The sequence below is a fragment of the Leifsonia sp. P73 genome (assembly GCF_051059105.1).
In the GTDB taxonomy this organism is placed as follows: Bacteria; Actinomycetota; Actinomycetes; order Actinomycetales; family Microbacteriaceae; genus Leifsonia.
Genome location: NZ_CP194931.1, coordinates 2,566,947 through 2,619,166 on the forward strand (window position 1 = coordinate 2,566,947; position 52,220 = coordinate 2,619,166).

Here is a 52,220-nt window from a genome sequence, read left to right on the forward strand (position 1 = left end):
CCGACTGCTCGGGCGGCTGGCGGAGGACTCTTCCGCGCTCTCCTTCGCCTTCCGAGACGGTGATCGACGGTTCATGGGCGCCAGTCCCGAGGTCCTGGTGTCCAAGAGGGGCTCGGTCGTGGAATCCGGCCCCCTTGCGGGTTCCGCCGCCAGAAGGGGCGATGTCCGCGACGACATCAACGCCGTACAGGCGCTCCTCAACTCGCCCAAAGACCTCGCTGAGCATGCTTTCGTGGCCGAAGGCATCTCCGATCGGTTACGGCAGGCCGGGAAGGTTGCGATCGATGGCCCCCATCTCCTCGAGACGGCGTTCATCTGGCATCTCAAGAGCACTGTTCGGGCCGATCTCGATCCGAGCGAGAGTCGGGATTCGCTCGCCTTCGCCGAGCTTCTGCACCCCACTGCGGCTGTCTGCGGGTTGCCCGGCGAAACTGCCCGACAGTTCATTCGAGAGGTCGAAGCGCGTGACCGGGGCTTCTACACCGGCTACGTGGGGTGGCAGAACAAGCGAGGGGACGGCGACTGGCGGATAATCCTCCGAGCCGCTAACGTCTATGCTAGGTCTGCAATTTTAGATGTTGGAGCGGGAGTCGTTCGCGGCTCCGAGCCGGCTTCTGAATATGCCGAGACTGCACTGAAGTTGCGTCCGATGCTGCAGGCTCTGGGAGCCAGCGCCGACATCTGATGAGTTTTGGCCGAGGGAACTATCTCGTCGGCCCGGGGGAGAACAATGAGCGATGCCACCGTTCCGCTGGCTCGGTATCTATTCGAGCGGTTGGTGCAACTAGGCGTCGACAGTGTGTTCGGATTGCCCGGAGACTTCTCCCTGGCGCTCCTCGATGAGCTCGAGACTTTCGACGAGCTGGCCTGGGTGGGTGCCGCCTCTGAACTCGGAGCTGCGTACGCCGCAGACGGCTACGCGCGTGCTCGCGGACTGGGGGTCCTGGCCACGACCTTCGGGGTCGGCGAGTTGGGAGCATCCGGCGCAGTCGCGGGGTCCATGGCTGAAGACGTGGGCGTGCTTCACATCGTCTCCTCACCGACGACCGCAGCCATGTCGGCGGGCGCTCTCGTGCACCACACGCTTGCGGATGGAGACCACTCGCGGTTCCTTCGCGTCGCCGCAGAGATCACACATAGTCAGCACGTCGTAGGGCCACGATCCGCTGCCCTGGACATCGATCGTGCGCTCAGCCAATGGACCGCCTCTCGCCTGCCGACTTACCTGCTCGTTCCCCAAGACCTCTCGCTCGCTCCTGTTTCGCGGGCTTCGCTCGAACGCCCGATCGCCGTGATCGGTCAGAAGAGCGACAAGCGTGAGTCAGCGCGTGCGCTGATTGCGGACTACTTCGATCGGTTCCCGTCTGCTATTGCGGTGATGGGGCACCTGATCGCGCGATGGGCGCGCACCGATCTGGCCGCCATCCTCATCGAACGCGGCACACGCATGGCGACATTGCCCAATTCGAAAGGCGTCGTGGATGAGTCTGTGAACGGCTACCTCGGTGTCTACAACGGCAAGCTGTCGAACTCGGCCATCCGTGACGCGGTCGAGGGCCAGGACGGTCGTGTCCTGATCGGCTGCACGCTCGCGGACACCACGACGGGCGGCCTGAGCCACGCGTTCGCACCAGGCTCCACGCTTGTGGTCTCCCGCGACGGGCTGCGCTGGGGTGGACAAACTCTTGAGGGCGTTCGCTTCGTCGAACTACTCGACCTTCTATCCGACCAGTGGCCCAAGCGGCAAGAGTGCCTCATCACGATCCCGGCTACGCCCCCGCTTGCGTCGATCCGGCCGCATGTTCGAGACGCGGCGCTGACACAAGACCAGTTGTGGGCGTCGATAGCCAGTTCGCTGCCCCGGCACACCCGGCTCTTCGCCGACACCGGCACGTCCCACTATGGCGCCTTGGACATCGCCTTTCCCGACGACACCGCCTTCGAACCCGCTCCGATTTGGAGCGCAATCGGCTATTCGCTTCCCGCTGCTCTGGGCGCGGCGATCGGCGATCGTTCACGACGGGTGGTTGCCGTAATAGGAGACGGAGCCACTCAATTAGTGGCTCAGGAGTTCGGCCTCATCCATCGCGAACGGCTCAACCCTGTCGTCATTCTCGTTAACAATGACGGCTACACCGTGGAGCGCGTCATTCGAGGTCCCCGGGCCGGCTACAACAGCATTGCAACCTGGGATTGGCCTCGTGTGCCCCGCGCATTGGGAGTTCCGGAGTCGTCACTGACGATCGACACCGTCCGCGATTCGAGGTCCCTCGCTGAAGTGCTCACGAAAGCGTTCGACGATCCGACCCGCGCTTATTTCATCGAGGTCATGACCGATGCCCTCGACGCCCCTCCGACGTTGGCGAGGATGGCTGAGATGCTGCGAGCAAAAGCGATGAAGGCCGAGGTGAAGGCGTGACATCGGTGACGATCCGGAAAAGCCGGTCCAGGTCAGCGATCCGCTCGATTGCCTGATCGCGCTGAGGGAGGCCGTGGGGCAGAGCTCGGCTTTCCTGTTCGAATCCCTCGCGGGGCCCTCGATCGATACGCGGAACTCCCTGATCGGCATCACCGGATTGCTCGAAATCTCGGTGCACCGCGGGCGAGTCACGCTGAAGGGCCTTCCGAGAGTACGACAGTCGACTCAAGCTGCTCTGCTCGACGCCGGGGTGGTTCGTGTCGTCGAAGAAGAACTCGTGCTGTGCGACGACGACGCCCTCTGGCGGCTTCCGCGGGCGGTCGAAGCGACCTTCGACTTCGAGGGCGATCCAGATGAGTTCGGATTCGGACTGCTGGTCTATTACGGCTACGACGCTGTGCGTTACATCGAGCAGTTGCCGCGCACGATTCCCGATGGGGATGACCCTGTGCCGGACGCGGTCTTCAGTCTCGTTCATGGTCTGGTCAACGTGGACCTGGAGACCAACACGGCCGTCATCACGATCGCCGAATCGCCGATCTGGCCAGGGTTGGACATCGAGCAACTCGTCGAGCAGATCGAGGCAACTGGTAGCCGACACGACGATGATGGCGCCCCGGTTCCGGTGCCGCCGCCCATCGGGATCACAGACGACGTGGACGAAGCGGAATTCGTTCGCCGAGCGAATATGTGTCTCGAGCACATTCGCCTCGGGGATATCTATCAGGTGCAGCTCGGCCACGAGATCACGGTGAAGACCGACGCTGATCACATGGACGTGTACCGCCGGCTTCGCTGGCGCAATCCGTCTCCGTACATGTGTCTCCTCCCGATAGCCGACAGGGTCGTTGTCGGCGCGAGCCCGGAGCTCTTCGTCCGCGCCGGTGGAGGCACCGTGACGATGCGGCCGATCGCAGGCACGACGCGTCGACACGAGAGTGAAGACGAGAATGTGCGGGCCGTCAGAGGTCTCCTCGCTGATCCGAAGGAGCGCGCGGAGCACATCATGCTCGTGGATCTCTGCCGCAACGATCTCGGTCGCATCGCCGAACCGATGAGTGTCGATGTTCCCGATCTCATGGTCGTCGAGACGTATTCGCACATGTTCCACCTCGTTTCGAATGTTTCAGCGCGCGTCCAGGATCACTTCGACGTCTACGACGTCATTCGAGCAAGCTTTCCGGCAGGGACGATGACGGGTGCCCCGAAGGTTCGAGCGATGGAGATTATCGAGGGCCTCGAAACGAGTCGACGTGGTCTCTACGCGGGATCGTTCGGCATCATCGGGTTCGGAGGGTGGAGCATCCTGGGGCTCGCCATCCGCATGGCTGCGCACTCCGCAGGGAGCTACAGCCTCCGCGCGTCGGCGGGTGTGGTGTCGGATTCCGTGCCGTCGAACGAGTGGCGAGAAACCCTGACCAAGCTCGGAGCCACGTACTGGGCAGTGACGGGGGAGGAACTGGTTTGAGAACTCTGCTCATCGACGCCTTCGACAGTTTCGTCTTCATCATCGATCAGTATTTGATGGGCCTGGACGCTGGTCCGACAGTGGTCCGTTCCCGAGCAGGGATGGTCGATCACGTTCAGGAAGTCCAGCCTGACCTGCTTGTCCTCGGCCCCGGACCGGGGCATCCGCTCGACTCCGGGCATGTCCAACTCGTCCACGCGTTCGCGGGCCGCATTCCGATCCTTGGAGTATGCCTCGGGCATCAGGCGATAGCTGCGGCGTTCGGGGCGGCAGTCGTGCCGGCAGCGCATTTGATGCATGGCAAGACGAGCAGCATCGACCACGACGGACGGGGAATGTTCTCGCTCTCGTCCCCGGGCCAGCGCGTCACGAGGTACCACTCGCTCATCGTGGAAGAGAGCACCGTGCCGCCCGAATTCGAGATCACTGCGCGTGCGCGCGACGACGGATACATCATGGGGCTCCGTCATCGCACCTTGCCGATCGAATCCGTGCAGTTTCATCCGGAGAGCATCACGACAACCCACGGGACCGACCTCTTGCGATCGTTCCTCCGAACGCACGTGTCGGTGTGGGACGAGCGACAAGGTCTGTGATGGCCTCGCTCGAGGGCAGCCCGGTCGTCGTCGCAGTAATCGGCTCGGAGCGGACTGACGGAGATACCGCTGCCGTCGTTCGCTCCTGCCGTGGGCATCTGGAGGAGCGCGGGATCCGGTTCGAAACGGTCGTGCTCGCAGAGCAGTCGATGATTCCGTGCGGACCGTGCGGCGGCTGCAATTTCCGGGATTCGCACTGCGAGATAGACGATGACGTTCCGGCGATCGTTGATCGCCTGATCTCGGCCGATGGCATCATCTACGCCGTCCCTGTGCATGGTTTCGGGACCGCGTCACTCCTTCAGACGTTCATCGAACGCGCCGGCGTCGGCTATCTGCGCTTCGAGCGTCCGTTGGCTAACAAAGTCGGAGGAGTCATCGTCGTGGGCCGGAGATACTCCCACCTGGACGTCGTTTCGCAGCTTTATCACAACATGATGCTCAATCGCATGCTGCTGGTCGGAAGCGGATTTCCCGCCATCTTCTCGACAGAGACCGGCAGGCCACCGCTCGACGACGCCGAGGGTGTGGTCGCGCTCGAGGCGATGCTCGACCGTATGGCCGAAGCGATCTGGCTGCTCAGAGAACACGAACAGGCGTTCGGGCGCACGATGAGGGTTCCGGGCTCAAAGGAGAGGGCGTCATGACGATGACGGGGGTAATCGTTGTGACCGGAGCGACGGGCGACATCGGACGGACGACACGAGCTCAGCTCGAGGCTGACGGCTACCGTACTGTCGGGATCGATCTCGCAGGCGACGAGTCCGAGGGCCTCTTCCGCGCGGATCTTGCCGAGCCTCGGGCGGTTTCGGAGGTCTTTGCGACAATCGCTGCCGAAAACGGCCGGCTTTTCGGGTTGGTCAATTGCGCAGGGGTATATGAAGCCCTCGATGCGGCGACAACCACTCTCCCTGACTTCGAACGCATCTGGAGAGGGAACGTCGTGACGGCCTGGTTGGCGTCCCAGTCGTTTGCCGAGTATGCGCAGGATGGTGCGCGCATCGTGAATCTCGCCTCGATCAGCGGCCAACATGGGAGCCTCGATGTGGCGTACGGAGCAGCCAAGGGCGGCGTTCTCGCGCTGACGAAGAGCCTCGCGCTTCATCTGGCTCCGCGCATTCGCGTCAACGCCGTGGCGCCGGGCGTCGTGGATGGCTCGATGGCGTCGCGCATCCCGGGCGATCGTCTCGAGAGCTATCGCTCCTCCAACCTGCTGAAGCGTCTGGGACGCCCCGAGGAGATTGCGCACATGATCTCACCGCTTTTTGGACTTGCAGGCGCCTGGACAACGGGGGCTGTCATCGAAATCAACGGAGGAATCGCATGAAAACAGAAGGCGCGACTGAGGTGACCGCTCTCCGAGATGGTAGTGCGTGGCTACCGGGACCTCGCGACGACGACGATTTCGTGGGACGCTTCACCGAGATCGCCGAGCGTCACTATGCGCGTGCGCTTTCCGCAGGGGCGCTGAACGAGTGGCGTTCGCAGCAGCTCGGTCGCGTCCTCGCAAAAGTGACGGAGCGTTCGCCGTTCTACAAGCGACACCTTGCGGGTATCGACGTCGCTTCGATCAGTCTCGACACTCTCTCAACCCTTCCTTTCACGACGAAGCAGGATCTGCGTCGTGAGATGTTCGATGTCCTGTCGGGGGATGTCTCGGAGGCGACGTTCTTCTATGAAACGACCGGAACGACGGGCAGGGCGACCCCGTGCCCGAGAGACGACAAGGAGGTCATCTCCAGCAATACCCACATCACGGAGTCGTGGCGCGCGATCTTCACCAAGCATTTCGGGCATCGCCGTCCCTCCGTGGGACTCATGGGACCGACCGAGGTTCATTCGTTCGGTGACACGCTCGGCGATGTCGCGAGAAACGTCGGTTCATGCAATGCGAAGATCTGGCCGTACTCGCCGGTGGTGGGGTTCAAGAAAGCTCTCGAACTCATGCGAGACCTGCGTCTCGAGGTGATCGTGGCAACTCCAGGCGTGTGCTTGAATCTCGCTCGAGCTGCGCGGCACTACGGGTTCGACATTGAGCGCGACTTCTCAGTCAAGCTCTTCTTCTTGACGGGGGAGATGTGCACTCCCGCCCTGGCTGCCAACGTCGATGCCATCTGGGGCGTCACGGCGTACAACATCCTGTACGGGTCGCAGGAGGCTTTCGTGATGGGCGTCGCCTGCCCCTCCCGGAACATGCGGCTCGCTGAGACCAACTACATCGTCGAAGTCATCGATCCGGAGACGTCGGAGAGCCTCGGTGAACGCGGGACAGGCGAACTCTGCGTGACGATGGTCGCCGATGGCATCAAGCCGCTCGTGCGCTACAGAACCGGTGACCTCGTGCGCATCACGGATGACGCTGCGCACGAGGGTGACCTCCCTGGGGCGCAGATCGAGGTCATCGGCCGGGTGCTCGACCAGCTCGTCGTCGGAGGAAATCAGGTCGCTGCCGCGACGATCGAAACGGCCGTTCTCGATGGCGTCACCGACTGCTACGGATATCAAGTCGTCATCGACCGCGATCCCGCGACCGGCTCCGATGTCGTCACGGTGCGAGTGGAGCTGACAGATCCGACGGCGGACCACGTCGCAGCGCAATCCCGAGCGATCGTCGATCGGTTCCGAACGGACCTGGGCGTCCGTTGCGAAGTTGAGGTGCTCGAGGAGCTCGATGCTGTTGTGAGCACTGGTGCCTTCGTCAGCTGGAAGGCGGCGCGCATTCTCGACCGGAGGTGCGAGCCCGGCCATGAGGAGCGTGTCGCCAGTCAACTCGCGAAGGGGAGGGGGATCAACTCATGAGCAACCCGCATGCCCCGATCCGCACGGTCCCTCGATCGATTCCCGGAACCGGGGTCGCTGCAGAGTGGCTGCACGGTATTTCGCGTGCGCGGGGACGGATTCGGATCGCATCGATCGGCCCCACGGGTACGAGCGCCCACGACGTGCTCGCTGAGTTGACGCGGCGCCTTCCTCCCGAGGGTGCCTCCCTCCTAGAGATCGAACTCTGTTCTTCATTCGAAGTCGCCTTGGAGCAGGTACTGGATGGCGCAGCCGATTATGCGCTCGTCCCCAGTGCGTACCGAGACGCGACCGCATTCCATTGGAATCCGCTCCTGGAACTGGCATGCGTCCTCGTGCACCGAACTCCTGATTACGGCCTGGCCGTCAAGCCGAACAGGCAGCTCCCGGAGCCCGGTGGGCTGGTTGTCGCCGCGATGCCCGAAGTGCAGGAAATCTATGCCCAGCTCGCTCCCGACGACGTCGCGGGGCGTCCTCACGAGTTCAGAAGCGCGTCATCGACCAGCGACGCAGCCGCCATCGTCGGTGATGGTGCAGCGGATATTGCTGTATGCAACGAGCTTGGCAGGCAAGAGCACGAGCTGGCGTGGCTCAGCAAACGACCAGGGGCGGAGATCGTCTGGATGCTCTTCGGACTTCGTACGGAATAAGCGCGCCTCACCCCGCGTGCGCGACCGAGAACAGCACCAGCCCCACCAGCGGCGGCGCCCCCTGCAGCAGTGCCGCGCCCCAGAACCGCCGCCCCGTCGTGAGCAGCACGATCGCGGCCAGGACCATGCACGCCCCGGTGAAGAACATCAGCCCGAAGCCGACGTGCCGCAGGGTCGTCCAGTAGAGCACGAGCCCGACTGCGGCGCCGCCCGCCAGGAACAGGTTGTAGAACCCCTGGTTGTAGGCCATCGGCCGCACCACGTCCGCGTCCCGCTGCGTCGTGAGCCCGAACCGGCGCCAGACGTTCGGCGACGACCACAGCATGCTCTCCATCGCGAAGAACACGAGGTGCACGACCGCCGCGAGCGCGATGAGGACGGAGGCGAGGATCGTCATGGGGGGAGACTACGCTGCGTGGTGATGGAATCGCTGCAGGCATCCTGCGCCATCTCCGGGGGTGGACCCGCCGGGATGATGCTCGGGCTGATCCTCGCCCGCGCCGGGCTCGACGTGGTCGTGCTGGAGAAGCACGCCGACTTCTTCCGCGACTTCCGCGGCGACACCATCCACCCGTCGACCGTCGGGGTGCTCGGCGAGCTCGGACTGCGGGACGCGTTCCTCGGCCTCCCGCACACCAGCATCCGCACGCTCGACGCCGTCGTCGACGGCACCCGGCTGCATCCGATCGACTTCGGGAGGCTGCCGCCGCCGGACGACTTCCTCGTCCTCGCGCCGCAGTGGGACTTTCTGACCTTCCTGGCGGAGCAGGCCGGGCGCCATCCGAATTTCCGGCTGCTCCTGCGGACCGGGGCGACCGGGCTGATCCGCGACGGCGACGCGGTGCGGGGCCTGACAGCCGAGGGGCCGGACGGCCCCGTGCGGGTGGAGGCCGACCTCACCGTCGCGGCGGACGGCCGCGACTCCGCCCTCCGCGCCGCCGCGGGGCTGCGCCCCCGGCGGTTCGGCGTGCCCATCGACGTCATCTGGTTCCGCCTCCCGAAACCCGCGCAGACCCAGCCCTCGACGCTCGCCTACCTCGGCGACGGCGCGATGGTGATCACGATCGACCGCGGCGACTACTTCCAGACCGGCCTCGTGATCGCAAAGGGCGGCATCGACGCGCTGCGCTCCGCCGGTCTCCCGGCGTTCCGCTCGGCCGTGGCGGGCGCCGCCCCGTTCCTGCGCGAGCCGCTGGAGACGATCACCGACTGGGAGCCGCTCAAGCTGCTGAGCGTCCAGATCGACCGGCTGCCGCGCTGGTACCGGCACGGCTTCCTCGCCATCGGGGACGCCGCGCACGCGATGTCCCCGGCGTTCGGCGTCGGGGTCAACTACGCCATGCAGGACGCCGTCGCCACCGCGAACGCGCTCGCCGCACCGCTGCGCGACGGCCCCGTCGACCTCCGCCTCCTCGACGCCGTGCAGCGCCGCCGCCTCCCGCCGGTCGAGTGGATGCAGCGCATCCAGCTCGCCGCCCATCGCGGCATCTCCCGCCCCGGCGCCGGCCCGCTGCTCCCGCGCTCGCCGTCGCCCGCGCTGCGGCTGGCCATCGGCGCGGCCACCCCCGTCGCGCAGCGGCTCACCGCGCGCCTGATCGGCCGCGGCCTCCGGCCCGAGTCGGTCGCGCCCTCCCTGCGCTGAGCGCGGCTACGAGAACAGCATGAGCACGATGCCGATCAGCGGCAGGATGCCCTGGATGAGGGCCGGCCGCAGATACCCGCGCCCGGTGGTCACGAGCACGACGGACGCCGCGAGCATGCTGCCCATCGTGAAGTAGATGAGCGCCAGCCCTGCCGCGTGCGCCCCCACGCCGAACAGGATGAGCCCGATGATCGCGCCGATCGCGAGGAACAGGTTGTAGAACCCCTGGTTGTAGGCCATCGGCCGCGTGGTGTTCGCCGCCGCCTGATCGGCGACCCCGAACCGCTTCCACACGGCGGGCCGCACCCACCCGACGCTCTCCATGAAGAAGATCCCGACGTGGAGCGCAGCAGCCAGCGTGACGACGACGGTTGCGAGGACGATCATGCGGTCAGCCTAACGGCAGCGACGCGGATCACGCCCGAACGTCGACCACCGTCCGCCCGCGCAGCCGCCCGGCCAGGATGTCCTCCGCCGCCGGGATGGCCTCCGCGAGCGGGACGAACCGCGTCATCGCGGCGAGCGCCTCCTCGTCCAGGTCGGTCGCCAGCCGTTGCCAGGCCGTCTCGCGGAGCGCGGCAGGGGCCTCAACGGAGTTGATCCCGACCAGCGTCACCGCACGTAGGATGAACGGCATCACGGTCGCCGGGAGGTCCGGCCCCTGCGCGAGCCCGCACGCCGCGACCGTCCCGCCGTACCGGGTCTGCGCGAGCACGTTCGCGAGAGTGTGGCTGCCGACCGAGTCCACGGCCCCCGCCCACTTCTGGCTCTGCAGCGGCCGCCCCTCCAGGGACAGCTCCGCCCGGTCGACGATCGCCGTCGCCCCGAGGCCGGTGAGGTAGCCCCCCAGCTCGTCCGGCCGTCCCGTGGAGGCCGTGACCGGATAACCGAGTTTCGCCAGCAGGGCGATCGCGACCGACCCGACCCCGCCGGCGGCTCCCGTGACCAGCACACTCGATCCCGCGGCGTGCACCGCCTCGGGCTCGATCCCGTTGCGCTCCAGAGCGAGCACGGCCAGCATCGCCGTGAACCCCGCGGTCCCGATCGCCGCGGCCTGCTCGGAGCTCAGGCCGTCCGGCACCCGGACCAGCGCATCCCCGCGCACCCGCGCCCGCTCGGCCAGCCCGCCGTGATGACTCTCCCCGATCCCGTCGCCGTTGAGCACGACCCGGTCGCCCGGCCGCCAGCGCGGATCGTCGGAGGCCTCCACGACGCCCACCAGGTCGATGCCCGGGATGAGCGGAGACACCCGCGCGACGCCCGGCTTCCCGGCGATGGCGAGCCCGTCCTTGAAGTTGAGGTCGGAGAACTCGACCGCGATCGTCACGTCGCCCGGCATGAGGAAGGCGTCGGTCAGTCGCCGCACCTCGGCGGTGTGCGCGAGGATGCGGGACCCCTCCTTCTCCTGTTCGATGACAATGGCGCGGAAGTCGGTCATTCTTGTCCTTCTGTCGTGGGGGATGGGGGTGGCGGTCGCGCCCGGCTCAGTTCAGCACGGGGACGTCCACCGGAAGCTCCCCACCCGCGTACAGTTCCGCCGCCGTCCGCTGCACCGCGGCGAGCGCCACGCGCTGCGGCCACGGCCCGTACGAGACGCGCGCGACCCCGAGCTCGTGCAGCCGCGCCGGCGGCAGCGAGCCGGGCACCGCGATCACGCTCAGCTTCCGCGCGCCGAGCCCGGCGACGAGCTGCGTCACCGTCTCCTCGTCGAGGCGCCCGGGAACGAACACGCAGGTCGCACCTTCGTCCAGGAACGCCCGGCCGCGCCGGATCGCCTCCTCGGTCTTCTCCGCCGCTATCGGGTAGGCGTTCCTGATCCACACGTCCGTGCGCGCGTTGAGCGCGAACGGCACGCCCTCGGCGTCGGCCGCCGCGACGGCCGCCCGCACCTGCGCGACGGCCTGCTCGAACGGACGCACCTGGTCCTCCAGGTTCGCCCCGACCGCGCCCACGCCGATCGCCCGGCGGATCGTCTCGCCCGGGTCGCCGTACCCGCCTTCGAGGTCGGCGCTCACCGGGAGGTCGGTGGTCGCGACGATGCGCCCGACCATGTCGAGCATCAGGTCGAGCGGGATGTTCTCGCCGTCCTCGTACCCGAGCGTCGCCGCGATCGAGTGGCTGGCCGTCGCGAGCGCGCGGGTCTCCGGGAGGGCGGCGACGGCTTTGGCGCTGATCGCGTCCCAGACGTTGACGACCTGCAGCAGTTCAGGGGCGTCGTGAAGACGGCGCAGCTCAGCGCCGCGTTCGGTGATGGAGGTCATGACGCCACCCTACGACCCGCGCCCGGCGCGCTCTAGGATGAGCGCATGGCGGGTGCCGCTGAGCCGGAGGGGCCGCCGCGAGCGGAGCCCGCGGCGGGCGGGGCAGGGCCGCGCGAGGTGCCGGCCGCCCTTCCGGCGACTGGCGTGCCGGGTCCGGCCACCGTCTCGCCCAGCCCCACCAAGACCCTCTCGGCCACCGGCCGGCGCGTCTCTGTCAACGCCGTCGTCGACAACGTCTTCTTCGTGTTCGGCGGCGTCGCGGCCGTCTGGCTGGCGTGGCTCATCTTCACCGAGAGCTTCGCGTGGGGCTGGTTCCTGCTCCTCTTCTTCGTCGTCTTCTGGATCGTCCTCGCCTACCTGGTGCTTCCGCGCCTGCACCGCATCCTCACCCAGATCTACGTGCCGGACTACTTCATCGGCCGCGCCCGCACCAGCGACGGCCTCCTCGGCGACCCGATCAACCTGGCGCTGCTGGGGTCGGAGGCGCAGCTCGACGAGGCGATGACCGAAGCCGGGTGGACGCGAGCCGACGACGTGACCGCCGCCTCCAGCCGCCGCATCATCACCTCCACGCTGCTCCGCCGCAGCTACGACGAGGCGCCGGTGAGCCCGCTCTTCCTGTTCGGGCACCAGCAGGACGTCGCGTACCAGCAGGAGGTCAAAGGCAATCCGGCCAAGCGCCATCACGTCCGGTTCTGGCGCTGCCCGGAGGGCTGGCTGCTGCCGGGAGGCCACCGCGTCGACTGGCTGGCGGCCGGGACCTTCGACCGCTCGGTGGGCTTCTCGTTGTTCACGTTGCAGATCACACACAAGATCGACGCGAACACGGACATCGAACGCGACCACATCGTCTCCACGCTGACGAGCGCGGACATCGGGGCGGAGGTCGCTGTGATCCGCGACTTCTCGTCCGGATATCACGCACGCAACGGCGGCGGCGACGCCATCGAGACCGACGGCGACCTCCCTGTCGTCGACCTGACGGAAGTGCTGGTGGAGCCCCGCGCCGTCGCGGTCGCCGCCGGCGCGGACCAACGGAGGATCGACCGCGCCGAGCGCCGCCCGGTGCCGACGACGCTGGGCTTCCTGCTCATGCTGCTCCGCGTGCTGGCGGGCGTGCTGACCGTGGTGCTCACCGTGCTGGCGTGGCCGCTGTTCATCCGGTCGGAGCTCGTGTCCACGACCGGCAAAGCCCTCACCTCCGCGGAACAGCAGAGCGCCGACCTGGTCTTCGGGATCGCGATGGGCCTGTTCGCGGCGGGCCTCGTGTTCTATTTCGCGATCGCCCTGCTCGTCTTCACGGGGAGCAACTGGGCCCGCATCGTCGCAATGTCGTACAGCGCCCTGCTGATCGTCCTCGCCGCGATCGACTTCTTCAACGGCGGCGAGCAGGTCACCCTCCGCACCAACATCCTCGGCCTCCCGCTCGACATCCTGGTGGTGCTCGCCCTGTCCTCCCAGCGCGCGCGGCTCTGGGCCCGACGCCCGCGGGTGCGCCAGCGACGCGGAGGGCCCTCCGCCGCGATCGCTGCGGAATCGGCCACGGCCGCCCAGCAGCCCGCCACCCAGTAGCCGTCACCCCACTTTCACATCAACTTCTTCCCCTCCGCCCCTCCCGCCTTCAGCGCCGACTCCTCCGCATCCAGGAACGCGAGCACCGATCGCACCGCCAGCTCCTGGTATCGCCCTTCGGCCCGCGCTTCGAGGACCGCCTGCCGTTCCGCCGCGATCATCGACCGCCGCAGCTTCCGGTACTCGAGCGGAGCGGGGACCTCCGCGTCCGGGACCGGGTTCTCGAGCGCCTCGGAGAGGAAGACCGCATTGACGCGCAGCCGTTCGATCACCCGTTCGTCCTCCTGCCCGGTCACCCGCGACTCCAGGTGTTCCAGGCCCGCCGCCTGCGCCTCGGCGAGCAGCCGCTCCATCTCGCCCGCCTCCTGCGCGAAGTCCGGCGGCGGCAGCTTCAGGCGCCGGATGACCCACGGCAGCGCGAGCCCCTCCAGCAGCGTCGCCACCACCACGACGAACGCCAGGAACTGCAGGAACTCGCGGTGCGGCGTCGACTCCGGCAGCAGGAACACCGCCGCGAGCGTCACCACCCCGCGGATCCCGGCGAACGACACCGCGATGCCGGTCGGCCACGTCCAGCCGCGCTCGCGAAGGCGTTGCGGCCCGTACCGGTACAGCGCGGTCGTGCCGACCATCCAGAGGAACCGCGCCAGGAACAACGCCAGCAGCACGGCGATGCTGATCCACACCGTCTGCGCCACCGTGATGCCCGAACGGAACGCCGAGCTCAGGATGCTCGACAGCTCCAGCCCGATGAACAGGAAGACTGCGTTCTCCAGCAGGAACTCGATCGTCCGCCAGTTGATGGTCTCCGCGATCCGCGCCTCCGCCGTCTGGATGGTGGGCGACCGGTACCCGAGGTACAGGCCCGCCACGACCACCGACAGGATGCCCGACCCGTGCAGGAACTGTGACGGGATGAACGCCAGGTACGGCGTGATCAGCCCGATGGAGGTGTCCAGCACGGGGGAGCGGAGCTGCTTGCGGATGAGCGAGAGCACCCACCCCACGAGCAGGCCCATCCCGACCCCGACCACGACCGCGATCACGAAGTCTCCGGCGATGGCCCACGGGTTCACGATGCTGACGATCGCGGCGATGCTCGCGTTCAGCGCCACCAGCGCGGTCGCGTCGTTGAGCAGGCTCTCGCCCTCCAGCACGGTGACGAGTCGCCGGGGCAGGTGCGCCCGGCCCGCGATCGCCGTCACCGCCACAGTGTCCGTCGGCGCCACCACGGCCCCGAACGCGAAGGCCGCCGCGACCGTGATCGCCGGAACCACCAGCCACGTCGTGAAGCCGACCACGACGACCGTGAACACCACCAGCCCCACCGAGAGCAGGAGGATGCCGTCGCGCCTGGCGCGCACGTCGACGATCGACGTCTGGATGGCCGCCGCGAACAGCAAGGGAGGCAGCAACCCGTAGAGCACGACCTCCGGCTCCAGCGCCACGTGCGGCACCCCGGGGATGAAGGAAGCGATCGCGCCCACGACCACGAGCACCACGGGCGCCGACCAGTTGACGCGGCGCGAGAGCCCTGTGACCGTGACCGTGACGACGACGAAGGACACGATCCAGACGATGGTGGTGACCGGATCCATGAGGTTCATCTTGGCCGCAACGCGAAAGGGCCAGCAATGGTTCCCGTGAATCGGTGGAGAACCCGTCGATCCCGGAGCCTGTGGAGGACTACAGGACCACAGGACTACCCCCGCGTCACGCAGCGTGCGCGACGCACTCCACCGCATCGCAATCCGGGCACACCACCAGTTGCTCCCGGCACGACAGGTCGCTGCAGTTCCGCATCCGGTCCGTCGCCGTGCCGCACCCCGCGCAGCGCCCGACCACCGCGGAGTGGTCCGAGAACCGCACGGACCCGCGCCCGTCGAAGACGTAGAGCGACCCCTCCCACAGCCCGTCGTCCCCGAAGCGCTCGCCGTAACGGACCACGCCGCCGTCGAGCTGGTAGACCTCGCCGAATCCGCGCGAGCGCATCAGCCCCGACAGCACCTCGCAGCGGATGCCGCCGGTGCAGTACGTCACGACCGGCTTGTCCTTGAGGTGGTCGTAGCGTCCGCTCTCCAGCTCGGCGACGAACTCGCGGGTCGTCGCCACTTCGGGCACCACCGCCCCGCGGAACCGGCCGATCTCCGCCTCGAACCGGTTGCGTCCGTCGAAGAAGACTACGTCGTCGCGGGAGTCCAGGAGCGCGTGCAGAGCGTCAGGGTCGAGCCGCTCGCCTCCGCCGACGACCCCCGACGCATCCACCTGGAGTTCCGACGGCGCACCGAACGACACGATCTCCTCGCGCACGCGTACCGACAGCCGCGGGAAGTCGAGGCTCCCGCCCGAGGCGTCCAGCCCGGAGCCCTCGCTCCACTTCACGTCGAGGTCGTGGAACGCCGCGTACTCCTTGGTCTTGCGCAGGTACCGCTTGAGCGCGTCGAGGTCCCCGCCCAGCGTCCCGTTGATGCCGTCCTTGGACAGCAGGATGCGTCCGCGCAGCCCGAGCGCCTCGCACAGGTCGCGCTGCCACAGCCGCACCGCGTCCGGGTCCGACAACGGTGCGAAGGCGTAATAGAGGAGGACTTTCGCGACGGGCACCGGGGGATGCTAGCAGCGGCGACTGCGAGAACAGACAGATTCGTTAGTCATCCGTTCAGCGGAATGGACCAGAGTTGTTCTATGCGAACCATCGTCATCCTGCCCACGTACAACGAGCGGGAGAACATCGGGCCTGTGGTCGGCCGCATCCGCGCCTCGGCGCCGGAGGTCGACGTGCTCGTGGTCGACGACGGTTCGCCGGACGGCACGGGCGAGATCGCGGACGCGCTCGCCGCGACCGACGCCAACGTCAAGGTGCTGCACCGCGCGGGCAAGGAGGGCCTCGGCGCCGCCTATCGCGCCGGGATGGCCTGGGCGCTCGACGCCGGGTACGACGCGGTGGTCGAGATGGACGCCGACGGTTCGCACCGCCCGGAGGAGCTTCCCGCCCTGCTCGCGTCGCTCGGCCGGCTCCCGCAGGGCGATGCGGCGGACGGCGCCGACCTCGTGCTCGGCTCCCGCTGGGTCCCGGGCGGCGGAGTGGTCAACTGGCCCGCGCGCCGACGGTTCCTCTCCAAGGGCGGCAGCACGTACTCCCGGTTCTGGCTGGGCGTCCCGGCGAAGGACGTGACCGGCGGCTACCGCGCCTTCACCGCCGACGCGCTGCGCCGCATCCACTTCGAGAGCGTCGAGAGCCAGGGCTACTGCTTCCAGATCGACATGCTGCGCCGCGCATACGACGCCGGCCTCACCGTCGTGGAGGTGCCGATCACGTTCGTCGAGCGCGAGCACGGCGTGTCCAAGATGAGCGGCGGCATCGTCGCCGAGGCCATGCTGCGGGTGACCGGGTGGGGCATCGTCGGCCTCCCGCGCCGCTTCCGCCGCCGCCCCGTCCCCGCGACCGTGACGGAGACGACGCAGCGGGCGTAGCGTGAGCGCTATGTCGAAAGATCCGCTGGAGCGCTTCGGCGCCGTTCCCCAGTTCACCGTCACGAGCGACGACGTCGCCGACGACCGCCCGCTCGGCCGCGCGCAGTGGGGCGCGGGCGGAGGCGGTGGCGACGTGTCGCCGCAGCTCTCCTGGAGCGGCTTCCCCGCTGGGACGAAGAGCTTCGCCGTCACCATCCACGACCCGGACGCGCCGACCGGCTCGGGCTTCTGGCACTGGGCCGTCTACAACATCCCGGCGTCGGTGACCTCGCTGCCGTCCGGCGCGGGAACGGAGGGCGGCGCGAGCCTCCCGCAGGGCGCCGCCATGCTCTCCAACGAGCTGCGCTCGAAGAGCTTCACCGGCGCGGGCCCGCCTCCCGGAACCGGCACGCACCACTATCACGTGATCGTGCACGCTCTCGACGTCGACCACCTCGACCTCGACCCGGAGTCGACCCCGGCCGTGCTGGGCTTCAACGCGCACTTCCACTCGCTGGGCCGCGCCGTGGTGACCCCGATCGCGACCGCAGGGGACATCTAGCCGCTCAGTGCTTGTTACCGGTGAGGGCGAGGATGCCGCCGAGCCCGATCATCATCACGCCGCCGGTCGCACCCAGCCGCTCCACCCGCTTCGGTGACCGCCCGAACCACGCCCGGGCGGTCCCCGCGGCGAGCGCCCACACGCTGTCGAATGTCAGCGCCAGCAGCAGGAACACCACCCCGAGCTCGAACAGCTGCACCGGGATGCCGCCCGCCCGGTAGTCGACGAACTGCGGCAGCACCGCCACGAAGAACACCAGCGACTTCGGGTTGGTCACCCCGACCAGCATCCCCTCGCCGATGATCCGCCAGTGCGACCGCCGCGGCGGCGTCGCCTCGTGCGTCACCGCCGTGTGCCTGCGGTGCCGGATGGCCTGCACGCCGAGGTACATCAGGTACGCAGCGCCCGCGAACTTCACGATCGTGAACGCGACCATCGACTGCGCGACGAGCGCCCCGATCCCGAGCGAGACCGCGACCACCAGCGGCAGCATCCCGAGCGCGTTGCCGAGCACGCTGAGCAGGCCGCCGAGCCTCCCGAGGGCCAGCGAGCGCCCGATCACGAACAGCACGCTCGGCCCGGGGATCACGATGAGCGCGATCGACGCGAGCGCGAAGGCGAGCAGGGAGGGCGGCGGGACCATAGCAGGAGCGTAGGCGAGGTAGGTTCGTTACGTGAAGCTCCACAACGTTCGTGTGCACAGAAGCGACGAGAACCTCGCCCGTCAGGACCAGCTCGCCTGGAAGATCGCGGAGGTCGCCGCCGACCCGGTGGAGATCGACTCCGAGGTCGCGGACATGGTGATCAACCGCGTCATCGACAACGCCGCCGTGGCCGCCGCCTCCCTCACCCGCAGGCCGGTCGTGTCGGCCCGCTCGCAGGCGCTGGCCCACCCGCTGCCCGCCGCGCAGCTGGAGGAGCTGACCGCCACCGCCGAGCACCCGCAGGACGGCGCGACCGTCTTCGGGGAGCCGCAGCGGACCAGGGTCAGCCCGGAGTGGGCGGCCTGGGCGAACGGCGTGGCCGTGCGCGAGCTCGACTATCACGACACCTTCCTCGCAGCGGAGTACTCGCACCCCGGCGACAACATCCCGCCGATCACGGCCGTCGCGCAGCACGCCGCCCGCGCATACGGGCTCACCGGCCGCGACCTGGTACGCGGCATCGCGACCGGGTACGAGATCCAGATCGACCTCGCGAAGGCGATCAGCCTGCACGCCCACAAGATCGACCACGTCGCCCACCTCGGCCCGAGCGCCGCGGCCGGGATCGGCACGCTGCTGCACCTGCCTCCGGAGACGATCTTCCAGGCCATCGGCCAGGCCCTCCACACCACGACCGCCACCCGCCAGTCGCGCAAGGGCGAGATCTCCAGCTGGAAGGCGCACGCGCCCGCGTTCGCCGGCAAGATGGCCGTCGAGGCGATCGACCGGGCGCTGCGCGGCGAGACCAGCCCGACCCCGATCTACGAGGGCGAGGACGGCGTCATAGCCTGGCTGCTCGACGGGCCGAGCGCGTCCTACGACGTGCCGCTGCCGGAGGCCGGGGAGGCCAAGCGGGCGATCCTCGACTCCTATACCAAGGAGCACTCGGCCGAGTACCAGGCGCAGGCCTGGATCGACCTCGCCCGCAAGCTCCACACGGAGCACCCGGAGGCCGCCGACCCCGAGCGGGTGGAGAGCATCGTCATCCACACCAGCCACCACACCCACTACGTGATCGGCTCCGGCGCGAACGATCCGCAGAAGTACGACCCCACCGCGTCGCGCGAGACGCTGGACCACAGCATCCCGTACATCTTCACCGTCGCGCTGCAGGACGGCGGCTGGCACCACGTGGAGTCCTACCTCCCGGCCCGCGCCGCCCGCCCCGACACCGTCGCGCTGTGGGGCAAGGTCACCACGACCGAGGACCCGGAGTGGACCCGCCGCTACCACTCGATCGACCCGGCCGAGAAGGCGTTCGGCGGCCGCGTCGTCATCACGCTCGCCGACGGCCGCGTGATCGAGGACCAGATCGCCGTCGCCGACGCCCACCCGCTCGGCGCCCGGCCGTTCGCCCGCGCCGACTACGTCGCCAAGTTCCGCTCGCTGGCGGCGGAGGTTCTGGAGGAGTCCGAGATCGAGCGCTTCCTCGCCCTCGCCGAGCGCCTCCCCGAGCTGTCCGCCGCCGAGCTCGGCGGCCTCACCATCACCGCGCGCCCCGGCCTCCTGGCCGGCGTCCCCGCGCCGAGAGGACTGTTCTGATGCTGTACTCCTCCCTTCCCGCGCACGAGAAGCGCGCGGCGTTCCGGGCGCGGCTGGCGTCCGGCGAGCTGGTGCGGATGCCCGGCGCCTTCAACCCGCTGAGCGCGCGCCTCATCGAGCGCAAAGGCTTCGAGGGCGTCTACATCTCCGGCGCCGTGCTCTCCGCCGACCTCGGCCTCCCGGACATCGGCCTCACCACGCTCACCGAGGTGGCCGGCCGCGCGGCCCAGATCGCGCGGATGACCGACCTCCCGACCCTGGTCGACGCCGACACCGGGTTCGGCGAGCCGATGAACGTCGCCCGCACGGTGCAGACGCTGGAGGACGCGGGCGTCGCCGGCCTCCACATCGAGGACCAGGTGAACCCCAAGCGCTGCGGCCACCTCGACGGCAAGCAGGTCGTGGACGAGGACACGGCGCTCAAGCGCATCCGCGCCGCCGCCGACGCCCGCCGCGACCCGAACCTGCTGATCATGGCGCGCACCGACATCCGCGCCGTGGAGGGTCTGGAGGCCGCGATCGACCGGGCCAAGGCACTCGTGGACGCGGGCGCCGACGCGATCTTCCCCGAGGCGATGGCCGACCTGTCCGAGTTCGCGGCCGTCCGCGCCGCGGTGGACGTGCCGATCCTGGCCAACATGACCGAGTTCGGCAAGAGCGACCTGTTCACCGTCGACCAGCTCCGCGACATCGGAGTCAACATCGTGATCTGGCCGGTCTCCCTGCTCCGGCTGGCGATGGGGGCCGCCGAGCGCGGTCTCGACCAGCTTCTCGCGGAGGGCACCCTGGAGCCGATGCTCGGGTCGATGCAGCATCGCGCCGAGCTGTACGACCTGATTGACTACGAGGGCTACAACGCGTTCGACAACGTGATTTTCGAAACATACAGCAGCCTTCGAGCGGACGCCGACCGGCGCCGGAAGGCTGACTGACCCCACCTACTGCAGGATCATCGTCACGGTGTCGGCGAACGCGATCGGCAGGCTCGCGACGAGCATGCACATCCACTCGCCGGTCGGTGCGGCCGGGAGCGGCGCGCCGAGGTGCGTGGCCAGGTCGCGCACTCCTCTACGGGATGCGGCAGCCGCGATCGCGTCGCGGTTCCAGATCAGGGTGTGCGGTGGTCGTATCAGACCGTCGTCGTGCATCGTGGATTTTCCTTCAGGCGAGCTGTCCCCCTCTAACCGAGGTGATCGAATCGTAAGCGACGTTTCGTAGCTCTTTTGCCACGACTGGAGGATAGGACGACCGGTCGGTCCCCCGACGGGGCGCGCGGTTCCGCAGCCCCCGTCGCACGTGTAACCACAATTGGGGTGCAGCTAGTGAGCGTGCCGTGCGGGCGTCGGACTTCTTACTTGGTAAGCATCCAGCGAACCGAACGGATCAGCGGTCGCCGCCCTTGTGCTGCGGCCGGTCCCTCAGCCAATTCTGGATCGTGCGCGTGCTCAGCCGTGCCGCCTCGGCGATGACGCGAACCGAACCGCCCGCATCCTTGGCGGCGTACACGGCGGCGCGCAACTCGGCATCCGCTTCCTCGCGCCGAGCTCCAGCTTCTTCGAGTCGCCGCATCGCGCCCTCATCGGGGTAGTCGCGCCGGCGTGGAGACACCTGCACAGCGTATTCGCCTCCCTGTGGTGTAGCAATTCTGCTACACGTATCGTAGTATAAGCGCTACGAAACGAAAACCTAGACCGGGAGGTTCACCATGCGCGCACCGCGCGTCACCATCGCCCTCGTGGCCGCCGCGGCCGTCGCCGTGGTCGCCGGCCTTGCGATCACCTCCGCGCAGGCCGCCCCGCACCCTCCGGCGCCCACGCACCAGGTGATCGTGTCGACACCCGTTGCGCCGAGCTCGTCGTCGTCGACGGCCACGCCGACGGCTTCACCTGTCGCGAGCGCCGACGCTGCCCCCGCGCCGGCGCCGAGCCCGGCTCCCGCGTCCCGGGACGCCGCCGCTGCATCGCCTGCGTCCGCTTCGACTGCCGCTGTGCTTCCCGCTCCTGCGCCGTCTCCGTGGCCGCCCTTCAACACGATGCCAGCGCCAGCTCCCACACCAACTCCGCGCCCGAGCGCCGTGCACCACGACTCCCTCCAGCCGGTGACGCTGCCCCCTGTGCCGTCACCGGAGCAGACGTTCAACCCGGCGCCAGCACCCACCACGGGCCCCTGACCGGGGTGTACCGGTGCGTCTGCGCAACCGATACGATCCGACCATGAAGAAACCCGCGCTCGGCGCAGTCGTCCTGGCCGCCGCGCTCAGCCTCACTGCTTGCTCCGGTGGAAGCCCCGCCGCCGCGCACTCGCTTTCCGCTGCGGGAACCGTCTCCGTCCCGGTCGCGATCGTGTTCTCTCAGACCGACGGCAGCGTCGACGAACCGTGCACTGCTGGCGACGGCTACACCGACATCAACTCGGGTGCTCAGGTCGTCATTACGGACGCGTCCGGAAAGACCATCGGCGTCGGGACGCTCGGCGACGGCACGCACGACGCCACGCCCGACAGCACGACGGCCGACCGGTGCCTGTTCCCCTTTGCGGTGAAGGGCCTCCCAGCCGGTAGCAAGTTCTACGGCGTGCACGTCGGCAACCAGAACCGAGGAGTCCTCCAGTTCCGTTCGTCGGAGCTGAAGAACATCCAGCTCACCATCGGTTGACCGCCCGTCAGGGGGTCGACGTACGATCGCCGCATGACGAACGACCGGAAGGCCGCCGACGGCTTCGACGGCCAGTACCCGAAGGCGAACGACGACTGGGCGGCGCGCGCGTACCGCGAGGCGGGCATGGAGCCGCCGTGGCTGCTGGAGTATGAGGACGGCAAGGTCGTCGGCCCGGGGGAGCCAAAGCAGCCACCGGCCCCGCGGCACGAGGCGTAAACGACGAGACCGCCCCGCCCAGCCTCTGAAGAGGCGGGCGGGGCGGTTTCTGTGGTCAGCGACAATATTTGGTGATAGGCTTGTCAACGACAAGTAAATAGAGGAGGTGATAAATGCCCACCGATAAGCGGATTGAGCCGCTTCTGGCGAAGCTCGAAAGCCAGGGCTGGCACATCAAGCCCAAGAAAATGGGATGGATGTGTTTCCCGCCAGATCCGACGCTCTCAGGCGTGCTGATCCACAAGACTCCATCGGATCACAGATGGTATGCAAATGCCCTCTCGCAGCTGAGGCAGAGGGGCTACGAAGGTAGCTAGCGGATGATGGGTGTGGGGGAAGACCACTGGCAGGCGGCTCTTCCCCCACAACCTAACACGCGGACTCGGTAGGCGGTAGATCACATCCTCGTAACCCATCGCCACACCACAACGAAGGAGATCATCACAATGACTAGCTGGCAGGCCAGCGTTGCCTTCGTGACCGGGGAACCGTTCACGGAAGATGCGGCCTTCGACACGATCGACGCTTTGCTCACCCACGGAGCGGCGATGAGTGTCGAGCGTGACCTCACCGGGGGATCTGTCACCCTCTCGGTCGAGGCCGCGACGCCTCTGGACGCAGCGCGGAAAGCAGCAGAACTCGTCACCACGGCAGCCGAACCTCAGCTCGGCTCGCTCACGGTGACCGGATTGGAAGTGCTCACCGAAGCCGCCGTCGATGCGGAGCTCGCACGGCCCCTCTACCCCGAGGTCGTCGGCTACGCGGAGATCGCGGACATGGCTGGAGTATCGCGTCAGCGCGCTCGGCAGTTCGCCGACATCAATGGATTCCCGAAGCCGGTCATCGAGACCGCCCAGGGGCCGCTGATGGGCAAGCACGCCGTCGAGCGTTGGCTCGAAACTCGCAACACCAGCGGTGGCCGCCCCAGAAAGGCGATTGCCTGACCAAACCCACACCCATCACCTCATCCGCAAATGAGTGAACCGCCCCCGGTAGCCGCGAAGGCTACCGGGGGCGGTTTCGTTTGCTGCGTGGTGCGTCAGAGTGCAGCGGGCGGCGCGGGCGGGGTGCCTGCGGCAGGCTGGGACGGGTCCGCCGGCGTGACCACCGCGGCGGCGACCGCGTCCTTCACCGAGGAGCCGGTGTTGACAGGCGCGTCTACCAGAACAGGCAGCACCGACGCGGGCACCTCGGGCAGGTTGGAGAGAACGCCGAGGAGCAGGGAGCCAAGAGCGGCGATCGCAGCGGCCTGGAGAACGATCGTCCAGTGCACGTTCTGGAAGAGGACGGCGTTACCGATGCCTACCGCGAGACCCTGGGCGAACGTCTTCGTGACGCGCTCAAGGAGGGCGAGCCAGACGGAGACCGCCTTGCCGTTGACCTCGGGGAGGCCGGCGAGCGACGTGATGAGCGAGGCGATGAAGCCGAGCCCGGCGGCCGAGCCGACCGACAGCCACGGCACGTCGGTGAAGACGGCCGCACTGAGCAGGTAGGGCAGCGCGATGGTGACGGCGGTTCGGGCGCCGCGGATCGCGGCGGCCTTCCACCAGGAGGGCGAGGTGATCGGGATCATGCTGGGTTGTCTCCTTGGGTTGGGTGTTGCGGCTTGGGGCGGGTGTCGTCGAGTTCGGAACGGAGGTCCGCGTCGGCCTTCTTGAGCGCGTCGATCTCGCGGTAGAGGCCCTTCACGCCCTTCTCGACACGTAGTGCGGTGCGCTCGGTGCGGATCGCGGCGTCCTTCACGGACGAGCCGTTGTTGAAGTGCACCTCGTGGTGGATCTCGCCGATCTTCTGGTTCTGCGCGTCGAGCGTGGCGTCGGTGCGCTCCATGAACTCGGGCAGCCCGGTGATCGCGTTCACCGTGAGCACGAACTGCTTGATCGCCGGCCACGCCCGCACGACCGCGCGGCCGAGCAGGAACAGCACCACGAGCACGGCGACGACGATCACGAACGGCAGCAGCCACGGGGGCGTCAACTTGACGATCTCCAGCCACACGGCCATCAGCTCGTCGCCTCGTCGTCGCTGAGGCCGTCGACCTTCTTGTGGAGCGAGTCGGCCTTGGCGTGCAGTCCGTGGAGCGACGTGTGGAGCTCGGAGAGCCAGTCGTACATCTCGTCGCCGCGCTTCTGCGCTGCGCGTCCCTGGGCGGCCTGCGTGAACGCGAGGACCGCCAGGGACACGAGCTGCACGTGCGTCTGCGAGAACCACCCGATGAGGATGGTGATGTCGGCGTGCTCGATCGTCGCGGAGATCGTCTGCGGGAGCCCCGCGAACGACACCAGGATGAACGCGAGCACCGTCCACGGCGACGCGAGCACGTCGGCGTACTTGTACGCCAGCTTGGTGATGGCCTTGAGCATGGGCGGACCCCCTCCGGGTCGAGAGGGTGGGCTACTTCGCGGCCGGCGCGAGCGCGTTGGTGAACGCGGAGTCCTTGCCCAAGGCGAAGTTCACGAGCGCCTGGAACGCCTCCGGGGTCACGGGCGCCGCCTTCGCCTGCTCGACGGTGTCGGAGGTCTGGTAGTAGACCTCCAGCCAGTGCCGCACCTGGAGCTCGCCAGCGTTGCCGTAGAGGATGTTCTTCCCCTCGGCCGGGTCGCGCTCCCAGAAGATCGCGACGAAGTTCGGGAGGCCGGCGGGCGGGGTCGCGCAGAAGTAGAGCCGGGCGCGCGCCTCGCGGCGGATGGCGGACTTGATGTCGGCCGCGGCCGAGCCGACCACGGTCTGCAGATCAGCGATGGATGCCATGTCGAATTCATCTCCTTGTGCGCCGGTCGACGCGGTTGCGGTGCTGGTGAGGAAGCCGGGGACGAAGGCGTTGAGGTCGACAGGGTGGGCGCCCCCGACGTTGCCGTTGTCCGCGTACTGGTGGCCGACGACCCGCGAGGCCGGGATCGTCGACGGGATGTGGTTGACGAGCGGGGTGCCGTTGTAGTCGGCGATGATGAAGCTGCAGCCGGTCGCGAGCAGCTGCGGCCACGCGTGCGACTCCATGAACGACTTCGAGCCGTAGTGCAGGACTCGCGGCGCGGGGACGCCGAGCGCGACGACCTCGTTCACCCAGGCCGCCGCCTCCGCGTCGGTGTAGACGTTTCCGTCGTCGAGCTTCTCGTTGTCGAGCACGACGTAGTCGGGCATCCGGTACGCGCGGAGGTGGGCGACGAAGAACGCTGCCGCGCTGGCCGGGTCGTGGCCGCCGGTGATCCAGTAGGACCCGAGTGGCCAGCCCAGGAGGTGCCCGCTGTCGGCGCGCGGTGTGTACGAGGGTGAGAAGTAGCGGGGGATGTTGTCCCCGCCCACCTTCACGTAGGCGCTGCGGCACCCCTGCGAGTTCGCGAGCGGGAAGTCGAAGACGGCGTTGTTCGACGAGAGGTCGACGACGAGATCGAACATGGCGTGGCTCCTAGAGGTTGTACTGGAACTCGAACTCGATGGTGTCGCCGGCCGCCCACGCGAACGGGTGCGTCGAGTCGACCGAGACACCCTGCTGCACGTATGCGGGGGTGCCGGAGGAGAACTTCGGGGTGAAGCCGACGTGGGTGGCGTCGTTGAGGAACGCGAAGGCGTCCACGATCGACGCACCGCTGGAGTGGTTCATAATCGCGGTGCCGAGCACCTTGCCGTTATTCCCGACCGTCGCCGTCAGCGGCAGCGTGATCGTGGGTGCGCCCGTCGGCGCGGCCGAGATGGTGATCTTGCCGGAGCAGAACGCGATCCCCGCGGCCACCGAGTAGCGTGCCTGCACCGCGGACGTTGCGACGTTCCCGACCGTCGGCGTCCACGCGGCCGTCGTCGGCGAGAGGATCAGCGACCAGGCGGTCCCGTTCGACTCGTAGATGCCGTTTAGCCCCGGGTTCGGGTCGGCTGTGACGATCGCGAGCTGCCCGCCGAAGCCGACGCCAGCGGAAGGGTTCGGTGTCGGAAGCGCTGCGTAGGTGCCGAACTGCTGGACGCCTCCGAGGACGAGCTTCTGGATGAGCGCGAGGAAGGCGCCCGGGCCATCGGGCGCGTCGGAGGGCTGCGGGTAGGGGAGGGCTTCGGGTCCAAAGGTGGTCGACGACATAGGTCAGGGTCCAATCGGGAGGATGATGGGCTTACCGGGGGACGTGAGAAGCGCATTCGCTGGAGCGTTGACCGTGTATGTGCATCCCGGGATCGACACCGCTGGCACGTTCGCTGCGCCGAGCATCGACACCTGCAGCGGCGACACCTGGGTGATCACGCAGGGCACCAGGTAGAGAGGCTTTGCCTGCCTCTCGAGGATCTGTTTCGTGAACGGCTGCACGGGCGGCTCCTTACGTGATGCTCACGGGTTGGGACCGGGTGCCGGTGGTCATGGCACCCGTGACGAGGTCGAGGCTGAATGTGTCGATGAAGTGCTGCTTGATGTCGTCGGGTTCGCCGTTCACCGCGGGGATCACCACGCGGATCAGGTCGTTGCCCTCGAGCGCCGGGTTCGAGAGGGTTTCGAGCGACAGCGTCTCCGTGGTGCCCAGGGCGCGGAAGAGGAGTGCCTGCGCGGCCTGCATGGCCGCGGTCGCGGTCGTGATCGTCGGCGACGACCAGAAGAGCGGGACCACGCCGATGTTGTTCGGGTGCCGCGGGTTCGTGGTGTCCTGGATCTGCGCCACCTGCTGCGGCCATGTCTGGGACCCGTCGGTCGCCGACGGCTGCACCACCACCGTGTTGTAGAGCTTGTCGAACGGTCGCTGTCGGGCGACGGACTTCACGATGCCGCGCGCTGTCCAGACCGAGGCAGTGGAGGCGCTGGGCAGATCGCAGATGAGGAAGGACCCGTCCGCCTGGAAGTAGGCGTCCATCGCGCCGTCGCGGCACAGTGCGGTGATCGCGTCGACGGCGCTGTTGGTCCACATCGCCTGCGAGCCGACAGTCCCCGTGTCGGTCGCGGTGACGTTCACTGTCGTTCCCGGCTTCGCGGTCTGCACGATGCTCGTGATCGCCTGGATGCGAGTCATCGACGCGGGCGGGTTGAACGGGACGACGAACCCGCACCGTGCGATCCAATTCATGTGATCGGCGAGCGCGAGGGTGATGGTGCCGTCGCCGACCTGCTGCACGGCGTTCGTGAGCTCGCCGTGGAACACTGGCACGACCTCGGTCTGCCCGGCCTGGTAGTCGAAGCCGTGGTCGATGTGGAACGCGGTGCCCGGGGTGGTGATCGCCTTGTAGTCGGCGAGGGTGCCGTACACCGACATCTGATTGATGGTGCGGCGGGTGCGCTGCGACGTGTCGCATGCCACCGCACCGGACTTGACGGACATCGTGACCGGGGAGCCGCCGGGGACCGTGTACGTCATGGACGTGATCAGGTCGTGCGGCGCCCCGATCGCGGCGAGGAACGTGGCCGAGACGTTGCGCATCAGTACCCCGGCTTCCGGTTGTTGGTGAGCACGTCAGCCCAGGTGTTGAATGCGGCAGCGACCGCCTGCCATGTCGGGAACTGCGCGGCCAGCGCCGCCCACGACCAGCCGGTGTTCGCGACGCCGACCGCCGGGGACTGCACCTGCGTGAGCGGGAGCGTGAAGTTCCGCATCGGATCGCCGAGGCGCTGCGACAGGCGGCCACGGGTGAGCTGACCGACGCTGTAGAACCCCTCGTCGAGGCCAATCGGATACGACGCCGGCGCCCGGAACAGCAGCGGGGTGCCGTCCTTGAGCAGCGCGCGGAGCGCCTGCTCCTGCGCCGCTGTCCGAACTCCGACGACCATCTGCAGCTTGTTCCCGAGCCGGGGCCCGGAGGTGGTGGTGATCGGGAACTCCGCGCCGAGGATCTGGTGCTCGGTCGTGATGGAGTCGTTCGTGATGTCGCCGAGGTTCCGGATGGACACGGTCGATCTGTCGCGCGACGACATCGGCATCGACAGTCCCGGGTTTGCCGGGTGGATCAGCCATGGCTGCGTCGGGGAGATTGTTGACGGCGTGGCTGTCTGGTCGAGGTGTGTCGTCGTCGGGTATGCCGTGACCTTGATCTCGCCGACCGTCGTCGTGCCTGGGAACGCGGGGAATGACGCGACGATGGCCACGGTTGCGAAGTCGGTCGACGACAGGCCCGTGATGGTGAACGTCGACGCGCCGCCCGCGATGAGCGTTCCGGTGAGGACGATGCTGGTGCCGAGGAAGTCGACCGTGACCGGTGACGAGCCGGACAGGCCGGTGGCCACAGGCGAGGACAGGCTGCCGCCACCAGCAGAGACACCTGGAGCGGTGACACCGACACCGCCGCCGCTCATCGGAACGAGCTGGAGCACATTCGAACCGCTCGCCGCGCTGAACTGCACGCGCGGATACACGACGCTGCCCTGCGAGGTCGCGGTGAGCGATGCCACCATCACCCGGTAGGAGCCGGATGCGACCGCTCGGGTGATCGTCGCGCTTCCCGACGAGAGCGTGCACGACGCCTTGCCCGACGCGACCGTGAACGACCCCGTGGCCCCCGACCACGCCGATGTCGACGACCAGGTCTCGTCCCAGACGGTCGTGCCGGCCGGGTTGAAGTAGTCCGTGACGAACTCGTACGAGACCGACTGGTCGTACGGCATCTCGTAGTCCTGGATCACCTGCGTGTCGAACCCGGGCGCCGGCTGTGAGCGGGTCGCCGTGGCGACACCGCCCACAATCCGGGTGAGCACCGGGTTCTTCATCACGTTGCCGGCCGGGACCTGCAGCGTGATCGTGTTCCTCGGCGGTGAGAACGTCGGCGAGCCCGCGACGGTGATGGTCATACGAGCCCTCCGATGGTTTCCTGCGCGGCTTGGTTCATGCCCGTGTTCCAGACGAGCTGCGCGGCCTGCCCGGCGACCTCACGCATCCAGCCGATGAGGCCGATGCCGTCCGCGTAGATCGGCCGCTCCGACGGCGACCCCGACGCCCGCACAGCAGCGAGAGCGGCGGCCGGGTTGTCGTTGTACGCCCGGATGAAGCCGGGATCGTGCTTCGCGGACGACCGCTTGACCACGAACTCCTCCGGGGTGAGCATCGTCGGCACCGTGTCCGTGCCGATCGGCCGGAACAGCGAGTCGATCGCGCCGCCCGCGGCCCGGTACTGCACGACCGGACCGCCGCCGGACTGCGCCGCCAGGTGGCCCGCGGTCGGCATCGTGCCGCTCGTGACGATGTGCACCGGGATGGTGAACGGCCGCTCGATCGCGTCGAGCTGCGCCTGCAGCGCGGACACCTCCGAGTTCGCCTGCTGAAGACCGGAGTCGTGGTAGGCGGTGGAGACATCCTTCGGGATGAGCCCGTACTGGTCGGCAAGCGCGTTCGCCTGCGCGGCCGTGTCGCCCATCTTCATCGCGGTCTGCACGAACGAATCGCGGGCAGCCTGCATGTCGCCCGTGAGCGCCTGCGCCGACACCCCCGCCTTCGCGTGAGCCGAGATCAGCGCGATCGCCGACGACGCCATGTTGTCGAGCGCGGACGTGTTGTCGCGGCCCTTCTGCGTGTTCTGATCGAGGGTCGCGCCGTTCTTCTGCAGCGCCGTCGACGCGTCCGCGATGGACTGGTTCCACGCGACGTTCGCCTGCGCCTCCGCGAGGTTGACGTTGCCGAGTCCGGCGAGGGCCTGCGCGAACTGGTCCGTCGCGGTCTTCGCCTTGTTCTGGGCGTCCGTCTCCTTCTGGGCCAGGCTCACCCCGTCAGCGACCGCACCGTTCGCAGCGAGCTGAGCCGCCTGGTAGGCGTCAGCCGTGGTGGTCCCGGCCTCCATGCTCTTGATCTGGTCGTCGAGCTTGCCCTTGAGGTCGCGCGCAGCGACAGCGTGGTCCTTCGACGACTGAGTCGCTGCCCGGCTCGACAGCAGGTACGCGGGGTACTGCTGCTGACCGGCCGCGATCTTCGCGTTCACCTGGTCCAGAGCGTCCTTGTTGCCCATGACGGCCTGCGTGTAGGTGGTGGTCGAGATCCCGAGCTCGTGCGCCATCTGGAGCTGCGACGAGTCGTGGAGCTGCTTCGCGAGGAGGGCCGTAGTGTTCTGCCCGATCGCATAGTTGTCCGCCTCCAGCGCCTGCGCGTAGTCGTTCGCCGCCTGGGTGGCGTTCTGCTGCGCGCCGGCGACGGACGAGAAGATCGCCACCAGCCCGGTCACGCCGGCCGCGACGAGCCCGACCGGACCCATCGCCGCCTCCTCGGCGACACCGACGCCGAACAGCGCCGTCGACACCTTGCTGATAATCGGGGCGATGCCGCCCCACAGCTTGAACGCGCCGAACGCGGTCGCCGCGAACGTGCCCAGGGTCATCAGCACCGGCAGGGGGATCTGGTTGATGACGTGCGAGACGGCGCCGATGGTGACGAGCACCTCGGAGCCGACCGGCGCGAACGCCTCGACGACGTGCTCGACGGTGCCGCCGAGCTCGCCGAGGGTGTTCATCACGATCGGGAGCTCCCGCTCGCTGTAGGCGATGAACTTCGTCAGGCCGCCGTCGGTCGTCCACTTGAGGAAGCCGACGCCGACACGGTCGACGAGCTGCCCCGCCTCCACGAACAGCGGATTCCCGAGTCGGAGCAGGTTGAGGACGCCCTCCAAGGTCGTCTCGACCCCCGTGCCGAGCAGCCGAGAGAACTGCGAGACCTCGGTGTTGAGGTTCGGCATCTGCTGCTCGATGTCGGAGAGGCTCTTCCCGAACGCGGGGAGCATCGAGTTCGCGGCGGTCTCTTCGAGCGCCGTCACCTCGTCCTTTACGGCGGCGATACCGGCCGAGAACTGCACGCCGGCGTCGGTGGCCTGGGACATCTCGTTCTTGATGCCGAGCACGGCGAGGACGCCGGCGCCGCCCATCATGGTGAGGCCGCCGCCGAGCGCGAACGCGGCCCCCGTCATCGAACCCAGCAGCGGGATCGAGGCGACGACGGCCGCGACGACCATGCCCATGTAGGAGGCGTTCCCCGCGGCCGACTTCCCGGCCTTGTCAGAGGCGGCCGCCTCGACCTCCTGCGCAGCCGCAGCAGCCAGCGCAGCCTCGGCGACGTGCTTCTCGGCGTCCGCGGCGGCCTGATTCGCGGCGGCGTACCGGAGCTCGGCGGCCTCCGCGTTGCGGGCCGCCCGTGCGTTCGCCTCTTCGGCGACCGCGAGCTGCAGCTCGGTGCGCCCACGCTTGTCCTGGATCTCGACAAGGCGCAGGTCGGCGATGTACGCGGTCGAGGCCGCATTCTCGGCCTGTCGCTGAGCGGAGTCGCGGCGACGGATCGCCACTTCGAGGGCGGTCTCGGCCGCGGCGAGCTGCTTCGCGGCCTGCGCCGCCGCCGAGGTGCCACTGGACGAGGCCGACGACGACTTGACGGTGTTCACCTTCGAGGTGGTCGTCGTGGTGCCGCCGACCCGGTCCTCGGCCTCCTTGACCGCTTCGAGCTGCGCGAGCGCCTCGGCAGTGTCCGCGTTCACGCGCACGGTCGGGTCGATCTGCGCGAGCTCGCGCGCCTTCGCCTCGGCACGGTCGAGGGTCTCGTTCCAGTCCGACGCGTCGAGTCGGAGGTACGCGACGATCGAGCCTTCGGTGGTGGGCGCGTTGGGCATCGCTACTCCTCGGGGCGTGTGTGGACGGCCTCCATGAGCCGTTCGAGACGTGAGCGGTAGCCGAAGTGCCGGCCGAGCGGGTTGTCGTGCTCGAGGAGGTAGGCGACGCGGTGCGCGAACCACTTCCACGTGACCGTGCGGCGAGCCTCGGCGACGTCGAGGTCGACACCGAATGCGTGGTGGATCGCGGGTGCGACGAGCGACCACGCCTCAAGGACGGCGACCCAGGATGTGCCGGGGCGCTCTACTTGCTTGGCTTCTTCCGGGATCGGGTCGTAGTACTCCCATTCGCCGGTGACTTCGTCGTACTCGCCTCGTCCGTAGTCGTTGAGGTCGAAGCCTCCAGCGCCGCCTCCACGAGCTCCCTCAGCGCTTTTGGGTCGCCACCGGTCTTCCAGAGCACGAGGGCGGTGTCGCGGGATCGCTGGTGGTCGGCGAGCGCGACCTTCGATGCCCGGCTGATCGCGTCCTTCTTTACCGCGTCGGCGCGCATCTCGTCGAGCGCGGTGCCGAGCGTGAGGCGGTAGAACTCCTCATCGGTCAGGACGGTCTTCGACTCCGGGTTCAGGCCGTCGGTGAGGCGCACGCCGTCGTCGACGCTGATGGGCGGGATGGTGTACTTCTTGCCGTTGATCGGGAGCACGAGCGGCTCGACGACCTCGTTGTAATCGGGAAAGTCCACGGTGTTCTCCTGGGTGAGGGGTCACTGGGTGGTCTGGGTGATGGTGGGGCGACGGTCGGACCCAGTACCGGCCGCCGCCCCAGCTGTTACGCCCCGCGCGCGATGTTGAACGCCGCGGATGCTCCGGTTGCGTTCGTGACGACGACCGGGACTGTGCTGGCCGCGCCCGTCGGCACGGTGGCGACGATGACGTTGTCCGACACCACGGTGAACGGGACCGCATTCGTGCCGCCGACCTTGACGCCGGTGGTGGCGACGGTCGAGGTGAACCCCGAGCCGGTGATGGTGATCTGCGCGCCGGTGCCCGGCGTGCCGCCTCCCGGGGTGGTCACGGAGGTGATCGACGGCACCGGCGGGGTCACCGAGACGTTGGCGATGTCGACCAGGGGACCGTCGCCGGTGCCGTCGATCTGGATCTCCTCGACGTCCTTGTTCGACGTCTTCGACGGCGTCCACTTCGGGATGATGGTGCCCTGCTTCGCCTCGGAGCCGTCGGCGCGCTTGTAGTAGCGGACCTGGGCGCGCGCGGCGTCCTCGAACTGGCCCTGGCAGGCGCGGAGGATCTCCTGACCGGGGTCCTTCACACCGGCGGTCTTCTTCCGGTTGATCTTGATGCCGAGCTTGAAGCTCTGCATCGTGGGCTCGTTGGAGTCCCACCCGTCGGTGTCGTAGTCGGACGTGTCGACGAGGTTCGGGCTCACGTCCGGGGTGAAGTCGACGAGGCCCTTCAGGGGGACCCAGTTGACGCCGTCGGTGGAAACATCGAGCTTCCAGTCGCGGGCGAGAAGGGTGATGGTGCCGCTCATTGGTGCCTCCTCAGGCTGTTCAGGGCGCGGTGATGAAGGCCCGAAGGCCGCGGGTGTTACGGAGGGTTGGGTTTTAGTCCCAGCCGCCGGCAGGGCGGAGGTCTGTGGGTGGCTCGTCGACGTCCCAGAGGAGCTTCAGCGACCACTGGTCGCGCTCGGACTCGTCTGGGTCGAGGTCGACCTGGCCGGCGAACCGGACCTGCACGACGTGGGTGCTGCCGAACCAGACGTCGGTGAGGCCGAGGAGGTTGTCGCGGACTTCGTCGGTGAGGTCCGAGGCGCTCTCTGCGTCGTTCGGGAGGCCGCGGACGAGCGCCTGCATCAGGAACGTGGAGAACGGCGACGACACGTCCGCGAGCGCGGGCATGAAGCGCAGGGCGATCGCGCTGTCCGGGGCCGTAGGCAGCTTCGACCGGGTGATCGCCGCCGCGCCGGATGCGTAGTCGGTCGTCGTGTCCGACCTCGGGATGTACTGGCCGACGTTGGCGGCCGAGAGCCGGGTCGCGGTGCCGTCGAACAGGTCGGAGGTGGTCCCCATCAGAGCCCCAATCGTTCGCGGACGATGTCGAGTGCGATATCGGCGTCCTGGATCATCGGTCGGATGAGGAAGAAGGATTCCCCGTGGGTGTGGCTGAGCACGCGGCCGTAGTGCGCCGGGCGCCGGAAGTAGACGCCCTCGTGCTGGTACAGCGCGTACGGGCCCGGGTAGAACAGGTGCGCGACGTGCTCGCCGTCGCCGATGGCGGCGCCGTCGACATAGCCGAGGCCGACGTCGCCGGAGCCGACCAGGTTTTCCGTCTCGCCGATGGGCACGAGCGGGGTCACCTGCCCGTGCATGAACGACATCGCCAGCAGGACCGCCTCGTCGCCGCGCTCGGCCATCTCGGCCTTGCGCTCGGCGAAGTGGAGATTGAACTCGTACTCGATCCCCACGACGCCACCTCCTAGGTGAGCGAGACCGCCAGGTGGTCGGGGAGGTCGAGGTCGCCGGAGTCGTTCGCGTTGACCTTGATGACGAGCGCAGTGCGCTGCGGCACGATCCCGTCTTTGTCCGGGTCGTTCAGCAGCGTGACCCGCGACTTCTCGACGAACAGGGCCACGTTGTCGATCGAGGTGTACAGAGTCGTCTCGGAGATGACCTGGTCGCCCTTGCCGTTGCGCACGAGCTTGCGGGAGTCGTCGGCGAAGACACCGTTCGGCGGGTTATCGCCCGGGGAGAGGATGATCGGGGCGGCGTAGACGGCGCCGTTGCTGTTGTCGCGAAGGTAGGTCTCCACCTTGGCCGTGTGGACGAAGAAGTCGTCGAAGTCGTCTGTGCTCATAGGAGGTTGGGCCAGATTCCGGGGGTCGAGCCGTACCCGTACTCGCGGGACGGCCAGTGGCTGATGAGGTTCTGGGAGCGCAGCTTGTCGTAGGCCGCGGGGACGAGCGATGTCTGGGCGGCCTGGCGTGCTGCTGCGGCGGCTTCCGCGTCGGCGTACTCGACGCTCGCGGAGCCGATCTTCTTCGTCTTCTTGACGGTCGGGACGATGACGCCGGCGAGGTCGGGGTCGATGCCGAGCTTGATCCACGCGGCGGCCTGGATGCAGGTCGCCTGCATCATGCACTGGAGGATGTTCGGGTCAGAGGGGAGGCCGGTCGTGGTGTCGGTGGCGTAGATCGCCAGCCGCACCGAGGCGAACACGAGCGCGGAGCACGCCCGCAGGAGCGAGACGGCGTTCGCCGGTGGGGCGGTGCCCGTCCACGTCTCGAGGTCTGAGGGTGCCGCGTAGGTGTCGGGCACGACGAAATCGAACAAGACGACCTCCGGGTGTCGCGGTGCGGGGAAGAGGAGGGGTGCTGGGCGGTGGGGTTGCCACCGCCCAGCAGGGGTTACAGCAGCGGCAGGCCGCGGTAGAGACCGTGGGCGGTCTCCTTGCCGTACTCCAGCCCGATCTCGCCGTAGATCTGGACCTCGTCCGAGGCGCCGACCTTCGCGAGCGGCTCCTCGAAGAAGTGGCCCTTGTTGGGGACCTCGAGGAACACGGGGGTGAGCTGTTCGAGCGAGGTGACGAGCAGCGCGTCGGCCGGCATGAACCGGTCGAGCATCACGTTGAACGTCGCGACGTCGGACTCGATGGTGGTGAAGTTGACACCGCCGACGGTGCGGGACGTCTCGTGGAACTGGCCGTACGCCGAGGCGTAGGTCTTCGAGAGGTTCCGCTTCTGGGTGGAGTTGACGATGATCGTCGCGAGGTCGCCCTCCTCCAGACCGCCGTTGTCGTACACCATCTGGAAGAGGGTGTTGTAGAAGTCCGTCGACAGGGTGGTGGAGGTGGCCGGGCGCGAGTACGACACCGTGGCGGTGCCGATGTTGATCGCGGAGCCACCGGCAGACGACGCGACCGAGAACTGGTTCGTTCCCTTGGCCACGACGTAGTAGGTGCGGCCGGCGACGAGGGTCGGGGACGCGCCGACATCGGTGAAGATGACCTTGTCGCCGTTCGAGACCGGCGTGCTGGTCTCGGTGATGACGGTGGTCGCCGCCGACAGGCCGGTGCCCGCGTTCTGCGGGGCGACCTGGATCAGGTTCGTCTGCACCGCCTGCAGCAGACCGCGGGTCTTGCGTGCGGTCGTGTTGTCCGACGGCTGCTGGTACTGGCCGTTGATGAAGGAGAACTCGACGTCGCGAGCGATCTCCTTGATCTTGTTCGCGACCTGGTAGTCGAGCTCGTTCTGGACGGGCTGGACACCGGAGGCCGTGTTCATGGTGTTGATCGCACCGGTGGCCGACTGCTTGGTGTAGCTGACGGACGCCTTCTCCTGGTGGATCTCGACCACGTTGGAGACGACCGAGCGAACCCGGTTGTCGGCCTGCGGGGCGACCGCACCTTCGAGCTGGGTGTTCTGCCCGGCGTTGCGGAGGTCGTCGGTCTGCCACGTGAACGTGGTCGCGTCGGCCTTCTTGCCGCCGGTGAGACCACCGATCAGCGAGAGGAGGGGCGTGGTTTCGGGGGTGAGGTGGAACAGCTCACCCACGTAGTTGGGCAGACCGAAGGTCGTACCCATTCCGGCGATACCGGTCATGGCATGCTCCTTAGGAGTTGGTCAGCCGGGCGGCGATCTGCCGCTTGAGGCTGATGACGAGTTGGTAGTCGTTGGCCTTCTCGGCGGCAGCGAGCTGCGCCTGGAGGGCCTGTGCTGCGCCGCCCTGGTGTTCTCCGCCGCCTGAGCTGGAGGGGGTGGCCTTGAGTGCCGCGTTCGCCTGGAGCGCTGCCGTGATCGCAGCCGAGATGGCTGCCTCATCGGTCGGCTCTACCGACGCGATGGAGGTCTTGAATGCTTCGTTGGAGAGAAGCAGCTTCGGGTTGCCGCCGAGCCCGTGCGAGAGGATCGCGACCTGGGTGGACAGCTGCGCGGCCTTCACGTCGGCCTGCGCCTTCGTGAGGTCGCCGTCCTTCGCGGCGATCTGCGACGACAGGTCGGTGACCTTCGCGGCCAGCTTCACCGGGTCGGTCTCGGGCTCCTCGGTGCCGGTCAGTAGCCGGCCGAACTCGGCGAGGGTGTCCTTCTTCGCCTTCTCGGCGGCCGCGGTGATCGCGGCGTCGGTCTTCTTCTGGCGCTCCTCGGCGTCGGTGCGGAGGTTCTGGATCAGCTTCCACGCCTTGTCGGGGTCGAACTTCGTCGGGTCGTCGCCCCACGGCGGCTGCTGCTCGCCGCCGGCCGCGGCGCCCGCGGCTCCGGCCGCTCCGGCGTCACCGGGGCGCCCGCGGCGGCTCCGGCGTTGCCGCCCTCGCCGCCCTCGTAGCGGATGCCCATCAGGTCGTGGCGGGTGCGGCCGAGGACGGCCATCCCGTCGCGGTCGCGGACGGTCGGGAAGATCGTGGTGCTGGGCTGGGTGTTCACAGTTCGCTCCTTCGCGCCGCCTGGACGCTGTTGGATGGAAGGCCCGGCACCGCGCCGGACCTGGTCGGCCGCCGCCTACCGCATCGCGCGGTCGTACGGCAGGACGTTGATGGTCGCGTTCGAGAACTGCACCTGCTCGCGGCGCGAGTGCCGCAGGAGGTTCAGGTCGGGGTTGTCGGCGAGGAACTGCCGCAGCTTCGCCTGCCCATTGCGGATGTCCGCGCGGGACTCCGCCGCCGACTGGGAGGTGAGCGCGTACTGCGCCTGCCGCTTCGCCGCCCGGATGTCGCGTTCGAGCGCCCGCTGCTTCTGGGTGGCCTTGTAGGCGTCCGCGTGCGCTGGCGTCCACTCCTGCGGCGGGGCGAGCGTGGTGCGGCCCGGGAAGTACGCGGCGAGGTGGTGGCGGCAGTTCGGGTGGAACAGGCCCGCGGCGGTCGCCTGCTCGACGGTGGGGTGCTCGCCGTCGTCCGTGATGCAGAGGATGACGCCCTGCCAGGGGAAGCAGAGCGGGCACGGGTGCCCGGTGTCGTCGACGAAGCAGAGGTTGATGCCCTGGAACTGCAGCAGTTGCAGCCGGGACGCGTTGTACGAGCGCGCCGCGGCCGTGCGCACCGCCATCTCCGTGTACGCCGACAGCGACCAGTCGCGGCCGGACTTGTCGGTGAACCCGGTGATGCCGCGGGCGACGAACTCGCGCCACGCCTTCGCCTGCGCCTGCTGCGGGGTGAACCCGTTCGGGAGCACCTGCCCGGCCCCGCCGACCGGGCCGATGAGCTTGTACACGTCCTCGTCGAGGCGGGTGAGCCGGTAGCGGACGTCGAGCAGCTCGGAGGTGAGGTCGTCGCGGATCGCGCGGGCCGCGCGGGCGCCGTGCAGCTCGTACGGGTCGAATCCGGGGTTCGGGTTCGGTGGCATGAAGCCGCCGTGGGACCCACCGCCGCCGGAACCGCCCGCGCCACCGCTGCGCCAGCCGTCACGGCCGGCGAGGTCGACGACCTGACCGACCAGCGGCGGGGTGCGCTGCTCAAGCTGGCCGACGACGTTGCGGACGACCTGCCGCACCTGCTGCCGTGCGACCCCGGCGCCGATCACGCCCGGGGTCATCCGCTTGAGGATGCGGGTGACCTGGGCCATGAGGAACGCCTCGGCGCCGACGTACAGGCCGATCAGGTACGCCTCCGCCGCGGCGAGGGTGAGCGTCGACGGCTGCTCGGGGGTGGGCTGCGGCAGCGGGTTCGACATGCCCACCCCCTGCGGTTATGGCTGGTTGCTGTCCTGCGTGTCCTGCTCGGACGCTGGGACTGCCGGGTCGTTCGGGTTCGGCAGATGGTCCGGCGGGGTGTCGGGCAGCGGGGGACCGAAGTCCGGCGGCACCTGACCGAACGGCGCGGACGACTGCTTGAACTCGTCCTCGATGAGGGCGACTTCCTCGTCGATCTGGTCGCCGTCCCAGTCGGGGTGAGCGATCGCGACACGCGTGCGACGCGACGCCGCCTCGGCCGCGTACAGCAGGGACACGACGGTCGCGTTCTTCTGCACGTCCACCTGCGAGATCGCAGCGAACTCGACGTCGGGCAGCTCCTCGAACCAACCGCCACCCTTGCCCGGGAAGACCACGCCGTCGATCGCGAGCGCGACCTGCGCGAGCTTCGCGAGCGCCGGCTTGATGTACAGGGCCTTCTTGTCGCGGGTGAGCTCGGAGGCGGTGAAGTCCGCCTCGACCTCGGTCGCGGTCTTCGGGCCCGTGGAGTGCGACGACGGCTGCAGGCCGAGGTGCTGCGGCGAGTACCCGCACTTGTCCGCGATGAGCCGCTTCACGGCGTCCATCGCCTGCACGTGCTCCTCGACCCGGATGTCGAACTGGGAGATCGTGAGCTGGCTCGACAGCGGGTCGTTCGGGTTGCCGAGCGCTTGGATGCCCGAGTAGTACTGACGGTTCTTGTCGAACTGCGCGCCCGTGCCCGGCTGTCCCGTCTCCAGGTACGCCTCGGGGACGATGACCCGGCCGCCGCCGTTCTCGATGTCGCGCATGAACGACGAGAAGATCTGGTCGAGGTTGTCGAAGCGTTCCTCGTTGCCGACGAAGTCGGAGCGGCCAAGGTTCGCGAGGACGCCGAGCTTCCGCCACTCCGTCTGCGGCATGTCGTTCGGGTAGTAGACCACCGCGAGCTCGTTGACGCCGGTCGCGACGGTGACCGTCTCCGAGTAGGAGCCCGGGTTCGTCAGCGCGTCGGCCAGCTCCGCCGGCGTGCGGAACCCGTTGTAGTGCGCGGTCTCCTGCAGCGTGTTCAGCGGGACGATGACGCCGAGGTTCTTCGGGCCGCCCTTCCACAGGGTGAACGAGATCGTCCCGTAGTCGTGCCGCTCCAGCAGCCGGTACACGTCCGTGTTGCGCTCGTACTGGGTCCACAGGGTGACACCGGTGAGGATGCCATCCTGGAAGTCCGGGATCGCGCAGTCGGCCGCGTACGCGCGGATGCGGACGTTCTGCCGCAGCTTCGTGTCCCACGTGACCGCGAGGTACGCGCCGCCGAGCGCCGCCGCGTACTCGCCCGACTTCAGCAGCTCGGCGTGGGTCTCGTCCGAGCCCATGATCTCGTCGAGGCGGTCCTGCGCCGGGTGCTCCCAGTCCGACACGTCGTCGGGCAGGTCGGTCGGCTTCGCGTACTTCAGCTTCGGCTGCTCCGAGAACAGCAGCGCCGACGACAGCCGGGCAAGGATGCCGGGCATGTCGTAGTGCGCCTTCGTGCGGTCCTCGTTCGGGACGACCGGCTGGCCGATCCAGAACCGGGTGAGCGACCCGAGCACACCGCCGCGATACGGGCGGCCGTTGTGCAGGTGGGTGGCTTCCTCACCGATGCCGGAGTAGATGCGGGACAGCTCGTCGGTGTCGCCGGTCCACCAGGCGTCGTGCTCGCGGAACCGCATCGCTGCGATGTCGAACGGGTACGGAGGCCACAGATCGTTGTCGGTCACGCTCGCCTCCTAGGGCAGCCGCTATGCGGCGAGTTTGATGTGCGGACGCCAGAGGTTCTCTGTCGTGACGATGCCGTAGCGGCTCTCGTCCATTGCGTGGTCGGCGACCTTGATGGGCTTGTCCTCGCCCTTCTTCGTCGCCTCCGGGTCCCACGCGTACGAGGGCGCTTCCTGGATGAAGCGGGGGCAGCCGCGTTCGGGGTTGGCTTCGGTGGGTCGGGCGATCAGGAGCTTCCCGGCGCCGAGGAGCGACGCGACGGTGCGGATGCCGTACAGCACCTCGTTGTCCGCCTGCGTGGACATGAGGCCGTCCTGCGCGAGCTGCACCCGGAACGACGCCGCGGACGGGTCGAGGATCGTGTACCGGGGCCGCATCGGCGGGAAGGTGTCGATCGGGGTGTGGCCGCCGGCGTCGAGCCATTCCCGCAGGCGGCGGGAGAGCTCGTGGTCGGTGAGCTTCGCCTGCGACTGCTTCGAGTCGTACGTCCACTCGTCGACGAGGAACAGCCGCGGGGTGGGCTTCCCGAAGCCGTCGGTCTCGGCGCTGATCGCGAGGATGCCGGCGACGGTCGGGTTCGTGGTTCCGTAGTCGATTGCGACGCACAGGTACTCGCGCATCCGCGGGAGGTCGTCCCACGCGATGGTGTGCTTGGCCGGGTCCCACATGTCGTAGATCGCGCCCTCAGCGGCGACCCACTCGCCGAGCACGAACCGCTTGAACCAGAGGCCGGTGAACTCGGCCTTGATCTGGTTCTTGTACTCCTCGGTCAGGCCCGGGTTGTCGTCGAGGGTGAAGTGCCAGGACCGCCACCCCTTGAGGTCGCCGCCCACCTGCTTGAGGCGGGAGAGGAACTTCGCCATCAGCCAGTGCGCGGGCGAGTCGGGGTTCGTGGTGCCGAACAGCTTCGCCTTCGGGGGCGACATGCGGCCGAGGAGCTGGGTGAAGAACTCCTCCGGGATGACGGTGATCTCGTCCACGTACGCGAGCGCGACGGTCAGACCGCGGAGCACCTTCTCGCTCTTGGCGTCGTTCGCGCCGAGGACGTGCACGGTACGGCCGAGGATGCGCGCCGTGGGGGCGTTCGCCGTGTAGTGCGTCAGCTTCGCCAGCGGCCCGAACAGCGCGGGGCTCATCAGCGGCTCGAACACGTTTCGGTACGCCGAGTCGCGCGTGCGGGCGATGACGACGATCACGCCGCCCTTCGCGAACAGCACCGCCATCAGGAACCGCAGCAGCGACACGATCGTCTTACCCGAGCGGATCGCGCCCTCGAACACGTTGACGCGGACCTTCGACTCCTTCAGCGACCGCAACTGCTGCGGGCCGAGCGTCGTGATGCCCTCGTGCGGGTCGACCTCGATCTCAGGCTCAGTCATCGTCGTCCTCGTTCAGACCCAGCTCCAGGATCAGATTCATCAGCAGCGACTCCGCCTCGCCGACACCCTCGTCGTCATCGTCACGGATCAGGTCCCGCGCATCCTTCAGCGCCAGGCTCGCGGCCCGATGCAGGTTCAGCAGGTCACCCGTCGGCGGTCGGTCGAACGTCTGCTCGGCGTAGGTGTTGTCCTTGCCGCCGAAGTTGAATGCCACGAACGGCTGGTCGATCGCGACCAGGTGATCCTCAGCCTTCGACATCAGCTCGTCGATCAGCGCGATCCGCCGAGCCTTCATGTCCGCCTGACGGGCAGCGACAGCCGGCGCCGTCGCCGACCGGTCGAACGTGAGACCCTCCGCCTGCGCGATCCCGGTCACGACGGACGGGGCGATCGACACCTCGCGGGCGATGGCGTTGCGGGCCATGCCTGCCTTGATGAGTTCGATGACGCGTGCGCGTGTGGGGGCTTCGACTGGTCGACCTTGGGCCATGATCATCACCTCTTGCGCCGCCTGGACGCGTTGGGGGACAGGGGACGTGTGCGGGCGCCGGCCGTTGTCGCCAGACGCGCCCGCAGCGCCCCCGGCCTAGTAGAGCGCGAGCACGACGAGGTCAGCGACGACGGCCCACAGGTTCGCGCGGACGCGGTGGCCTGCGGCGCGGTGGTCGTACCAGCGGCAGTAGGCGCCGTGCCAGATGCGGTCGCGCATCAGCCGCGCGCCGGGAACACGAAGCGGCGCTCGCCTTCGCCCTGGCCGACGGAGGTGACCCAGAGGCTGTCGTTGCCGTCGAGGAACACCTGCCCGTTGACGACCGATTCGGGCGTGCTGCCCCAGGTGCGGACGATGAGCATCGGGTACACCTGGCCGGCCTCGGCGCGGTTGCCGATGTGCTTCTGGCTACCGGTGACCTCGGCGGCTTCTCCGTCGAGGGTGCGCTTGCGCTGCGCGAGCCGCCAGCGCTCGGCGTCGTCGCGGCGGCGGTTGATCTGCTCGGCGTCGGCCTCGGAGAGCGTGTAGTGGACGAGTCGTCCGATGGTGGGGACGGTGGTGGACATGTCAGGCCTCCTAGGCGTTGACGTCGGGGTGGTCACCGGGTCGGGGTCGGCCGCGGCGGGTCATCAGCAGGTCACTCGGGTTCGATGTACGCGACGCCGACGCCGAACACGTCTTCGTCGATCTCGACGCCGGGGCATCCCTCGACGTGCACGATGCATCCGCGTGCCCACGAGAATGGCGCCCCGCAGTGGTTGCACTTCACAGCCGGCGTCCCTTCCATCGGAGGATGACCTCGGCGAGGCCGCAGGCGAGCGCCACGAGGGCGAGGAGGCTACCGAGCGCCCGCATGGGTCACGGCTTGCCGTCGGCGGGGCCCTCGATGTAGTCGAAGTCGTCCCGGACGAGGTCCTGCGCGGACCAGATGGGGAAGGTGACGGCGTGGATGCCGACGAGGCTGTGGCGGTGGTGGACGTCGCAGAGGACCCAGAGGTTGTCCTCGGAGTGGTCGATGAAGTCGAGCATCGACTGCTGCGTGAACGGCTGCTCGTACTTGCCCGGGTGGCGGTGCTTCAGCGCCGGCCAGATGCGGTCGTTGAACTTGGCCAGGTCGATCGCGTTCTGGAGCGCCCACTCGACGATGTGGTGGTGGGTCTCCATGTCGCGGGCGCCGACCTTGTTGACGGCGGGGTCGTGGAGGGTCGACTGGCGGACGCCGCAGACGAGGCAGGGGAGGTCGAGGACGACGACGAGGTGGTGGTGCGCCTTGGCGTACTCGGGCGACTCGGTGCGGGCGTCGTGCGCCGGGTAGAAGATCGCTTCCTTCAGCGTGCGCTCGACCTCGTGGGCCGCGGCGAGGGGGTGCTTGTCGGTCATGGCGGCCTCCTGGCGGCGTCGGTGGTCGGGCGTACGGTGGCGAGGATGCCCCGCGCTGGGTGGGGCGCGACGGAAGGTTGGATCTATGGCGACCGTGGATAGCACGCGCGAGGCTCTTTACGATGCGATTGAGGACGCGGCGAAGCACCTCAAGGAGGAAGTGGGCCCGTCTCAGGCCGCTCCCGCTCTGCGCGAGCTTGCGTGGGCGTGGCGGGCGCTCGTTGGCGGGACACAGCCCGGCGTCTCGGTCATCGAGAAGTAGTTCGGCGGCCCGCGGCAGGTACACCTCTGCGGAAAGGTACGCAGATTGTGGGTGCCCTTCGCTGCTGACAAGGTGCTGGCGTTGACCCGGTGCCGCCGTGCTCATGGAGAAGCCCCCGGTCAGTTGTGGCTCTGACCGGGGGCTTCTTGGGTGGAGTTCTCCATCCGACTACTTCAATGGTTCCGCTTTTCCCGAATTAGCGCACGCGCGCGCGTACGCGATTCGTCGGCGTGTCGTCACCGATACTTCGGGGTACCGCGGGGCCGGCCGCGGCGATGGCGGCCGGCGACGCGCATCAGGTCGACGGAGCGGACGATGAGGCCCTCGGAGGTGTCGGTCGCCTTGAGCAGGCCGTCCGCGATCCACCGGTAGACAGTCGTCTTCGAGCGACCCGACGCGGCGACCGCCTCGGCCACGGTGAGTTCCGCCTTCATGCTGCATCCCTCCAGTCCCACGGCCGCGGCATCGGGCCAACGATGCTGTCTCGGCCGATGCGGAACACCGTCGAGAGCAGCGCCTGATTCTGCGCCCAGTCCTGCGCCTCCTGCCACGTGGTGAACTCGGCGATCGGCGAGGCGCACCCCGACTTGCCGTCCCAGAGCGAGTCGTGCCACATCACCTCCCACGAGACGGTGGTCTCGTCGTAGGCGCTGCGCTCGACTCGCAGCGGGGTCGGACGCCCGGCCTCGACCCACTCGGCGCGATAGTCCTGCTCGATTCCGTTCGCGAGCTCAGGCACGGGTGACCTCCGCTCCGATGGTCTCGGCGCGGGCGCGCAGCCACTCGACGCTGTTCTTCCGCTCGCCCGGGTGGAGGGCCTGGATCTCGGCGGCGGCTTCGAGGAGTGCCCGCTTCTTGGCCCACCGGATGAGCCAGATGTCACGGGCCGCGCGGTAGCGCTCGGGGTGTGACTGCGCGGGCCGGTAGCACGGTCGGCCGACGCCGGCACCGCATCGCGGGCACCGGACGGATGTTGCTTTCACGCTGCGGCCTCCTTGGCTCGTTCGGCTTCGATCTGTTCGCGGAGCTGGCGGATGTCCCACTCGACCATCTGCGGGTCCCACAGCGCGCCGCACGCGAGGTTCGAGCACTCGACGACGATCGGGTCGAGGTGTTCGAGCGGCGGCTTCACCCGGAGGGACTCGTGCCCGCAGACGCGGCAGCGGACGTGGCGGACGGCGTGGGGCTTCTCGTCGAGCGGGAACGCGTGCAGCGCCGTCTGCACGGCAGCGACGTAGCGGACGGCCTGCTCGGCACCGTGGTGCTTCGTGCGCAGCAACTCGGTCGCGGCCGACACGTACCGGGTGAGGATGTCGGTCACCCACCAGACGGCCTCGATCGGTGCCTCCGGGTGGAAGCCGTTGTGGTGCGACGCGGTGATGTCCCACTCGGGCTCGTCGACGCCCCAGTCAACCGAGTAGGCGACCGCGACGGCGGCGAGCTGCCGATACAGGGTGTCGGCCTGCACCCACGACGTCGGGAGGATCACGCGTGACCCCGGCGCCGAGCGGATGCCGGAGGAGTCGCGGGGTCCCGACTCGATGCTGCGGCAGTGGGAGATCAGGTCGACGGACAGGGCGAGCGCGTCGTCGAACTTCGTCGCGCACGAGTAGCAGAGCAGCCCGTGCTCGGCCGGCCGGGGCAGGCATCCGCCGCACTTGCCGTTCTCGCACGTGCTCAGGTGCTGGTCGCGGATCGTGCACGAGCGGAGGTCCGGGACGTCGTTCGTGATGCAGAGCAGGGTCATCGGGTCTCCTCGGGTTCGTTGTGCCACTTCCAGTAGTCGGCTTCCTGCTGCGCCTGCGCTGGGTCCTCTTCGGGAATCGCGGCGGCGGCCAGCGCGTCGAGTTGCTGCCGGAGCGCATCGCGCTCGGCCCGCACCTCCGCGAGGCGCTGCTCGAGGTTCTCGATCCGGCCGTCGTGGTCGCCAAGGATGCACCAGTTCGAGCGGTGGACTGCGCTACGCATGTTCCGCAGCATCTCGGAGCGCTGCTCCTCGGTGCGGCGGTTCCAGATCACGGCGAACTCGCCGGGGTTGGACTCGACGCCCGGCTCGGGTTCGGTGGTCGCGCCGGCGAGCGTCGACGACTCGGTGATGTGCTCGCCGTTGCTCATCAGGCACCGCCCCGGATGATGCCGACGACGCGCGAAGCGATCTCCATGTGTGGCGGCAGGATGAGCGACTCGTCACTGTCCGGCTCCTCCCCGTTGGCGGTGATGTAGTCCCAGCGGGCAATCGCTTCGGCGACCGCGGTGAGCTCGGCGAGCCGCGAGTCGTCCGCGCCTCCTACGGTCTCGTAGGTCTCAGCGAAGATGTCCGGCTTACACGGGTAGTGCTCCCCGTGCACGCCTCGGATGACGAAGTCGCCGGGAGCGGCGTAAATCGAGCCCTCCAGCGTCGAGATGGCGATGTGCGCGGGCTTCGAGGTGTGCTTGCTCAGCACAGCCACGTAGTCCTCACCGAGGAAGGCTTTCACCTCGGAGTGATTCGAGACGCGCCACTGGATAGCCTCGATCTCGACGGGCTTCTTGCGGTAGGTGGTCATCTCTGGGTCTCCTTCGTGTGGCAGGGGCACGCGTAGTTCTTCGCGCACCCGAATCCGGGGGTCTTGCAGCAGGCGTGGCAGGGGTGCGGCTCACGGGATGGTGGCCGCGGCGCGGGCTCGAACCACGCCTCGATGGGCTTCTCGTTCAGCAGCGACGTCGTCGTGCGAGCACGGCGCGGCTTCACGAGTCGGCCCTCTTCGCGGCGTGGCAGTCAGCGCAGGTGACGTCGTCCCAGTTCGTCGTGATGTGGCCGCGCTGCGGCTTGCGCCCGCAGAACGTCGTCGTGATCGTCCGGGCGCCGCACACTCGCTGCGAGTCACGGGTCGACACCGTCGGCGGCTTCCACGAGTCGCGCCACTGCTTGATGGGTCCTTCGCTCATGCGCGCTCGGCCTCCTCGAACGTGTCGGTCCCGAGCAGCTCGAACTCGACGACGGTCAGGTGCTGCTCCGGGCTGAGGTTCGGCGCCGGCGGCCGAGGAACGCCGCTCACAGCAGGCCCGTCTCGCGGAGCTTCGCCTCGGCGAGAGAGACGCGCTGGAAGGTTGCCGCGTCACCGCCAGTGTCCGGGTGGGCCACCCTCTTCGCACCGCGCACGAGCCGCTCCGGCTCACTCCGAGACGCCCAACCTCCAACGAGCGATTCGAGGAATGCCAGCGCAGCGGACGCTGTCGCGAAGGCCGCCGGCGCCGCGGTTGCTTCGATCGCGAGGAACCCGCGGTACTGCTCACCCCGCTTCGTGACCCCGTACCGGTCGACCTTGCGCAGTGCCTCCAGGGCGAGCACGACGGCGCGGAGGTTGTCCTGCCACGTCGTGAACGTGTCGCACGGGTACGACAGGTGCCCGTGGCGGGAGTCGAGCGAGAGGATCACGCCGGGGTGCTCGGCGAGGGCGCGCGCGTACGGGCGGCCGTCCTGCCGGAACTGGGACGCGGGGATCGCGATCAGCAGCTCGGCGGACTCCTGCTGCGCGAGCGTGTCGACGAGCTGGTAGATCTCCCGGTTGAGAGCGCTCAGGGTGCTCCCGAGGCTCGCGGAGAACGGCGACGGGCGGCGCTGGCTCGACGGTGTGAGAGCGCAGGGCCACTCGCTGATCGGGCCGACCTTGAGTCGTGCGGGCCAGTCGTTCATGCTGCCTTCTCCTCTCCGAGCTCGCGGACGCGCTTGCGGCTGTTCGCGGGCTTCTGGATGACGGCCCACCGCACGCGACCGATCGTGGATGCCGAGACGAACATCGCCTCCGCGATCGCCTTGTCCGTCAGCCCCTGACCGAACAGCTCGCGGAGCTTGTCCTCGTCCACCGCGACGCGACGGTGGTGCGTCTCCGGCACCATGCCGTTGTCGCGGAGCAGACGTCGAAGCTGCTCCTCGGTCAGACCGCACTCGATCTCGATCAGCCGACGGTGCTTCCGCATCTCGTGCATCTCGGTCACCTTCGCGATCAGCGCCGGGTCGGTGAGGTCGACCGATGACCGCTTCTTCGGGAGGACGACGGGCTCGGGCGCCGGGGCGGCTGCGGGGCGCGCGCCCTTCGGCCCGGGTGCCGCCGGCACCTCCACCGGCCGCTGTTCGAGGAGTGCCTGCGCGGCCTCCACGATCACGTCGGCGATCTTCGCCTTCTTCGCCTCGGCGATCGACGCGAGTCGACCCCACACGGCATCTGGAAACTTCACTACCTGGGTCACGCCGCGGCCTCCTCTGCCGTGTCGATGAACTTCTGCCACTCCGCCCAGTCGCGCTTCACCGCAGTGAGCACGACGCCGGTGGGGGACTTGATGGGCGGGGTCGCCCGCTCCAGAACCGTCGCGATGATCCGCATCGCGACCGTGGGGACGGGAGCCGGCCGGTGGCCTTCCCGAGAGACGTGCGCACCTTGACGAAGTCGACGTCGAGGGCCGCCGCCTGACGCACGCACAGGGCCTCGAGATCTCCTTCATCCGTCCCGTCCGCGCGGTTACCAACTGGACCGGATGTATGAGAGTCCGGGGTGTCTGTCCGTCCTAGATCGGGATCGGGGACGGGACCGGGGACGGGAGGATTCCGAAGCGACCCTTTTGCGATCGGTGGTGCGATCGGTTCACCGATCGCACACAGATCGCAGCGGGGATCGACCACGCCGCGGCGGACGTGCCAGCGCACGTGATTCCCGAGACGGCCGCCGTCAGACTTCGACTCCCGCTCCGCCGCCACCGACGAGGCGTCCGGGTTGTACTCCAGGAAGTCGTGGATGACGATCCCGCCGACCGCTGGCTGTGCGCAGTGCTCGCACCCGTGGTCCGGGCCATGCCACAGCCCCACGCTGACGAGGGCGGCCACGAGCGGGCGCGTCGCGAGGACGCTCTCCAGCTCGGCCTCGACGAGCAGTCCGTCGGTGGACTCCCGCGCGGAGTAGTTCGACGCCAGCTCCCACAGCCCCACCGCGGCGAGCCGCTGCTTCGGCGGGATGCGCGTGACCTTCTTCGACACGCCGAACTGGTCGTCGACTCTCTGCCACACCATCAGGCAGCCACTCCCGTCCACCCCATCGCGAGCATGCGACGGCGCGCGCTGCTCTCCGGGATCTCGCGCCAGCCGCCGCGGTCGTCGTAGAGCACCCACGCCTTCCGCAGCGTGCCGAGCTCGGTCTTGATCCACCGGCGCGCCGGCCAGTCGCGCGGGACGGCCATCCGGTAGCCCGGCACCGCCCACCCTTCGGCGACGGCGTCCTCCGGGTGCTCGGTCTTCCACTGGTGGCAGCCGAGGCCGAGGCATTGCAGGTTCGAGGGGATCGTCCAGCCGCCCTCCTGGCCGCGGTTCTTGCGGTGGTCGCGCGCGATCGGCCCGCAGTTGCGGAGGCACCGCTGGCAGGTGTCCGCGTCTCGCAGGGTGACGATCTCGTAGGCCTCGCCCTCCTCGCGGGGCGTGGGCTTCGCGAGCTTCGGGGCGATCACGACCGCACCGCCAGCCAAGAAGACGGGGTGCAGATCCGTGCCAAAGTAGAGGCATGCCCCTTTACAGCGAGACGTCGACCTTCGAGATCCGGTACTTCGACCAAACCTTCATCTTGAACAACGCCCAGCAAGAGAGCTTCGCCAACCAGATGGTCGACATCCTGGACAAGGGCAAGCCGCGCTTCATATTTCTCCCGGCCGACGAGACCGAAGCTGAAGAATGGCAGTTCTCGGCTCAAGTGCTGATCGGCCCGGGAGTTTCCCTTCGATACGAGAGGTCCGCGGCCCGCAGTCTTAGCCGACTAGCCACATCCCGGGTCACGCTGCCACCGCCTTCAGGTACTCGGCGACGGCGTGACCGAGGTCGCGCGCTGCCGGCGGCGTCACGGCGTTGCCCGACTGCTTGACCTGCTCGCGCTTGGAGCCGAGGAGGACGTAGTCGGTGGGGAACGCCATGCCGCGCTTGATCTCGTCGGGTTCGAGCATCCGGAACTCGACGTCATCGACGTCGAGCGAGATCGGCTCGGCCGGCGCCAGGAGCGACTGGTGCCCCGCCGTGGCGATCGTGCGCAGCGGCTCGTGCACCGGGGTCGACATGTGGCCCGCATCGCCGCGTGCGGTGAAGTTCCGCATGACGAGCGCGTGGTGGTTGCCGTTTGCCGCGACCGTGTCCATCGGGGTGCTCGCCGGCTTCGCGACACCGTGGTTCCGCAGCGGGACGACGATGGCCGTCTCGGCGCGGGTCGACTGCGTCCGCAACGGGTCCATGACCGACGCGGCCACCTTGCCCTCGCGGCCCTCGACCGGGATCACGAGGCCGTGCGAAGAGCCGTCCGCGACGATGGTCGCGAGAGGTTCGTCAGTCGGGATGTTGCGAGCGCGCCCCGAACGGAACAGAGGCATGAACGGCATCGCCACGAACTGAGAGCCGGCCGCGGTGATCGCCCCGATCGGCTCCGTCGTCGGCTTGGCCGGGACAGTGTTGCCCTCACCGCGCACCATCAGAGGCGGCACCGCAACGCCGTGCTGCACCGTGGTCGACTGCGTCGGCATCGCCTCGTCGGCCGGATACGCGCGGAAGTAGCTTCCGCCCTTCCCCGACGCGGAGTCGTAGGTGTTCCCGGCCGCCGCGACGACGAGCGGGCGCCAGTACCGCTCGATGCCCTTCTCGATCCGAAGCCGTGTCTTGTCGGCCAGCGGCTTCTTCCGGTCGCCGATGCGCTCGCCCCGGATGCTCCAGTCGATCGCCGATGCGGCCGGCAGCCACGCGGGCTCAATCACGGCCGCGCACTTCGGGCAGCGGTAGACGTACTGGGCGCGGTAGCGGCCCCACGCCTCGGCCTTCTTGAACGCCTGCACCGCGCGGACCTCGCCGTCGTTCGGGCAGACCGCGCGCGGGCGGGTCCACTGCTCGATGCGCGGGCGCGGGTTCTTCGCGGAGGCGAGATCCTTCCGCCAGAAGACGATGTACATGCGGTCGCGGGACTGCGGCGCCGGGAGGCCGGCGCCCTGCGCGTGCATCGAGTTCAGCCAGACGATCTCGTGCTTGTAGCCGAGCAGCTCCATCGCGAGCAGCCACGCCGGGAACTGCACCCACCGGTGCGCGTCGACGACGTTCTCGATGATGATCGCCTTGTAGCGGTGGTGCTCGGCGAACCGGGGGACGTCCCACATGGTGGCGCGCGACCGGTTCGCAGCCTCGTCGACGAGCGGCCGGGTGCCGTTCAGTTCGAAGAGGGCGGCGTCCGCGGCGCGCTGCCGCTTCACGCCCTTCGCGATCGAGTGGTTCGTGCACTCCGGCGACGCCCACAGGATGTCCGTCGTGGGGAAGTACCGCGGGTCGACCTGGGAGATGTCCGCGTTGCTGTGGTCGGTGTTCGGGTGGTTGAGCTGGTGCGACTCGATCGCTCGCGCCCAGTGGTTCGCCGCGATCACAACGGTGTACCCGGCGGCCACGAGACCGGTCGACGAGCCGCCCGCGCCGCAGAAGAGATCGGTGACGGTGAGGCCGTTCATGCGTCGCCTCCGATCGAGCGCGCGTCGAGGATCTTCGCGAACGGAACGACGGAGGTCCACGAATGGCCGCTGTCGACGGTGACGCTCTGCTGGTTGAGGCGGACGACCTTGTACCAGCCGAGCTTCGTGCGCACGACGTCAGCGCCGAGGAGGTCGTCGCGGGTGTAGGTCTTGCGCTCGGCGGCGGCCTGCTGGGCGGCCTGGCGAGCTTCCGCCCACTCGGCGTCGCGCTCGGCCTTCACTTCGGCGACAGCGGCGACCACGCTGGTCTCGGCGGCATTCTGGCGCGCACGCCAGGACGACAGTGACTCGCGCGGGCTCATGCCGCCCACCGGACCTTCTCCATCGCGCGGAGGTTCGCGGCCGGGAGGGAGTCTTCGATGGGGTGGCCGGCGAGGCGTGCGCCGATCGCGGCCAGCACGAGCGCGTCGGCCTCGTTGTCGTTGGCGACATCCGCCTGCGGGTACCGCTTGATCACCTGAGCGAGCACTTCGGACTTCGAGGCGTTCCCGCGGCCGGTGGCGTACATCTTCACGCCCTGCGGGGTCACCTCGGCGAATCGCACGCCCGCGTCGAGGACGGTGAGCGCGTGCATGGTGATCCACCAGAGGCCGGAGCGGTCGTGGTGGGAGCCGCCGGTCTGGCCGTAGGCGGGCTGCTCGATGATGACGATGTCGCCGAGCGCCGCCCAGCCGATCACCTCGTCAGCGAGCTTGTGGAGACGGCGTGCGCGGGTGAGGAGGCCGTCGTCGGCCTTCCCCTTCGAGCGGATCGTCTGGGTGCGGGGGTGCTCGCCGCC

69 protein-coding genes (2 of these 69 cut by a window edge) are annotated in these 52,220 nt (G+C 68.5%); 19 read left to right on the forward strand and 50 right to left on the reverse strand.

Going from position 1 to position 52,220, the window contains the following annotated elements:
- From ACQ86L_RS13185 to ACQ86L_RS13220, 8 genes are all read left to right on the forward strand, one after another.
- Positions 1 to 685, forward strand: the 3' portion of a protein-coding gene (locus ACQ86L_RS13185; protein ID WP_434315800.1) for an isochorismate synthase. 431 nt of this gene lie to the left of the window's left edge; only the last 685 of its 1,116 coding nucleotides appear in the window; its start codon lies beyond the left edge, outside the window; its stop codon occupies positions 683 to 685.
- Between the two features lie 45 nt (positions 686 to 730).
- Positions 731 to 2,419, forward strand: coding sequence for a thiamine pyrophosphate-binding protein (locus tag ACQ86L_RS13190; protein ID WP_434315801.1), 1,689 nt, complete (start codon positions 731 to 733; stop codon positions 2,417 to 2,419).
- A gap of 61 nt (positions 2,420 to 2,480) precedes the next feature.
- Positions 2,481 to 3,887, forward strand: coding sequence for an anthranilate synthase component I family protein (locus ACQ86L_RS13195; protein ID WP_434318890.1), 1,407 nt, complete (start codon positions 2,481 to 2,483; stop codon positions 3,885 to 3,887).
- Positions 3,884 to 4,483, forward strand: coding sequence for an anthranilate synthase component II (locus ACQ86L_RS13200; protein ID WP_434315802.1), 600 nt, complete (start codon positions 3,884 to 3,886; stop codon positions 4,481 to 4,483). The genes ACQ86L_RS13195 and ACQ86L_RS13200 overlap by 4 nt, the downstream gene beginning before the upstream one ends.
- On the forward strand, positions 4,483 to 5,130 hold the full coding sequence (locus tag ACQ86L_RS13205; protein WP_434315803.1) for a flavodoxin family protein: 648 nt from the start codon (positions 4,483 to 4,485) through the stop codon (positions 5,128 to 5,130). The genes ACQ86L_RS13200 and ACQ86L_RS13205 overlap by 1 nt, the downstream gene beginning before the upstream one ends.
- Complete coding sequence (locus ACQ86L_RS13210) at positions 5,127 to 5,810, forward strand: SDR family NAD(P)-dependent oxidoreductase (RefSeq protein WP_434315804.1); 684 nt, start codon at positions 5,127 to 5,129, stop codon at positions 5,808 to 5,810. The genes ACQ86L_RS13205 and ACQ86L_RS13210 overlap by 4 nt, the downstream gene beginning before the upstream one ends.
- Entirely contained in the window at positions 5,807 to 7,282 is a 1,476-nt protein-coding gene (locus ACQ86L_RS13215; RefSeq protein WP_434315805.1) for a phenylacetate--CoA ligase family protein, read from the forward strand. Before ACQ86L_RS13210 ends, ACQ86L_RS13215 begins: the two co-directional genes overlap by 4 nt.
- Positions 7,279 to 7,932, forward strand: coding sequence for a hypothetical protein (locus ACQ86L_RS13220; protein ID WP_434315806.1), 654 nt, complete (start codon positions 7,279 to 7,281; stop codon positions 7,930 to 7,932). The genes ACQ86L_RS13215 and ACQ86L_RS13220 overlap by 4 nt, the downstream gene beginning before the upstream one ends.
- A gap of 7 nt (positions 7,933 to 7,939) precedes the next feature.
- Here the strand turns inward: ACQ86L_RS13220 and ACQ86L_RS13225 are convergent, their stop codons facing one another.
- Complete coding sequence (locus ACQ86L_RS13225) at positions 7,940 to 8,329, reverse strand: DUF1304 domain-containing protein (RefSeq protein ID WP_434315807.1); 390 nt, start codon at positions 8,327 to 8,329, stop codon at positions 7,940 to 7,942.
- A 24-nt stretch (positions 8,330 to 8,353) separates the two neighbouring features.
- Here ACQ86L_RS13225 and ACQ86L_RS13230 point away from each other — a divergent pair, with 24 nt between their 5' ends.
- Positions 8,354 to 9,574, forward strand: coding sequence for an FAD-dependent oxidoreductase (locus ACQ86L_RS13230; RefSeq protein WP_434315808.1), 1,221 nt, complete (start codon positions 8,354 to 8,356; stop codon positions 9,572 to 9,574).
- 6 nt (positions 9,575 to 9,580) lie between these two features.
- Here ACQ86L_RS13230 and ACQ86L_RS13235 read toward each other — a convergent pair whose 3' ends face one another.
- The 3 genes from ACQ86L_RS13235 to ACQ86L_RS13245 are packed head-to-tail and all read right to left on the reverse strand — an operon-like array spanning position 9,581 to position 11,835.
- Complete coding sequence (locus ACQ86L_RS13235) at positions 9,581 to 9,961, reverse strand: DUF1304 domain-containing protein (RefSeq protein WP_382457681.1); 381 nt, start codon at positions 9,959 to 9,961, stop codon at positions 9,581 to 9,583.
- Between the two features lie 28 nt (positions 9,962 to 9,989).
- A complete protein-coding gene (acuI, locus tag ACQ86L_RS13240) occupies positions 9,990 to 11,012 on the reverse strand; it encodes an acrylyl-CoA reductase (NADPH) (protein WP_434315809.1) in 1,023 nt (340 codons plus the stop codon).
- Positions 11,013 to 11,058: 46 nt separating this feature from the next.
- Positions 11,059 to 11,835, reverse strand: a complete 777-nt coding sequence (locus ACQ86L_RS13245; protein WP_434315810.1) for an isocitrate lyase/PEP mutase family protein — start codon at positions 11,833 to 11,835, stop codon at positions 11,059 to 11,061.
- A gap of 45 nt (positions 11,836 to 11,880) precedes the next feature.
- Between ACQ86L_RS13245 and ACQ86L_RS13250 the strand changes: the two genes are divergently transcribed.
- Entirely contained in the window at positions 11,881 to 13,407 is a 1,527-nt protein-coding gene (locus tag ACQ86L_RS13250; RefSeq protein ID WP_434315811.1) for an LssY C-terminal domain-containing protein, read from the forward strand.
- 14 nt (positions 13,408 to 13,421) lie between these two features.
- Here the strand turns inward: ACQ86L_RS13250 and ACQ86L_RS13255 are convergent, their stop codons facing one another.
- Together ACQ86L_RS13255 and ACQ86L_RS13260 are read right to left on the reverse strand one after the other, a co-directional pair.
- The gene (locus ACQ86L_RS13255; RefSeq protein WP_434315812.1) at positions 13,422 to 15,005 is read right to left on the reverse strand and encodes a Na+/H+ antiporter; all 1,584 of its coding nucleotides are present in this window, start codon (positions 15,003 to 15,005) and stop codon (positions 13,422 to 13,424) included.
- Between the two features lie 115 nt (positions 15,006 to 15,120).
- Positions 15,121 to 16,008, reverse strand: coding sequence for a rhodanese-related sulfurtransferase (locus ACQ86L_RS13260; protein ID WP_434315813.1), 888 nt, complete (start codon positions 16,006 to 16,008; stop codon positions 15,121 to 15,123).
- Between the two features lie 81 nt (positions 16,009 to 16,089).
- Here ACQ86L_RS13260 and ACQ86L_RS13265 point away from each other — a divergent pair, with 81 nt between their 5' ends.
- A complete protein-coding gene (locus ACQ86L_RS13265; protein WP_434315814.1) occupies positions 16,090 to 16,878 on the forward strand; it encodes a polyprenol monophosphomannose synthase in 789 nt (262 codons plus the stop codon).
- Between the two features lie 10 nt (positions 16,879 to 16,888).
- The gene (locus tag ACQ86L_RS13270; protein WP_434315815.1) at positions 16,889 to 17,419 is read left to right on the forward strand and encodes a YbhB/YbcL family Raf kinase inhibitor-like protein; all 531 of its coding nucleotides are present in this window, start codon (positions 16,889 to 16,891) and stop codon (positions 17,417 to 17,419) included.
- 4 nt (positions 17,420 to 17,423) lie between these two features.
- On the opposite strand, the gene ACQ86L_RS13275 is transcribed toward ACQ86L_RS13270, so the two are convergent.
- A complete protein-coding gene (locus ACQ86L_RS13275; protein ID WP_434315816.1) occupies positions 17,424 to 18,062 on the reverse strand; it encodes a LysE family translocator in 639 nt (212 codons plus the stop codon).
- Positions 18,063 to 18,093: 31 nt separating this feature from the next.
- On the opposite strand from ACQ86L_RS13275, the gene ACQ86L_RS13280 reads away from it, so the two are divergent.
- The gene (locus tag ACQ86L_RS13280) at positions 18,094 to 19,665 is read left to right on the forward strand and encodes an MmgE/PrpD family protein (RefSeq protein ID WP_434315817.1); all 1,572 of its coding nucleotides are present in this window, start codon (positions 18,094 to 18,096) and stop codon (positions 19,663 to 19,665) included.
- Positions 19,665 to 20,597, forward strand: coding sequence for a methylisocitrate lyase (prpB, locus tag ACQ86L_RS13285; RefSeq protein ID WP_434315818.1), 933 nt, complete (start codon positions 19,665 to 19,667; stop codon positions 20,595 to 20,597). Before ACQ86L_RS13280 ends, prpB begins: the two co-directional genes overlap by 1 nt.
- A 6-nt stretch (positions 20,598 to 20,603) precedes the next feature.
- On the opposite strand, the gene ACQ86L_RS13290 is transcribed toward prpB, so the two are convergent.
- The 3 genes from ACQ86L_RS13290 to ACQ86L_RS13300 all read right to left on the reverse strand — a co-directional run bounded on the left by ACQ86L_RS13290 (position 20,604) and on the right by ACQ86L_RS13300 (position 21,717).
- Positions 20,604 to 20,813 carry a hypothetical protein gene (locus tag ACQ86L_RS13290; protein WP_434315819.1) on the reverse strand — a complete coding sequence of 70 codons (210 nt, stop codon included), beginning with the start codon at positions 20,811 to 20,813 and terminating at the stop codon, positions 20,604 to 20,606.
- Positions 20,814 to 21,048: 235 nt separating this feature from the next.
- The gene (locus ACQ86L_RS13295; protein WP_434315820.1) at positions 21,049 to 21,273 is read right to left on the reverse strand and encodes a hypothetical protein; all 225 of its coding nucleotides are present in this window, start codon (positions 21,271 to 21,273) and stop codon (positions 21,049 to 21,051) included.
- Between the two features lie 78 nt (positions 21,274 to 21,351).
- Positions 21,352 to 21,717: a hypothetical protein gene (locus tag ACQ86L_RS13300; RefSeq protein ID WP_434315821.1), complete on the reverse strand. Its 366-nt coding sequence runs from the start codon at positions 21,715 to 21,717 to the stop codon at positions 21,352 to 21,354.
- 161 nt (positions 21,718 to 21,878) lie between these two features.
- On the opposite strand from ACQ86L_RS13300, the gene ACQ86L_RS13305 reads away from it, so the two are divergent.
- From ACQ86L_RS13305 to ACQ86L_RS13320, 4 genes are all read left to right on the forward strand, one after another.
- On the forward strand, positions 21,879 to 22,319 hold the full coding sequence (locus ACQ86L_RS13305) for a hypothetical protein (RefSeq protein WP_434315822.1): 441 nt from the start codon (positions 21,879 to 21,881) through the stop codon (positions 22,317 to 22,319).
- A 33-nt stretch (positions 22,320 to 22,352) separates the two neighbouring features.
- On the forward strand, positions 22,353 to 22,538 hold the full coding sequence (locus ACQ86L_RS13310) for a hypothetical protein (RefSeq protein WP_434315823.1): 186 nt from the start codon (positions 22,353 to 22,355) through the stop codon (positions 22,536 to 22,538).
- Between the two features lie 113 nt (positions 22,539 to 22,651).
- Positions 22,652 to 22,855 carry a hypothetical protein gene (locus ACQ86L_RS13315; protein ID WP_434315824.1) on the forward strand — a complete coding sequence of 68 codons (204 nt, stop codon included), beginning with the start codon at positions 22,652 to 22,654 and terminating at the stop codon, positions 22,853 to 22,855.
- Positions 22,856 to 22,984: 129 nt separating this feature from the next.
- The gene (locus ACQ86L_RS13320; RefSeq protein WP_434315825.1) at positions 22,985 to 23,482 is read left to right on the forward strand and encodes a hypothetical protein; all 498 of its coding nucleotides are present in this window, start codon (positions 22,985 to 22,987) and stop codon (positions 23,480 to 23,482) included.
- 95 nt (positions 23,483 to 23,577) lie between these two features.
- Here ACQ86L_RS13320 and ACQ86L_RS13325 read toward each other — a convergent pair whose 3' ends face one another.
- The 25 genes from ACQ86L_RS13325 to ACQ86L_RS13445 all read right to left on the reverse strand — a co-directional run bounded on the left by ACQ86L_RS13325 (position 23,578) and on the right by ACQ86L_RS13445 (position 43,668).
- Positions 23,578 to 24,111, reverse strand: a complete 534-nt coding sequence (locus tag ACQ86L_RS13325; protein ID WP_434315826.1) for a hypothetical protein — start codon at positions 24,109 to 24,111, stop codon at positions 23,578 to 23,580.
- Positions 24,108 to 24,542: a hypothetical protein gene (locus ACQ86L_RS13330; RefSeq protein ID WP_434315827.1), complete on the reverse strand. Its 435-nt coding sequence runs from the start codon at positions 24,540 to 24,542 to the stop codon at positions 24,108 to 24,110. The genes ACQ86L_RS13325 and ACQ86L_RS13330 overlap by 4 nt, the downstream gene beginning before the upstream one ends.
- Positions 24,542 to 24,901 carry a hypothetical protein gene (locus ACQ86L_RS13335; protein WP_434315828.1) on the reverse strand — a complete coding sequence of 120 codons (360 nt, stop codon included), beginning with the start codon at positions 24,899 to 24,901 and terminating at the stop codon, positions 24,542 to 24,544. The genes ACQ86L_RS13330 and ACQ86L_RS13335 overlap by 1 nt, the downstream gene beginning before the upstream one ends.
- A 31-nt stretch (positions 24,902 to 24,932) precedes the next feature.
- Positions 24,933 to 25,934, reverse strand: a complete 1,002-nt coding sequence (locus tag ACQ86L_RS13340) for a GH25 family lysozyme (RefSeq protein ID WP_434315829.1) — start codon at positions 25,932 to 25,934, stop codon at positions 24,933 to 24,935.
- Between the two features lie 10 nt (positions 25,935 to 25,944).
- Positions 25,945 to 26,604 (reverse strand): hypothetical protein, encoded by a 660-nt coding sequence (locus ACQ86L_RS13345; RefSeq protein ID WP_434315830.1) that lies wholly within the window; start codon positions 26,602 to 26,604, stop codon positions 25,945 to 25,947.
- 3 nt (positions 26,605 to 26,607) lie between these two features.
- On the reverse strand, positions 26,608 to 26,826 hold the full coding sequence (locus tag ACQ86L_RS13350; protein WP_434315831.1) for a hypothetical protein: 219 nt from the start codon (positions 26,824 to 26,826) through the stop codon (positions 26,608 to 26,610).
- 10 nt (positions 26,827 to 26,836) lie between these two features.
- On the reverse strand, positions 26,837 to 27,922 hold the full coding sequence (locus ACQ86L_RS13355; protein ID WP_434315832.1) for a hypothetical protein: 1,086 nt from the start codon (positions 27,920 to 27,922) through the stop codon (positions 26,837 to 26,839).
- The gene (locus tag ACQ86L_RS13360) at positions 27,922 to 29,283 is read right to left on the reverse strand and encodes a hypothetical protein (protein ID WP_434315833.1); all 1,362 of its coding nucleotides are present in this window, start codon (positions 29,281 to 29,283) and stop codon (positions 27,922 to 27,924) included. Before ACQ86L_RS13360 ends, ACQ86L_RS13355 begins: the two co-directional genes overlap by 1 nt.
- Positions 29,280 to 32,072: a hypothetical protein gene (locus ACQ86L_RS13365; RefSeq protein WP_434315834.1), complete on the reverse strand. Its 2,793-nt coding sequence runs from the start codon at positions 32,070 to 32,072 to the stop codon at positions 29,280 to 29,282. Before ACQ86L_RS13365 ends, ACQ86L_RS13360 begins: the two co-directional genes overlap by 4 nt.
- Positions 32,073 to 32,316: 244 nt before the next feature.
- Positions 32,317 to 32,754 (reverse strand): DUF7426 family protein, encoded by a 438-nt coding sequence (locus tag ACQ86L_RS13370; protein ID WP_434315835.1) that lies wholly within the window; start codon positions 32,752 to 32,754, stop codon positions 32,317 to 32,319.
- Between the two features lie 86 nt (positions 32,755 to 32,840).
- On the reverse strand, positions 32,841 to 33,560 hold the full coding sequence (locus tag ACQ86L_RS13375) for a phage tail tube protein (protein WP_434315836.1): 720 nt from the start codon (positions 33,558 to 33,560) through the stop codon (positions 32,841 to 32,843).
- Between the two features lie 73 nt (positions 33,561 to 33,633).
- Positions 33,634 to 34,098, reverse strand: a complete 465-nt coding sequence (locus tag ACQ86L_RS13380) for a hypothetical protein (RefSeq protein ID WP_434315837.1) — start codon at positions 34,096 to 34,098, stop codon at positions 33,634 to 33,636.
- Positions 34,098 to 34,493, reverse strand: coding sequence for a hypothetical protein (locus tag ACQ86L_RS13385; RefSeq protein ID WP_434315838.1), 396 nt, complete (start codon positions 34,491 to 34,493; stop codon positions 34,098 to 34,100). The genes ACQ86L_RS13380 and ACQ86L_RS13385 overlap by 1 nt, the downstream gene beginning before the upstream one ends.
- Before the next feature lie 11 nt (positions 34,494 to 34,504).
- Positions 34,505 to 34,882: a hypothetical protein gene (locus tag ACQ86L_RS13390; RefSeq protein WP_434315839.1), complete on the reverse strand. Its 378-nt coding sequence runs from the start codon at positions 34,880 to 34,882 to the stop codon at positions 34,505 to 34,507.
- Entirely contained in the window at positions 34,879 to 35,343 is a 465-nt protein-coding gene (locus ACQ86L_RS13395; protein WP_434315840.1) for a hypothetical protein, read from the reverse strand. Before ACQ86L_RS13395 ends, ACQ86L_RS13390 begins: the two co-directional genes overlap by 4 nt.
- Before the next feature lie 89 nt (positions 35,344 to 35,432).
- A complete protein-coding gene (locus ACQ86L_RS13400; protein WP_434315841.1) occupies positions 35,433 to 36,626 on the reverse strand; it encodes an SU10 major capsid protein in 1,194 nt (397 codons plus the stop codon).
- A 10-nt stretch (positions 36,627 to 36,636) separates the two neighbouring features.
- Complete coding sequence (locus ACQ86L_RS13405; RefSeq protein ID WP_434315842.1) at positions 36,637 to 37,047, reverse strand: hypothetical protein; 411 nt, start codon at positions 37,045 to 37,047, stop codon at positions 36,637 to 36,639.
- A 143-nt stretch (positions 37,048 to 37,190) separates the two neighbouring features.
- Complete coding sequence (locus ACQ86L_RS13410; RefSeq protein ID WP_434315843.1) at positions 37,191 to 37,445, reverse strand: hypothetical protein; 255 nt, start codon at positions 37,443 to 37,445, stop codon at positions 37,191 to 37,193.
- Positions 37,446 to 37,520: 75 nt separating this feature from the next.
- Positions 37,521 to 38,687, reverse strand: coding sequence for a phage minor capsid protein (locus ACQ86L_RS13415; RefSeq protein WP_434315844.1), 1,167 nt, complete (start codon positions 38,685 to 38,687; stop codon positions 37,521 to 37,523).
- Between the two features lie 15 nt (positions 38,688 to 38,702).
- Positions 38,703 to 40,421, reverse strand: a complete 1,719-nt coding sequence (locus ACQ86L_RS13420) for a phage portal protein (RefSeq protein WP_434315845.1) — start codon at positions 40,419 to 40,421, stop codon at positions 38,703 to 38,705.
- Positions 40,422 to 40,442: 21 nt separating this feature from the next.
- Entirely contained in the window at positions 40,443 to 41,798 is a 1,356-nt protein-coding gene (locus tag ACQ86L_RS13425; protein ID WP_434315846.1) for a PBSX family phage terminase large subunit, read from the reverse strand.
- Positions 41,791 to 42,297, reverse strand: coding sequence for a hypothetical protein (locus tag ACQ86L_RS13430; RefSeq protein WP_434315847.1), 507 nt, complete (start codon positions 42,295 to 42,297; stop codon positions 41,791 to 41,793). Before ACQ86L_RS13430 ends, ACQ86L_RS13425 begins: the two co-directional genes overlap by 8 nt.
- An 87-nt stretch (positions 42,298 to 42,384) precedes the next feature.
- Complete coding sequence (locus ACQ86L_RS13435; RefSeq protein ID WP_434315848.1) at positions 42,385 to 42,507, reverse strand: hypothetical protein; 123 nt, start codon at positions 42,505 to 42,507, stop codon at positions 42,385 to 42,387.
- Complete coding sequence (locus ACQ86L_RS13440; RefSeq protein ID WP_434315849.1) at positions 42,507 to 42,854, reverse strand: hypothetical protein; 348 nt, start codon at positions 42,852 to 42,854, stop codon at positions 42,507 to 42,509. Before ACQ86L_RS13440 ends, ACQ86L_RS13435 begins: the two co-directional genes overlap by 1 nt.
- Before the next feature lie 292 nt (positions 42,855 to 43,146).
- Positions 43,147 to 43,668, reverse strand: coding sequence for a hypothetical protein (locus tag ACQ86L_RS13445; RefSeq protein ID WP_434315850.1), 522 nt, complete (start codon positions 43,666 to 43,668; stop codon positions 43,147 to 43,149).
- Between the two features lie 85 nt (positions 43,669 to 43,753).
- Between ACQ86L_RS13445 and ACQ86L_RS13450 the strand changes: the two genes are divergently transcribed.
- Entirely contained in the window at positions 43,754 to 43,930 is a 177-nt protein-coding gene (locus tag ACQ86L_RS13450; protein WP_434315851.1) for a hypothetical protein, read from the forward strand.
- A 236-nt stretch (positions 43,931 to 44,166) separates the two neighbouring features.
- Here ACQ86L_RS13450 and ACQ86L_RS13455 read toward each other — a convergent pair whose 3' ends face one another.
- The 15 genes from ACQ86L_RS13455 to ACQ86L_RS13525 form a co-directional block, all read right to left on the reverse strand.
- Positions 44,167 to 44,364, reverse strand: coding sequence for a helix-turn-helix domain-containing protein (locus ACQ86L_RS13455; RefSeq protein WP_434315852.1), 198 nt, complete (start codon positions 44,362 to 44,364; stop codon positions 44,167 to 44,169).
- A complete protein-coding gene (locus ACQ86L_RS13460) occupies positions 44,361 to 44,669 on the reverse strand; it encodes a hypothetical protein (RefSeq protein ID WP_434315853.1) in 309 nt (102 codons plus the stop codon). The genes ACQ86L_RS13455 and ACQ86L_RS13460 overlap by 4 nt, the downstream gene beginning before the upstream one ends.
- Complete coding sequence (locus ACQ86L_RS13465; RefSeq protein WP_434315854.1) at positions 44,662 to 44,913, reverse strand: zinc finger domain-containing protein; 252 nt, start codon at positions 44,911 to 44,913, stop codon at positions 44,662 to 44,664. Before ACQ86L_RS13465 ends, ACQ86L_RS13460 begins: the two co-directional genes overlap by 8 nt.
- The gene (locus ACQ86L_RS13470; protein ID WP_434315855.1) at positions 44,910 to 45,677 is read right to left on the reverse strand and encodes a hypothetical protein; all 768 of its coding nucleotides are present in this window, start codon (positions 45,675 to 45,677) and stop codon (positions 44,910 to 44,912) included. The genes ACQ86L_RS13465 and ACQ86L_RS13470 overlap by 4 nt, the downstream gene beginning before the upstream one ends.
- Positions 45,674 to 46,045, reverse strand: a complete 372-nt coding sequence (locus tag ACQ86L_RS13475) for a hypothetical protein (protein WP_434315856.1) — start codon at positions 46,043 to 46,045, stop codon at positions 45,674 to 45,676. The genes ACQ86L_RS13470 and ACQ86L_RS13475 overlap by 4 nt, the downstream gene beginning before the upstream one ends.
- Positions 46,045 to 46,476 (reverse strand): hypothetical protein, encoded by a 432-nt coding sequence (locus tag ACQ86L_RS13480; RefSeq protein WP_434315857.1) that lies wholly within the window; start codon positions 46,474 to 46,476, stop codon positions 46,045 to 46,047. The genes ACQ86L_RS13475 and ACQ86L_RS13480 overlap by 1 nt, the downstream gene beginning before the upstream one ends.
- Before the next feature lie 181 nt (positions 46,477 to 46,657).
- Positions 46,658 to 46,858 (reverse strand): hypothetical protein, encoded by a 201-nt coding sequence (locus ACQ86L_RS13485; RefSeq protein ID WP_434315858.1) that lies wholly within the window; start codon positions 46,856 to 46,858, stop codon positions 46,658 to 46,660.
- Between the two features lie 106 nt (positions 46,859 to 46,964).
- Positions 46,965 to 47,606 carry a hypothetical protein gene (locus ACQ86L_RS13490; RefSeq protein WP_434315859.1) on the reverse strand — a complete coding sequence of 214 codons (642 nt, stop codon included), beginning with the start codon at positions 47,604 to 47,606 and terminating at the stop codon, positions 46,965 to 46,967.
- On the reverse strand, positions 47,603 to 48,160 hold the full coding sequence (locus ACQ86L_RS13495; protein ID WP_434315860.1) for a hypothetical protein: 558 nt from the start codon (positions 48,158 to 48,160) through the stop codon (positions 47,603 to 47,605). The genes ACQ86L_RS13490 and ACQ86L_RS13495 overlap by 4 nt, the downstream gene beginning before the upstream one ends.
- Positions 48,157 to 48,294 (reverse strand): hypothetical protein, encoded by a 138-nt coding sequence (locus ACQ86L_RS13500; RefSeq protein WP_434315861.1) that lies wholly within the window; start codon positions 48,292 to 48,294, stop codon positions 48,157 to 48,159. Before ACQ86L_RS13500 ends, ACQ86L_RS13495 begins: the two co-directional genes overlap by 4 nt.
- A 679-nt stretch (positions 48,295 to 48,973) precedes the next feature.
- A complete protein-coding gene (locus tag ACQ86L_RS13505; protein WP_434315862.1) occupies positions 48,974 to 49,405 on the reverse strand; it encodes a hypothetical protein in 432 nt (143 codons plus the stop codon).
- Positions 49,402 to 49,644, reverse strand: coding sequence for a hypothetical protein (locus ACQ86L_RS13510; RefSeq protein ID WP_434315863.1), 243 nt, complete (start codon positions 49,642 to 49,644; stop codon positions 49,402 to 49,404). The genes ACQ86L_RS13505 and ACQ86L_RS13510 overlap by 4 nt, the downstream gene beginning before the upstream one ends.
- 79 nt (positions 49,645 to 49,723) lie before the next feature.
- A complete protein-coding gene (locus ACQ86L_RS13515; RefSeq protein ID WP_434315864.1) occupies positions 49,724 to 51,421 on the reverse strand; it encodes a DNA cytosine methyltransferase in 1,698 nt (565 codons plus the stop codon).
- Positions 51,418 to 51,744 (reverse strand): hypothetical protein, encoded by a 327-nt coding sequence (locus tag ACQ86L_RS13520; protein ID WP_434315865.1) that lies wholly within the window; start codon positions 51,742 to 51,744, stop codon positions 51,418 to 51,420. Before ACQ86L_RS13520 ends, ACQ86L_RS13515 begins: the two co-directional genes overlap by 4 nt.
- Positions 51,741 to 52,220 carry the 3' portion of a hypothetical protein gene (locus ACQ86L_RS13525; RefSeq protein ID WP_434315866.1) on the reverse strand. 84 nt of this gene lie beyond the right edge of the window, so 480 of the gene's 564 nt are visible here — the last part of the coding sequence; its start codon lies off the right edge, out of view; the stop codon is at positions 51,741 to 51,743. Before ACQ86L_RS13525 ends, ACQ86L_RS13520 begins: the two co-directional genes overlap by 4 nt.

Coding starts and splice junctions, on each gene's coding strand:
- ACQ86L_RS13190 (WP_434315801.1), top strand. CDS start 731: ATGAGCGATGCCACCGTTCCGCTGGCTCGGTATCTATTCGAGCGGTTG.
- ACQ86L_RS13205 (WP_434315803.1), top strand. CDS start 4,483: ATGGCCTCGCTCGAGGGCAGCCCGGTCGTCGTCGCAGTAATCGGCTCG.
- ACQ86L_RS13210 (WP_434315804.1), top strand. CDS start 5,127: ATGACGATGACGGGGGTAATCGTTGTGACCGGAGCGACGGGCGACATC.
- ACQ86L_RS13215 (WP_434315805.1), top strand. CDS start 5,807: ATGAAAACAGAAGGCGCGACTGAGGTGACCGCTCTCCGAGATGGTAGT.
- ACQ86L_RS13220 (WP_434315806.1), top strand. CDS start 7,279: ATGAGCAACCCGCATGCCCCGATCCGCACGGTCCCTCGATCGATTCCC.
- ACQ86L_RS13225 (WP_434315807.1), bottom strand. CDS start 8,329: ATGACGATCCTCGCCTCCGTCCTCATCGCGCTCGCGGCGGTCGTGCAC.
- ACQ86L_RS13230 (WP_434315808.1), top strand. CDS start 8,354: ATGGAATCGCTGCAGGCATCCTGCGCCATCTCCGGGGGTGGACCCGCC.
- ACQ86L_RS13235 (WP_382457681.1), bottom strand. CDS start 9,961: ATGATCGTCCTCGCAACCGTCGTCGTCACGCTGGCTGCTGCGCTCCAC.
- acuI (WP_434315809.1), bottom strand. CDS start 11,012: ATGACCGACTTCCGCGCCATTGTCATCGAACAGGAGAAGGAGGGGTCC.
- ACQ86L_RS13245 (WP_434315810.1), bottom strand. CDS start 11,835: ATGACCTCCATCACCGAACGCGGCGCTGAGCTGCGCCGTCTTCACGAC.
- ACQ86L_RS13250 (WP_434315811.1), top strand. CDS start 11,881: ATGGCGGGTGCCGCTGAGCCGGAGGGGCCGCCGCGAGCGGAGCCCGCG.
- ACQ86L_RS13255 (WP_434315812.1), bottom strand. CDS start 15,005: ATGGATCCGGTCACCACCATCGTCTGGATCGTGTCCTTCGTCGTCGTC.
- ACQ86L_RS13265 (WP_434315814.1), top strand. CDS start 16,090: ATGCGAACCATCGTCATCCTGCCCACGTACAACGAGCGGGAGAACATC.
- ACQ86L_RS13270 (WP_434315815.1), top strand. CDS start 16,889: ATGTCGAAAGATCCGCTGGAGCGCTTCGGCGCCGTTCCCCAGTTCACC.
- ACQ86L_RS13275 (WP_434315816.1), bottom strand. CDS start 18,062: ATGGTCCCGCCGCCCTCCCTGCTCGCCTTCGCGCTCGCGTCGATCGCG.
- prpB (WP_434315818.1), top strand. CDS start 19,665: ATGCTGTACTCCTCCCTTCCCGCGCACGAGAAGCGCGCGGCGTTCCGG.
- ACQ86L_RS13290 (WP_434315819.1), bottom strand. CDS start 20,813: ATGCACGACGACGGTCTGATACGACCACCGCACACCCTGATCTGGAAC.
- ACQ86L_RS13305 (WP_434315822.1), top strand. CDS start 21,879: ATGAAGAAACCCGCGCTCGGCGCAGTCGTCCTGGCCGCCGCGCTCAGC.
- ACQ86L_RS13310 (WP_434315823.1), top strand. CDS start 22,353: ATGACGAACGACCGGAAGGCCGCCGACGGCTTCGACGGCCAGTACCCG.
- ACQ86L_RS13315 (WP_434315824.1), top strand. CDS start 22,652: ATGCCCACCGATAAGCGGATTGAGCCGCTTCTGGCGAAGCTCGAAAGC.
- ACQ86L_RS13320 (WP_434315825.1), top strand. CDS start 22,985: ATGACTAGCTGGCAGGCCAGCGTTGCCTTCGTGACCGGGGAACCGTTC.
- ACQ86L_RS13325 (WP_434315826.1), bottom strand. CDS start 24,111: ATGATCCCGATCACCTCGCCCTCCTGGTGGAAGGCCGCCGCGATCCGC.
- ACQ86L_RS13330 (WP_434315827.1), bottom strand. CDS start 24,542: ATGGCCGTGTGGCTGGAGATCGTCAAGTTGACGCCCCCGTGGCTGCTG.
- ACQ86L_RS13335 (WP_434315828.1), bottom strand. CDS start 24,901: ATGCTCAAGGCCATCACCAAGCTGGCGTACAAGTACGCCGACGTGCTC.
- ACQ86L_RS13340 (WP_434315829.1), bottom strand. CDS start 25,934: ATGTTCGATCTCGTCGTCGACCTCTCGTCGAACAACGCCGTCTTCGAC.
- ACQ86L_RS13345 (WP_434315830.1), bottom strand. CDS start 26,604: ATGTCGTCGACCACCTTTGGACCCGAAGCCCTCCCCTACCCGCAGCCC.
- ACQ86L_RS13355 (WP_434315832.1), bottom strand. CDS start 27,922: ATGCGCAACGTCTCGGCCACGTTCCTCGCCGCGATCGGGGCGCCGCAC.
- ACQ86L_RS13360 (WP_434315833.1), bottom strand. CDS start 29,283: ATGACCATCACCGTCGCGGGCTCGCCGACGTTCTCACCGCCGAGGAAC.
- ACQ86L_RS13365 (WP_434315834.1), bottom strand. CDS start 32,072: ATGCCCAACGCGCCCACCACCGAAGGCTCGATCGTCGCGTACCTCCGA.
- ACQ86L_RS13375 (WP_434315836.1), bottom strand. CDS start 33,560: ATGAGCGGCACCATCACCCTTCTCGCCCGCGACTGGAAGCTCGATGTT.
- ACQ86L_RS13380 (WP_434315837.1), bottom strand. CDS start 34,098: ATGGGGACCACCTCCGACCTGTTCGACGGCACCGCGACCCGGCTCTCG.
- ACQ86L_RS13390 (WP_434315839.1), bottom strand. CDS start 34,882: ATGAGCACAGACGACTTCGACGACTTCTTCGTCCACACGGCCAAGGTG.
- ACQ86L_RS13400 (WP_434315841.1), bottom strand. CDS start 36,626: ATGACCGGTATCGCCGGAATGGGTACGACCTTCGGTCTGCCCAACTAC.
- ACQ86L_RS13415 (WP_434315844.1), bottom strand. CDS start 38,687: ATGTCGAACCCGCTGCCGCAGCCCACCCCCGAGCAGCCGTCGACGCTC.
- ACQ86L_RS13425 (WP_434315846.1), bottom strand. CDS start 41,798: ATGACTGAGCCTGAGATCGAGGTCGACCCGCACGAGGGCATCACGACG.
- ACQ86L_RS13435 (WP_434315848.1), bottom strand. CDS start 42,507: ATGCGCGACCGCATCTGGCACGGCGCCTACTGCCGCTGGTACGACCAC.
- ACQ86L_RS13440 (WP_434315849.1), bottom strand. CDS start 42,854: ATGTCCACCACCGTCCCCACCATCGGACGACTCGTCCACTACACGCTC.
- ACQ86L_RS13445 (WP_434315850.1), bottom strand. CDS start 43,668: ATGACCGACAAGCACCCCCTCGCCGCGGCCCACGAGGTCGAGCGCACG.
- ACQ86L_RS13450 (WP_434315851.1), top strand. CDS start 43,754: ATGGCGACCGTGGATAGCACGCGCGAGGCTCTTTACGATGCGATTGAG.
- ACQ86L_RS13455 (WP_434315852.1), bottom strand. CDS start 44,364: ATGAAGGCGGAACTCACCGTGGCCGAGGCGGTCGCCGCGTCGGGTCGC.
- ACQ86L_RS13470 (WP_434315855.1), bottom strand. CDS start 45,677: ATGACCCTGCTCTGCATCACGAACGACGTCCCGGACCTCCGCTCGTGC.
- ACQ86L_RS13475 (WP_434315856.1), bottom strand. CDS start 46,045: ATGAGCAACGGCGAGCACATCACCGAGTCGTCGACGCTCGCCGGCGCG.
- ACQ86L_RS13480 (WP_434315857.1), bottom strand. CDS start 46,476: ATGACCACCTACCGCAAGAAGCCCGTCGAGATCGAGGCTATCCAGTGG.
- ACQ86L_RS13485 (WP_434315858.1), bottom strand. CDS start 46,858: ATGAGCGAAGGACCCATCAAGCAGTGGCGCGACTCGTGGAAGCCGCCG.
- ACQ86L_RS13490 (WP_434315859.1), bottom strand. CDS start 47,606: ATGAACGACTGGCCCGCACGACTCAAGGTCGGCCCGATCAGCGAGTGG.
- ACQ86L_RS13500 (WP_434315861.1), bottom strand. CDS start 48,294: ATGCGGATCATCGCGACGGTTCTGGAGCGGGCGACCCCGCCCATCAAG.
- ACQ86L_RS13515 (WP_434315864.1), bottom strand. CDS start 51,421: ATGAACGGCCTCACCGTCACCGATCTCTTCTGCGGCGCGGGCGGCTCG.
- ACQ86L_RS13520 (WP_434315865.1), bottom strand. CDS start 51,744: ATGAGCCCGCGCGAGTCACTGTCGTCCTGGCGTGCGCGCCAGAATGCC.